Source organism: Stenotrophomonas maltophilia (assembly GCF_013464915.1).
In the GTDB taxonomy this organism is placed as follows: Bacteria; Pseudomonadota; Gammaproteobacteria; order Xanthomonadales; family Xanthomonadaceae; genus Stenotrophomonas; species Stenotrophomonas maltophilia_AT.
Map to the genome: position 1 here is coordinate 1 of NZ_RAVT01000041.1, position 56,871 is coordinate 56,871.

Consider the following 56,871-nt stretch of genomic DNA (forward strand, 5'->3'; position numbering starts at 1 on the left):
GGCCTGGGGCCGGCACTACCAGAAAGCAGAGCGCCGCCCCGAAGGGCGGCGCTGCAATCATCAATTGCCGATGTGCTGCTTCAGCCAGGCATTGACGGTGTCATGCCACAGGATGCTGTTGTTCGGCTTCAGCACCCAATGGTTCTCATCCGGGAAGTACAGGAACTTCGATTCGATGCCCTGGCGCTGGGCCGCAGTGAACGCAGCCAGGCCCTGCTCGACCGGAATGCGGAAGTCCTGCTGGCCGTGGATCACCAGGATCGGCTTCTTCCAGTCCGCCACGTGGTTGACCGGGTTGAACTTCTCGTAGTTCGCCGCCTTCTGGTACGGGGTACCGCCCTGCTCCCACTCGGTGAACCACAGTTCTTCGGTGGCGTAACCCATCATGCGCTGGTCGAACACGCCGTCATGGTTGACCAGGCACTTGAACGGGCTGTTCCAGTTGCCGGCGATCCAGTTGACCATGAAGCCGCCGTAGCTGGCGCCCAGCGCACAGGCCTTGTCACCGTTGAGGAAGGAATACTTCTTCAGCGCTGCATCCCAGCCCTTCTGCAGGTCTTCCAGCGGGCGATCGCCCCAGTGCTGGCTGATCGCATCGGTGAAGGCCTGGCCATAGCCGGTGGAACCGTGGAAGTCGATCATCACCACCGCGTAGCCCTGGCCCGCGTAGGTCTGCGGGTTCCAGCGGTAGCTCCAGCCGTTGCCGAAGCTGCCCTGCGGGCCGCCGTGGATCAGGAACGCCACCGGATAGGACTTGCCTTCCTGGTAGTTGTGCGGCTTGACCACGTAGCCGTGCACGGTGTCGTTGTTCCAGCCCTTGAACTCGAACTGCTCGTAGTCGCCGAAGGACACGTCCTTCAGCACGTCACCCGCAGCCGGCGTCAGCGCGCGCAGTTCGCCGATGGCTTCGCCCGCCGCCGGCAGCAGGCCGACCAGCACCTGGTCGTTGCTCTTCAGGCTGTTGCGGGTGATCGCCACGCTGGTGCCGGCCACGTCCACCGAGGTCACGCTGCCGTCGCCGATCAGCTTGGTGGCCTTGCCGCTGGCCACGTCGATCTGGAACAGCGGGTGTTCGCCGAGATCATCGGCGGTGGTGTAGATGCTGCTGCCATCGGCGGACAGGGTGATGCCGCCCGCCGAACGATCCCACTGCGGCGCGATCTCGCGGGTCTTGCCGCTGGCCAGGTCCATCGCCATCAGGCCGAAGCGGTCGGCCTCGAAGCCCGGGCGCTTCATCGCACGGTAGAACAGGGTCTTGCCGTCGGCGCTGAACACCGGGCCGGCATCCCAGGCCGGGTTGGAGGCGGTCAGGTTGACCGGCGCCTGCTTGCCGGCCGCGTCGAAACGGTACAGGTCGAAGTTGGTCGACCACGGCTCCTGCTTGCCGGCCACGCGGATGCTGGCCACCACACTGGCGCCATCCGGCGACCACGCGAAATCGTCATTGCCGCCGAACGGCTTGGACGGCGCATCACCATCGATGGTGGCGCTCAGCGCCGAAGCGCCCTTGACCGGACCGCCCTTGGCTGCCGGCAGCGGCGCCACGAACAGGGTGTTGCGGCGGCCATCGTTCCAGGTGTCCCAGTGGCGCACGAACAGCGAGTCGAAGACCTTGCCGCTGGCCTTGGCGCCGGCGACGTCCTTGAGCTTCTTCCCGGTGCAGGCCAGGTCCGAGGCGCAGGCCTGGAACACGCCAGCGCTGAACAGCACGCGGTCGTCCTGCGGCGACACGTGGTAGCTGTCCACGTCGACCGCGAAATCGGTCAGCTGGCGCGGGGTGCCGCCGCTGAGCGGCTGCGCGTACAGCTGCTGGCTGCCGTTCCTGGCGCTGAGGAAATACACCGTCTGGCCATCCGCCGACAGCGAGGCGGAATTGACGTTCCAGCCGGCCGGGGTGATCTGCTTCGGCGGCGCCGCGTCGCGGGTGCGCAGGTTGCGCGCGAACAGCGCGGTGGAGGCCTTCAGGTTGGCATCGACGCTGCGCTTGGCGAACACCACGGTGCCACCGTCCGCGGTCAGCACCGGCGCGGAGACGCGGTCCATGGCCACCATGTCGCGGACTTCCAGGCCACGGGCAGCGGCAACGCTGGGAAGGGCGGCCAGCAGGCTCAGTGGCAGCAGGGCATGACGCAGTTTCATCGGGGTCTCCGCAGGACGGCAAAAAACCGATGGTAGGCCCGTGCGGCCGGGGCTGCCAAGGCCATCGGTCATGGCTGAGGGCGCGCAATCGCCAGAAACAGCAAACCGCGCCGTAGCGCGGTTTGTGGAGGGCGCCGGCACTACCCATCAAACCTGGGGTCAGAGCCCTTCCCTGCGGGAAGGGATCCGACCCCATGGCCCTTACGCCACGGCGCGCTTGCCGGTGCGGTAGATCAGCCAGCCGACCAGGAACAGCACGGCCAGGCCGATCCACTGTGCGCCCGGCAGGTGGAACGGCACGGCCAGCACGTCGGCGCGGCTGCTGACCACGATCGGAATCGCGATGGCGATGCCCATCAGCGCCTCGCCGGTGATCAGGCCAGCGGCGAACAGCACGCCCGGCTTGTGCACGCGGTCGCGGCTTTCTTCATCATCGGCGCGCACCTTGTGGAAGCGCTCGACCAGGTAGGCGATCAGGCCACCGAGGAAGATCGGCACCATCAGTTCCAGCGGCAGGTAGATGCCGATGGCGGCGGCCAGCACCGGCACGCGGAAGCGGGCGTTGCGCGACTTCAGCCAGCTGTCGAAGGCGATGATGGCGGCACCGACCACGGCACCGATGCCGATGAAGGTCCACGGCAGTTCGCCACCGAACAGGCCCTTGGCCACCGAGGCCATCAGGTTGGCCTGCGGCGCAGCCAGCGCGTTCGGGTGCAGCTCGGACTTGACGCCGATGCCGTAGGCGGTGGCCAGCAGGTTCAGCACCGGGGCCATGATCAGCGCGCACGAGAACGCACCGATGCCCAGCATCAGCTGCTGCTTCCACGGGGTGGCGCCGACGATGTAGCCGGCCTTGAGGTCCTGCAGGTTGTCACCACCAACCGCCGCGGCACAGCACACCACCGCGCCGATCATGATCGCCGCCACCGCGCCCAGCGGCGCACCGCCGGCACCGACCGGCTTCAGGCCATCGGCGCCCAGCAGCACCACCAGCACGGCCGAGGCGAACAGGATGGTGGAGATGGTGATGCCCGACACCGGGTTGTTGGACGAACCGATCAGGCCAGCCAGGTAGGCCGAGACCGACACGAACAGGAAGCCGGCGACGATCATGATGAGGGTCATCGGAATCGACACGTGCCACTGGCCGACGATGGCCTGGTACAGGGCCAGCAGCGGCAGCACGAAGACCACCAGGGCGACCAGCATCCACTTCATCGGCAGATCGCGTTCGGTATGCGCCAGCACCGGGCCACCACTCTTGCGAGCAGCCGCGAAGCCGCTCTTGACGCCGTTCAGCAGCGACTTGCGCAGCGAAATCAGGGTCCAGATGCCACCGATCAGCATCGCACCGACACCCAGGTAGCGCATCTTCGCGCCCCAGATGGCGAACGCGGCCTCGGTGGACGAAGCCGCAGCAACCGACGCGGCCAGGGCCGGATCGGTGTTCATGAAGAACGCCTGGTAGATCGGAATGGCGATGTGCCAGGTCAGGATCGAGCCGGACACCACGACGATGCCGACGTTGAGGCCAACGATGTAGCCCACGCCCAGCAGTGCCGGCGACAGGTTGGTGCCGATGAAGGCGGTGACCTTGGAACTGCCGACGTAGGCCGAGGTGGCCCAGGCATCCGGAATCAGGCGCATGCCGCTTTCCGCGGCCAGCTTCACGAACGCACCGATCACCGCCGACAGGCCGAGGATCTTCAGGCCCGGACCCGGGTTCTCACCGGCCTTGAGCACTTCGGCCGCTGCCTTGCCTTCCGGGAACGGCAGCGGGTCTTCGACGATCATCGAACGGCGCAGCGGCACCGAGAACAGCACGCCCAGCAGGCCGCCGAGGCCGGCGATGCCCAGCACCCACCAGTACTTGAAGTCCGGCCAGTAGCCCATGATCACCAGCGCGGGGATGGTGAAGATCACACCGGCGGCGATCGACGAGCCGGCCGAAGCACCGGTCTGCACGATGTTGTTTTCAAGGATGGAGCCACCGCCCAGCAGGCGCAGCACGCCCATGGAAATCACCGCGGCGGGAATGGCGGTGGCGATGGTCAGGCCTGCGAACAGACCGAGGTAGGCGTTTGCGGCCGACAGCACCACCGCCAGCACGATGGCCAGGGCCACTGCGCGGAAGGTGAGCTGCTTGGGCGCAGCGTCGTGGTTCATGGAAGCCCCTGCTGGCAAAAAATCCCTGCCACGCTAGCGTTCAGGGCAGATCAAGTCCAGCGTGCCAAAGGATGGGGGCGTGTGCTGCAGCGCAATGGGCCAGTACGTGGACCGGCAATCGACCGACCCGGCAAAGTCCGGCTGGGCGCGCAGCAAATGATATGTTATATCTTAATGATACCTTGTTGTTACTGCATCGCATGCCCCCTTCCCCCTCCCCTCGCCTGGCCTCCATCGACCAGCTGCGCGGCACCGTGATGCTGTTGATGCTGCTGGACCACGTGCGCGAGACCTTCTTCCTGCAGCACCAGGTGAGCGACCCGATGGACGCGGCGACGGTCTCCCCTGCGCTGTTCGCCTGCCGTCTTCTGGCCCACCTGTGCGCACCCGTGTTCGTCCTGTTGACCGGCCTGTCGGCCTGGCTGTATGGCCAGCGCCAAGCGGATCCGCGCCGGGCCACGGCCGCCTTCCTGCTCAAGCGAGGCCTGTTCCTGGTCGTGCTGGAACTGACCCTGGTGAATTTCGCCTGGACCTTCCAGCTGCCGCCGGACACGCTGTACCTGCAGGTGATCTGGGCCATCGGACTGAGCATGATCGCGCTGGCTGGCCTGCTGTGGCTGCCGCCCCCGGCCCTGCTGGTGCTGGCAGTCGCGGTGGTGGCCGGGCACAACCTGTTCGACAACGTACGGCTGCAAGGCAATGGCCTGCTGGCGGTGTTGTGGAAAGTGCTGCACCAGCGCGACTGGATCGAGGCCGGCGCGCTGCGCCTGCGCACCTCCTATCCGGTACTGCCGTGGATCGGGGTGATCGCTCTGGGTTATCTGATGGGGCCCTGGTTCGCCCACGAGCGCGCGCCGGAGCAGCGCCAGCGCTGGCTGCTGTGGGCAGGCGTCGGCGCGCTGGCCCTGTTCGCATTGCTGCGGTTCGCCAACGAGTACGGGGACGCCCCCTGGCAGTACCAGACCACTGCGCTGCGCACCTGGCTGAGCATCCTCAATGTGACCAAGTACCCGCCGTCGCTGCAGTTCCTGCTGCTGACCCTGGGCGTGGGCGTGTTGCTGCTGCGCCTGTACGAATGGCCGCCACTGGCGCGTGCGCTGCGCCCGCTGGCCGATATCGGCGCCGCGCCGATGTTCTTCTACCTGCTGCACCTGTACGTGCTGAAGGGGCTGTACCTGGCCGCGTTGGCAGCCTGGGGGCCGACACATGGCGAGTTGTATGCCCTGGATTCGGTCAGCGGCCTGCTGCTGGTGGCCTGTGCGCTGGCGGTGGTGCTGTACCCGCCAACGCGGGTATTCGCGCGGTTCAAAGCACGAAGGCGCGATCTGCCATGGTTGCGATACCTGTGAGCGGCGGCAGCCGGGGGAGCGCCGGCCATGCATGGCGTGGTTCCACCAGCGGCTGCCTGCCCAGGCCCAGAGGCCTATAATCGCGCCCTTTCCGCTGTCCCCGCCGTCAATGACCGTTGCCGCTACCGCTTCCGACGACTTCCTGGGCCATCCCAAGGGCGTCTACGTCTGCTTCTTCACCGAGATGTGGGAGCGCTTCTCCTTCTACGGCATGAAGGCGCTGCTGCTGCTGTACCTGACCAAGTACCACCTGTTCGGCGACAAGGCCGGCCTGGACCTGCTCGGTGCCTACGGTGGCCTGGTCTACTGCATCCCGGTGTTCGGCGGCATGCTGGCCGACCGCTGGCTGGGCATGCGCCGGGCGGTGCTGTTCGGCGGCATCCTGCTGGTACTCGGCCACCTCGGCATGGCTTTCGAGGGCCACGCGGCCTACCGGGTCAACGGTGAAGTGGTGCGCGACACCTCGGCACTGGCGGTGACCTACCTGTCGCTGGCGCTGATCATCATGGGGGTGGGCTTCCTCAAGCCGAACATCTCCACCATCGTCGGCAAGCTGTACGCCAAGGACGACCCGCGCCGCGATTCGGGCTTCTCGCTGTTCTACGCCGGCATCAACCTCGGCGCGCTGTTCTCTTCGCTGGTGTGCGGCTTCCTCGGCGAGGCCTATGGCTGGAAGTACGGTTTCGGTGCGGCCGGCATCGGCATGCTGGCCGGCCTGGCGATGTTCCTGTGGGGCCAGAAGTACCTGCAGGGCCACGCCGAGCCGCCACAGCCGGCCGCGCTGAAGCAGAAGGTGCTGGGCCTGCCGCGCGAATGGCTCATCTATCTGTGCGCGGTGCTCGGTGTGCTGCCGGTGGCGTGGCTGATGTGGGCGGCCGGCAACGGCGCGTTCGCGCTGGGCGGTGAAATCAGCCTGGCGTTGATGCTGATGCTGGTGGTGCTGGGCGGCGTGCTGGTCTGGTTCGCCTGGTTCACCGGCAGCAAGTGCACACCGGTGCAGCGCCAGCAGATGATCGCGCTGATGGTGCTGATCTTCATGGCGCTGGTGTTCTTCACCCTGTACGAGCAGTCCTACGGCTCGTGGGTGACCTTCACCGACCGCCTGCTGACCAAGGACATCGTGCCGTCGCTGGTGATCACCGGAGGCACGCCGCTGCCGTGGTCGATCATTTCGCTGCTGCTGGCACCACTGGGCTTCGTGGTCAGCGCGCGCCTGTCCGAGCGTCGCCCCGGATCGAATGCGCCGCGCACGTTCTTCATCGCCATCGTCGCGCTGATGCTGGTACTGCTGGTACGCGACTGCCTGGTGATTCCGCAGACCGCCGGCTCGCTCACCTATCTCGGCGGCCTGTTCCTGGTGCTGCTGGCACCGGCGTTCGCCGCACTGTGGACCTGGATGGACCGCCGTGGCTGGGAGCCGGGCAAGCCGGTGAAGTCGGCCTGGGGCCTGGTGATCGGCGCGCTGTCCTTCGTGCCGCTGGCACTGGCCGCGCAGCAGGTCGGCGCCACCGGCGAGATGGCCAGCGTGTGGTGGCTGGTACTGGCCTACTTCCTGCTGGCCAGTGGCGAGATGTGCCTGTCGCCGGTGGGCCTGTCGGCGGTGACCCAGCTGGCGGTGCCGCGGGTGATGAGCCTGATGATGGGTACCTGGTTCCTGGCCACTGCATTCTCGGAAACGCTGGCCGCGCTGTTCGGCAAGTTGGCAGCCATCGATGTACCCGAAGGCGAATCGCTGGACATGGTCGCCGCTGCGGGTGCCTATGCGCATCTGTTCTGGCTGCTGATGTGGATCGGCCTGGGTTGTGCGCTGGCGGCATTCATCGCCGCGCCGTTGCTGAAGCGGATGATGCATGGGGTGAAATAAGGCCGAAAGCGCCGCGTCATCGCGTCATTCGCCACTATCGCGCCGAAGGCGACAGCGTTTTCGTACGAATTGCATATGAGGCAGCGGCAGAGGGAGGCAGGATGCGACCTCCTTCCACTCCCCCTCGCTCTGTCATGCGCTCTTCCACCTTGGCCCGCACCCCGCTGGCCCTGCTCATCTCGACCTGTCTGCTGGCCCCGGCTCCGGCGTTCGCGGACGACACTTCCGATACCTGCAAGGACACCGATCAGGTCCAGTGCGATGCCGACACCGGTATTTCCGGCTGGTGGTGGGGCGGCCTGGCGGCGCTGGGCCTGGGTGCCGCAGCAGGTGGCGGTGGCGGTGGTGGTGGCAGCGGGGGTGGCAGCAGTGGCGGTGGCACGGTGCCGCCCGGCCAGGAAGGTGGCCAGTTCGGCAACAACCAGGTCCTGTCGGCCGCAGGCACCCAGGTGAACTGGCAGCAGCCGGTCACCACCCGCATCACCGGGCGCGCCCGCAATGAAGGCCAGCTGCAGCTGCTGGCCGGCACGCTGCACCTGGTGGGCGAAGGCGAGCTGCGCAACACCGGCAACCTGAGTGCGGGAAGTGCCAGCACTCTGCGCATCGATGGCGATGCGGACCTGGACAACCATGGCACGCTGCGCATCGAAGGTGCCCTGCAGCTCAGCGGCGATGGCAGCCTGGAAAACTTCAGCCGCGCCAACTTCATCGGCGCGCGCGTGCAGGCCAGCGGTGAAGCCGGCATCGACAACCATGGCACGCTGCATGTGCAGGGTGGCCAGTGGTCCTTCACCCAGGATTCGGACCTCGACAACGGCCGCAATGGCGTGCTCGACATCAGCGCGACCAGCATCACCCTGCGCGACCGCGCCGAGGTGGAGAACGAAGGCCGCATCCTTGCGCGCGACCTGGCCGTGGGCAGTGCCCTGTTCGATGCCGTGACCGGTGCGTGGGGCAACGATCGTGACGCGATCGAGGTGCTCGACAACCGCGGCCACATCCAGCTCGATGGCGCCCATGGCAGCGTGCTGCGCCTGGTGGCGGACAGCCACGCCAGCCATGCAGTCAACCGCAGCGGCGCCAGCATCCAGAGTTCGGCCCGCAACAGTGCCGTGCTGCATGCAGAAGGCGCGCAGGCCACCGTGCTAAACCAGGGCATGTTGACCGTCACCGGCGACGGTGCGGTGGCGATGCGCGGCGCGCGTGGCGCCACCCTGATCAACGACGGCGTGATCAACCTGGGCACGGCCACCGACAATCAGGGCCGCGGCATGGTCGCCATGCAGTCCGATGGCAGTGCAACACTGAACAACCGGCGTGGCGGTGTGATCAACATCCATGCTGCCGACTCGTTCGCCTTCCAGATCGCCGCAGGCGGCAACGGCCGCCTGATCAACAATGGCGTGGTGAACGTCTACGGCCAGGGCAGCGGCATGCATGCCGACGCGGACTCGGCCGCCGCCGACCGCCCGGGCAGTGATCTTGGCTGGCAGGCGCCGCGCGGCGTCCGCGGCTACACGGTGGGCACGAATGCCGACGGCAGCGCGGGCCAGCTGGTGCTGCATGACGGCGGACAGCTGCATGACGTTGCCGTGGACACCGGCTTCACCCGCGGCACCGACGCTTCGCACATCGTGCTGCGCGACGTGGTCAGCGGCGCCGAAGGCGGCGAACAGAACATCCGCAGTGCCAGCGTGGTCTGGCACGCACAGGCCGAGCGTGACGAACACGGCAACGTGGATGTGACGATGCAGCGCCGCGACTACCGCGAACTGGCCAGCGACGACCAGCAGCAGGTCGCCTCCGCGCTGGAAAACGCATACCGCAACGATGCGCTGTTCCACAGCCTGGAAGTAGCTGACCAGCGCAGCTTCCAGGGCGCACTGCAGCAGCTGTCCGGTGCCAGCCTGGTGGGCAGTGCGCTGCGCGTGGCCAGCAACGCCGATGCACTGTGGTCGCAGTTGGCGGCGCAGCCGGCCGCGCAGTCGCGTGCACTGGCCTTCGGCGGCGGGCAGGCCAATGCGTTCGGTGTCCGCGGCGATGGCGGTGCCATGCAGGTGGCGGTGCAGCTGCGCGGCGGCCAGATGCTGCAGCTGGCCACGGCGGCGCTGTCGGGCGACCTGTCCGCAGGCAGCGGGCAGGAGCGCCTGCAGTCGCAGTTCGCCGGCATCGGCCTGGCCCAGCAGTGGGGTGCGCTGCAGCTGCGCCACCAGCTTGGCCATGAACAGCACCAGCTGCAGGGGCAGCGCCAGCTCAGCTGGGGCCAGACCCGCGAAACCGCGCACAGCCAGCGCCGCATGGGGCGGACGATGCTGGCCACCACGCTGGACATGGCTGCGTCGCTGGGCAGGGTGCAGTGGCAGCCGCGCATCAAGGCCAGCGCGTTCGACCAGCATGAAGGCGCCTTCCACGAACAGCATGCCAGCGGCTTCGGCCTGGCGGTGGCTGCGGGCCGCCTGCAGGGCATGCAGCTGGAAGTGGGCAGCGCCTTCCAGCGTGCACTCGGCACGCAGTGGCACCTGCAGGCGGACGTGGCCGCCAGCCGGCCGCTGGCCCTGCGCGAGCAGGCACGCGCGGCCTACCTGCTGGGCGCATCGGGCAATGCCTTCACCCTGCCCGGCGTGCGCCGCAGCGGCCTGGACCATCGCCTGCAGCTGGGCCTGAACTACCAGGCTTCGAATCTGGGCTTCGGTGCGCAGCTGTCCAGCGTGCGCCAATGGGGTGAGCGCGATGTGCGCGCCGACCTCCAGTTCGGCTATCGCTTCCGTTGAGGTACCAAGGGACGGGCGCGTGAGCGCCCGTCGCCGCTCAAGGCGCCTCGCGCTTGTCGCTCGATAGTGCCAACGATGTCGTGGCGGTCTTGCCACCCAGGCTGCGTGACAGGAACGCCAGCAGCTTGCCGTAGTACTCGCTGCGATGGGCTTCGGTATAGAAGCCGTGCCCTTCGGTCTTGTAGTACAGGCTTTCCACCGGCGTACCGGCACGCTTCAGCGCCGCTTCCATGCGCTCGGTGTGCTGGATCGGGGCGCGCCTGTCTTGGCCACCGGCCGCCAGGAACACTGGAACCTTGATCTGACCAGCCAGGTTGACCGGCGAGACCGCGGCCAGCGTGGCCGGATCACCCAGCCACTCGCGCAGGTAGCTCATTCCGGATTCGCGGTCCTTTACATCTCCGCCGGTAAACATCAGCGGCAGGTCGTAGACGCCCACATAGCCGGCCGCGCACCGGTACAGCCCCGGTTCGCGCGCGGCGCCCATCATCGCCGAGTAAGCCCCGTAGCTGGCACCGTAGATGCAGATGCGCCGGGCATCGGCAATGCCTTCGCTGATCGCCCAGCGCGTGGCATCGGTCACGTCGTCCTGCATCGCGCCACCCCACTGTTTCAGTGCTGCCCGGCTGTGGGCACGGCCATAGTTGCCCGAGCCACGGAAGTTCACCTGCAGCACGGCATAGCCGGCAGCGGCCAGCAACTGGTTCTCGCGATCGAAACTGCCATCGTCGAATATCCCGATCGGCCCGCCATGCGGCACCACCACCATCGGCAGGTCACGGCCGGTACTGCCGTGCGGCAACGTCAGGAATCCATGAAGGTCCAGCCCGTCGCGCGCCTTCAGCAGGACCGGCCGCACCGACGCAGTGGTCTCCGGGTCAATCCATTCGCTGCGCGCCATCAGGAAGCGCGCCTGGTTGCGGTCACGGTCGTACAGGTAGAACTCGCCCGGGTTGGAACCGGAGCCGGTCTCCACCAGCAGGCGGCGCCCGTCGCGGGTACTGGAGGTAATGAACACCGCGCGCCCGGGGAAGGCCGCCTCCAGGCCACGGTACAACCGCGCCTCCTCGGAGCTTTCGTCGAAGAACCGGGTATGCGGCGTGTTACCCAGGAACAGCGCGCCGACCGGCACAGCGCTGCCAGAGCTGCGGATCAGTCGCGCCGGATCAACGACCTCGTCGCGCAGCACGACCTTGCGCTCCTGCGTCGCCGGGTTCCAGCTGACGATGGCATCGGGGCCGCTGGGCTGCTCGCTGAGCAGATAAGCCAACTGGCCGTCGGCTGAAAAGCCCAGCGCCGCCTCGCTGCGGCCACTGCGTTTCTCGTCATTGACCAACACCCAGTCACCACCGTTGCGGTGGTAGAGCCGATGGACATTATCGGTACCGGCGCCCTGGACGAAACGTACCTCGCCTCGGGCATCCACCACATAGGAGGCACCCGGCATGGGCGCACGGGCCAGCAGCCGCTGCTTGCCGCTTGCCAGTTCCAGCTGGGCCGCATAGCCGTTGGCATCCAGCCGCGATCCGCCTACCGCGATGACCACGTGGGCATCATCGCCGGGCAAGGCGTCACTGAGGAACGCCGCGGCCGACGTCCGGTATTTGGGCCGCACGCGCAGGCCTAGATCGCGGTAGCCCACCAGTAGTTCCGGTCGCCCGGTGCGCGCATCCAGTGTCAGCAGCTCGCCGGTGGCCCAGGGTGCATCGCGGGTGCCGAATTTCTGTGCCAGGCCGAACATCACCTGGTCGTTGTTGACCCAGTGCATGTTGAAGACATGCGAATTGAGTGGTGGCCGCAGGTTGCCCACCGGCGTGTTGTCGTCCGTACGCAGGATGATCACAGCGGTGAAGCCGTCCGCAGGCACGGTCGCGGCCAGATAGTCGCCCCCGGGAGACAGCATGACATCGCCGAACTTGTCCGCTCGCACATAGGCGCCCAGATCGATCGCAGCAGCGGTTCCACACCAAAGTCCCGCCACGATGAGGGCGGCCAGCCAGCGCTTGTGCATCCTTCTCTCCCCCTGCCTGGACCCCTTGTCCCGGCTGGCCGATTCTAGGCAGGCCAGCGCCCGGACCGCCAGTGGCCCACAAAAAACGACGGCACCGTTGCCGGTGCCGTCGTTACCACTACCTTGGAGAGAGAGTCAGGACGTGGGTTCGGGGGGCATGCGCCGGGTCAGTGGACCCCGCGCACCGCCAACGTGAGGGCCAGGATGCTGAGGATCACCGCGATGGTGCCGTCGAGCACGCGCCAGGTGCTGGGCTTGGTGAACAGCGGCGCCAGCAGGCGCGCGCCCAGGCCCTGCGCGGTCAGCCACAGGCAGCTGGCAGTCACCACACCGGCGGCGAAGGCCATGCGGGCGTTGCCGAAGTTCTCGGCGATCGAGCCGATCACCATCATGTCCAGCCAGAAGTGCGGGTTGATCAGCGAGAAACCGACCGCGGCCATCAGCACCGCGCGGCGGCTGCCGTCGTCGCTGTCGGCTTCGCCCATGCCGCCGCCACCGGCGATCGCGCGGCGTGCCGACTTCATCGCGTACCAGGCCAGGAACGCCACGCCCGTCCACAGCACGGCGGTGGTCAGCCACGGCAGCGCCGAAGTGAGCGTGCGCAGGCCGGCCACGCTGGCGAAGATGAAGATCGCATCGATGGCCGCACAGGTGGCAACCACCGGCACGATGTGCTTGCGCAGGATGCCCTGGCGCAGAATGAAGGCGCTCTGGGCGCCGACCACGGCGAACAGGCCGATGCCGGTAGCTGCACCAGAGAACCAGGCACCGAGGCCGGTGCTGGCGGAGATGACCGAGAACATGGGATTCACTGCCTTTACTTGCTTGGGGGGACGGTGCCTCGCGAAGGCGGACAGCACCGGAACGAGCGCCATTGTCGCGCCGCAACATGAAAAAGACGAGCTAAACTTCCTAAACCAACATTAGCGGAACTTAATTCGATGCGTATCGACCATGCCCAGCTGCGTGCCCTGGCCGCAGTGATCCGCGAAGGCAGTTTCGACCGCGCCGCGCAGTCGCTGAATGTCACCCCGTCCGCCATCTCGCAGCGGGTCAAAGCGCTGGAGGACCGGATCGGCCGGCTGCTGGTCAAGCGTGGCACCCCGGCCACCGCCACCGCCGAGGGTCAACTGCTGGTGCAGCTGGCCGAGCAGACCGCCCTGCTCGAACACGATGCGCTGCACCGGATGGGCCTGGCCGACGAGGATCTGCCGCAGGCCAGCATCCCGGTGGCGGTGAACCACGACAGCCTGGAAACCTGGTTCCCGCAGGCGGCCTACCAGTTCGCGCAGACCACCGGCACCACGCTGGACCTGCGCGTGGAGGACCAGGACCACACGGTGGAGCTGCTGCGCCAGGGCACAGTGCTGGGGGCGGTGACCACGCTGGACGAGCCGGTGCAGGGTTGCCAGATCCACGCGCTGGGCAGCATCCGCTACGCGGCGACCTGTACCCCCGAGTTCCGCGAGCGCCATTTTGCCAAGGGCGTGACCGCGCAGGCGCTGGCACAGGCGCCGGTGCTGGTGTTCAACCGCAAGGATGAGATGCAGTCGCGCTTCGCCCGGCGCATGGCCGGCGACGACCTGCCCAGCACCGCGCCGACCTGGTGGATCCCGTCCACCCGCGCTTTCGTGCAGGCGAACCTGGGCGGCATGGGCTGGACCATGAACCCCCTGCCGTTGGTCAAGCGGCACCTGGATGCCGGGCGACTGGTCTACGTGCGCCAGCGCGCGTGGGAAGACGTGCCGCTGTACTGGCAGCACTGGAAGGGCGACGTGCAGACCATGGCGCTGCTGACCCGCGCGGTGCTGGATGCCTCCTCCGCGCTGATCCGGCGCAAGCGCTGAAAAAAGGGGACGGAGGGGATTAAGTCGTATTTGCCCTGTATGACGTTTGAGCCTTAAACGACTTAATCCCCTCCGTCCCCTTTTTTCTCCATCCAATCTCCATGCACTCTACACACCGGGTCCATGCGTGATGCGGATACTGGTCGGCCGATCACTGCAAGGATGCCCTGCATGCCTGTATTCGTCCGCGATGCGCGCCCTGAAGACGCTGCTGCCTGCATCGACCTGCGCGGGCGTACCCGCGAAAACGCCTTCAGTGCCGCGCAGCTGGCTGCGCTGGGCATCACCGCACAGACGTGGGCCGAAGGCATCTCCGGTGGCGATTTCATCGGCCGCATCGCCTGGGACGGCGAGCGCATGGCCGGTTACTGTTTCGCCGACCGCGACAGTGGCGAAGTACTGGTGCTGGCCCTGCTGCCTGAATATGAAGGCCGCGGCATCGGCCGCCAGCTGCTGCAGGACGTGGTCAGCCTGACCCGCGATGCGGGCCATCAGCGGCTGTTCCTGGCCTGCTCGGCCGACCCGCGGTCGCGTTCGCATGGCTTCTACCGGCGCCTGGGCTGGCGCCCGACCGGGGAGATCGACGAGGCGGGTGACGAGATTCTTGAGCTGGCCTGATTGAAGCTGTCGCCAGGCACGGCCTGGCGCTACCGGAGCTTCGTTCGCCGGGCATCGCCCGGCGCTACCGGGTGAGCATGGCGCGAAACGCCGGATGCTGCGTTGCATCAAAAACGGACCGGATCCGGTTAGAATCGCACCTGGATGCTGCAAGGCGTTGTTTCTTCACGCCCTTTCCCTGCTCCATGCGCATCCTGACGTCCTCCCCTCCGCCAACGATCCCGCCCCCATGAAGAAATTTGGCAAGGCCCTGCTCGCCCTGCTCGTGCTGCTGTTGCTGGCCGCCGCGCTGTTCCTGTACTGGCCGTTGACCCAGCGTTCGGTGCCCGCCGCCAGCAACGACAAGCCCGTCGACGTTGTGCTGGTCGGCGCCGGCATCATGAGCATCACCCTGGCCACCTACCTGCAGGAACTGCAGCCGGACTGGAACATCCAGGTCTACGAGCGCCTCGACGGCGTCGCCGGTGAAAGCTCCGATGGCTGGAACAACGCCGGCACCGGCCACTCAGCGTTCGCTGAACTGAACTACACCCCGGAACTGCCCGACGGCAGCATCGAGACCAAGCGCGCGGTCGGCATCGCCGAATCGTTCGAGGTCTCGCGCCAGTTCTGGTCGCACCAGGTCAAGGAAGGCCGGCTGAGCCAGCCCAGCGACTTCATCAACCCGACCCCGCACATGAGCTTCGTCTGGGGCGATGACAACATCGCCTACCTGCACAAGCGCCAGCAGGCCCTGGTGAAGAACCCGCTGTTCTACGGCATGCAGTACTCGGAAGATCCGGCGCAGATCAAGCAGTGGGCCCCGCTGCTGATGGAAGGCCGTGACCCGAAGCAGAAGGTGGCCGCAACCTGGATGCCGCTGGGTACCGACGTCAACTTCGGCGTGATCACCCGCCAGCTGACCACCGGCCTGCAGCGCAGCCCGAACTTCAGCCTGCACCTGAACCATGAAGTGAGCGCGCTGCGGCAGAACGCCGACAAGAGCTGGAACGTGACGGTGAAGGACCTCAAGGCCGGAACCGAGTCCACCACCCACGCCCGCTTCGTGTTCATCGGTGCCGGTGGCGCCGCGCTGAAGCTGCTGCAGATGTCAGGCATCCCGGAATCGAAGGACTATGCCGGGTTCCCGGTCGGTGGCCAGTTCCTCGCCTTCCAGGGCCAGGACGTGACCTCGCGCCATGGCGTGAAGGCCTACGGCATGGCCGAAACCGGTTCGCCGCCGATGTCGGTGCCGCACCTGGATGCGCGCAAGCTGGACGGCAAGCCGGTGGTGCTGTTCGGGCCGTTCGCGCTGTACAGCACCAAGTTCCTCAAGCACGGCTCGTGGTGGGACCTGTACTCGTCGGTCACCCACAACAACGTCGGCCCGATGCTGGAAGTGGGCAAGGACAACCTGGACCTGGTGCAGTACCTGATGGGCCAGGCACGCCTGAACGATGCCGACCGCCAGGCCGAACTGGTCAAGTACTTCCCCAACGCCAAGCCGGGCGACTGGAAGCTGGTCACCGCCGGCCAGCGCGTGCAGATCATCAAGCGTGATCCGCTGAAGGGCCCGGTGCTGCAGTTCGGTACCGAGATCGTGACCGACAAGGACCACACTCTCGCGGCCCTGCTCGGCGCTTCGCCGGGGGCGTCGACCTCGCCGCCGATCATGCTGGACCTGATGGCCAAGGCCTTCCCGGACCAGATGAAGGCCGGTTGGGAAGCGCGCCTGCGCGAGATCGTGCCGTCCTACGGGCGCAAGCTCAACGACAGCGCCGCGCTGACCAACGAGATCCGCACGCTGACCAGCCAGGCCCTGCACCTGCCGTACCTGGAAGTGCCGGTGGACGCCACTGCGGCAGCCCCAGCACCCGCCGTGGTTCCGGCCGCGGTTCCGGCGCCGGCCAAGGAAAAGCGCAACGCCAACGAGGAACTGCAGGCGCTGTAAGCCGGCAGTTTCCTTTCGACGCACACGGACGGCCACCTTCGGGTGGCCGTTCGTTTTTGTGCGCCGACGGGTCGGATCCCTCCCGCATGGGAGGGCTCTGACCCGTCCCCAGGCGCTGATGACCGGGGTCAGAGCCCGTTGCCTGGGCAACGGGATCTGACCCCATCCCATCGCTGCCATACGCCGGAAAGCCTATGCGCACTGACGCGAATTGTAATGTTGTTAAGAATTATTTACATTTGCGTCCTGCGCAGTGACCGCGCCCCTCCCAGATGGACCTGCTGTGCCCGAAGCCGCCGCCCCGGGTGCTGGACGACTGTTGCCGCCCTTCCCCGCTTCCGAGCTTCGAGCCCACCATGTCCCCGACCCTGCCCAACCGCCTGCCCCGCCGCGCGCTGCTGCCCGCTGCCCTGCTTTCGTCGCTGTCCCTGCTGGCCGCACCCGGTGCGTTCGCTGCGACCGATGGCGCCGCCGATGCCAAGACCCTGGACCGGGTCAGTGTCCGCGCCGAACAGTCCGCACCACCGTCGAGCACCACCCGACTGCCGATCACGCTGCAGGAAACCCCGCAGTCGGCCACCGCGATCAGCCTGAAGCGCCTGCAGGACGAATCGCTGTTCAGCATCAACGACGTGATGCGCAACGTCACCGGCGTCAGCGTGTCCTTCTACGACACCCAGCGCCCGCTCTACTACGCACGCGGCTTCGCCATCACCGACTTCCAGGTCGATGGCATCCCGACCTACAGCGGTTCGACCAACCAGGAATACGACACCGCCTTCTACGACCGCATCGAAGTGATCCGCGGCGCCAACGGCCTGCTCAGTGGCGCCGGCGTGCCGTCGGCCACGGTCAACCTGCTGCGCAAGCGCCCGGGCAAGGAGTTCGACGCCTCGTTCGCGGTCAGCGCCGGCAGCTGGGACTATCGCCGCATGGAGGCCGATGTGACCGCCCCGCTGACCGATGACGGCCGTTTCCGCAGCCGCGTGGTCGCCGCCTACACCGATCGTGGCCTGTATTACGACCGCTACGACGAGAACAAGATGGCCGGCATGGCGGTGCTGGAAGGCGACGTCACCGACAGCACCACGATCACCCTCGGTTACCAGAGCCAGGACAACAACCCGACCGGATCCACCTGGGGCACGGTGGCGTTCTTCGACAACCAGGGCAACTTCGCGCATCTGGCGCGCTCGACCAACCTGTCGCCGAAGTGGAGCTACTGGAAGCGCGAGAGCAACACCGCGTTCGCCAACCTGGAACAGCGCTTCGGCGAGGACTGGCTGCTGAAGATCAACACTGCCTATACCCGCGGCAACGTGCAGAACGTGCGCCTGTACGGCACCGGCAACCCGGACCCGGTGAGCGGCTCGGGCATCTACCTGCGCGCCGCCGCCGGTGATTCCAAGGACACCCGCCGCAACGTCGACGCCTATCTGACCGGCACGTTCCCGCTGTTCGGCCGCGACCATGACCTGACCGTCGGTGCCCAGTGGTCGGACCTGGAAGGCACCACCAATACACTCACGCTGAACTACCCGCGCGACTGGGCCACCTGCGGACGAGAGCGCTGCTACTACATCCCCAATGTCTTCAGCTGGGATGGCGATATCTCCGAGGTGACCTACACCCGCACCGGCGCGCGCCGCGTGGCCAAGACCACGCAGAGTGGCGTCTATCTGGCCACCCGCCTGCACCTGGCCGATCCGCTGTCGCTGATCGCCGGCGCACGCCTGAGCCGCTGGCAGACGCTGAGTCGTTCCTACAACGCCGCAGGCGCCTATACCGGCACCAGCGGCGCGTACAAGGTCAGCGACGAAGTCACCCCATACGTGGGCCTGGTCTACGACATCACCCCGAACGTCTCGGCCTACGCCAGCTATACCGAGATCTTCAATCCGCAGAACTACCGCGACCGCAATGACAACCTGCTGGCACCGGTGCAGGGCTCGAACCTGGAAGCGGGCATCAAGACCCAATGGTTCGATGGCCGCCTGACCGCCAATGCCGCCGTGTTCGAGGCCAAGCAGGACAACTACGCGGTGCGCGACATGAGCGTGCCGGAAGGCACGCTGAGCGACGGCAGCTCGGCCTACATCGGCATCAACGGCACCAAGGCGCGCGGCTGGGAACTGGACGTCAACGGCGAGATCCTGCCGGGCTGGACGATCAACGCCGGCTACACCCACGTCAAGGTCACCCGTGCCGCCACCGACCTGCTGTACGCCAACCCGCCCGAAGACCTGCTGCAGCTCAATACCCAGCTGCAGCTGCGCGGTGCGCTGGAACGCCTGAGCATCGGTGGCGGCGTGCAGTGGCAGAGCAAGGTGCAGGGCTACAACATCGCCTACCCGCTGGGTGGCACGGTAACGGTGAACCAGCCGGCATACTCGCTGGTGCAGTTCAACGCCAACTACCGCATCAGCGACAACTGGACGGCAACGCTGAGCGTGCGCAACGCACTGGACAAGAGCTACTGGGCGAACCTGGACTACAACAACTACGGCGAACCGCGCTTCGTGTCGGCCAGCCTGCGCTGGAAGTTCTGAGCCAAGCACATGCCGGGGTCGGATCCCTTTCCGCAGGAAAGGGCTCTGACCCCAGGCCGCAAGAATGGGCCCGCCTCCGCGCGGGCCCTTCTTTTGGGTAGGCGCCGACCGTTGGTCGGCATGCCATGCACCTATCCACGGATGGCGTGGATCAACTGAATACGCAACACGGAGGAATTTGCTGCACTGCGGGTTGCACTTCCCATCGTAATTATGCCGTAATTATTTCAACGCCAATCGGAAGCCGGTCGATGAACCCGAGCTGGGACACGTTGGAACGCGGCCGCCAGGCCCGCCTGGAACGGGCGGCGCCCTGGGCCCAGGGCCGCGAAGTGGCCGCCACCGATGTGGGCGAACTGCTGCACGCGCTGCTGGAGCCGGGCGACAAGGTCTGCCTGGAGGGCAACAACCAGAAGCAGGCCGACTTCCTGGCCCAGGCCCTGGCCGATCTGGACCCGGCACGGGTGCACGACCTGCACATGGTGCAGTCGGTGCTGTCGCTGCCCTCGCATCTGGATGTGTTCGAGCGCGGCATCGCCTCCAGGCTGGATTTCTCGTTCTCCGGGCCGCAGTCGGTGCGGCTGGCCAACCTGGTGGCCGAAGGCCGCATCCAGATCGGCGCCATCCACACCTACCTGGAACTGTTCGGCCGCTACTTCATCGACCTCACCCCGCGCGTGGCGCTGGTCGCCGCGCAGGCGGCCGACCGCCACGGCAACCTCTACACCGGCCCCAACACCGAAGACACGCCGGTAATCGTCGAAGCCACCGCCTTCGGTGGCGGCATCGTCATCGCCCAGGTCAACGACATCGTCGACACCCTCCCCCGCGTCGATATCCCCGCTGACTGGGTCAACTTCGTAGTGCAGGCGCCGCGCCCGAACCACATCGAACCGCTGTTCACCCGCGACCCGGCGCAAATTTCCGAGATCCAGGTGCTGATGGCGATGATGGCCATCAAGGGCATCTACGCCGAGTACGGCGTGAACCGCCTGAACCACGGCATCGGCTTCGACACCGCGGCCATCGAACTGCTGCTGCCCACCTATGCCGAATCACTGGGGCTGAAGGGAAAGATCTGCCAGCACTGGGCACTGAATCCGCACCCGGCGCTGATCCCGGCCATCGAATCGGGCTTCGTCAAATCGGTGCATTCGTTCGGTTCGGAACTGGGCATGGAGAAGTACATCGCTGCACGAAGCGATGTGTTCTTCACCGGTGCAGATGGCTCGATGCGCTCCAACCGCGCGTTCTCGCAGACCGCCGGCCTGTACGCCTGCGACATGTTCATCGGTTCCACCCTGCAGATCGACCTGCAGGGCAACAGCTCCACCGCCACCCGCGACCGCATTGCCGGCTTCGGTGGCGCGCCCAACATGGGCTCGGATGCACGCGGCCGACGCCACGCCAGCGATGCCTGGATCAAGGCCGGCCAGCAGGCCGCGCGGCCGGGCGAGATGCCGCGCGGGCGCAAGCTGGTGGTGCAGATGGTGGAGACCTTCCGCGAGCACATGGCGCCGGCCTTCGTTGAACGGCTGGATGCCTGGGAGCTGGCCGAGCGCGCGGACATGCCACTGCCGCCGGTGATGATCTACGGCGACGACGTCAGCCACGTGCTGACCGAGGAAGGCATCGCCAACCTGCTGCTGTGCCGCACGCCGGAAGAACGCGAACAGGCGATCCGCGGCGTCTCCGGCTATACCGCCGTCGGCCTGGGCCGCGACCGCGCGATGGTGGAAAACCTGCGCGACCGCGGCGTGATCCGGCGCCCTGAAGACCTTGGCATTTCGCCGCGCGATGCCAGCCGCGATCTGCTGGCCGCGCGTTCGGTGAAGGACCTGGTGCGCTGGTCGGGCGGCCTGTACGACCCGCCCAAGCGCTTCCGCAACTGGTAAGGGACAGAGCATGGAAACCCTCGACTATCGATTCGACGGCCGCACCGCCGTGCAGTTCCCACGCGATCCGGTACTGGTGGGCGTGCTGGCCTCGGGCAACCTGGAAATCCTGCTGGAACCGGCCGATCTGGACGGCGCAATGACCGTGCGCATCATCACCGCCGCGCAGGGCTTTGGCAGCATCTGGCAGGCGGTGATCGCCGATTTCGCCCAACGCCATCCGCTGCGCGATGTGCGTGTGTCGATCAACGACGCTGGCGCGACTCCGGCCGTGGTCAGCCTGCGCCTGGACCAGGCGGTGGAAACCCTGCTGGGCGGAGGCACGCCATGAGCCACGTGCAGCGCCACAGCTATTACGAAGCCGATGCACGCGAACGCATTGCCGGGCTGGTCGACGCCGGCACGTTCCGCGAATTCCTCGGCCCCGCGCGGCGGATGATGAGCCCGCACCTGGCCCAGCTGGACCAGCCGGCCGCATTCGACGATGGCATCGTGGTGGGCGAAGCCACGCTGCGCGGCAAGCGCGTGCTGCTGGCCGCGCAGCAGGGTGAATTCATGGGCGGCGGTGTGGGCGAGGTGCACGGCGCCAAGCTGACCGGGCTGCTGCGCCGCGCAGCCGAGACACGACCCGATGGCGTACTGCTGCTGCTGGACACCGGCGGTGTGCGCCTGCACGAAGCCAATGCAGGCCTGATCGCGATTTCCGAGATCATGCGCGCCACCCTGGGCGCGCGCGCGGCCGGCGTACCGGTGCTCGCACTGATCGGCAGCGGAAACGGTGCGTTCGGCGGCATGGGCATCGTCGCCCGCTGCTGCACCATGGTGATCATGTCCGAGGAAGGCCGGCTGTCGCTGTCCGGCCCGGAAGTGATCGAGACCGTGCGTGGGGTGGAAGAGTTCGACTCACGCGACCGTGCCCTGGTCTGGCGCGTCACCGGTGGCAAGCACCGCTACCTGATCGATCAGGCGCAGGTGCTGGTGCCCGACACCATCGAAGCCTTCGCCCGCGCCGCCGCTGATGCCCTGCAGGCCGACGCCGCCAGCCGCGATACCGACACCGCACTGAGCGCGCTGCAGGCCCGCCACGCCGCGTTGAAGGCACGCGTGCAGGCCTGGGGCGACTGCCGCGATGGACTGGAGATCTGGGCCCGCCAGGGCATCGCCGAACCCGAGCGCCTGCCGCTGCTGGACACCGACGCCTTCCTCGCCGCCACCGCCGACCGGAGCCTGCCATGACCGCCCCGCTGCAGACCCTGCTGGACGCCCTGTTCCCGCGCGGGCACCGCATCGACGTGCGCGATTCGGTGCTGGCCGGCACCGCCACCACCGAGGATGGCGAGGTGACGGTGATCGGCACCACCGACCGCATCGAGGTCGGCGTCGACCACGCATTGGCCCTGGCCGAGAGCGTGCTTGCCAGCACCGCCGCGCACCCGCAGCGGCCGATCGTGATGCTGGCCGACACCGCCGGCCAGCGACTGGCACGCCGCGACGAACTGCTGGGCATCAACGGCTGTTTCGCCCACCTCGCGCAGACCCTCGACTTGGCCCGCCGTCGTGGCGCGCGCCTGGTCACGCTGGTCTACGGCGAATCGGTGAGCGGCGGCTTCCTGTCTTTCGGCCTGATGGCCGACCATATCCACGCCCTGCCCGATGCACAGGTGCGGGTGATGGACCTGCGTGCGATGGCGCGGGTGACCAAGCAACCGCTGGAAAAGCTGCAGGCGCTCAGCCAGAGCTCGCCGGTGTTCGCACCGGGCGTGGCCAACTACGTTGCCATGGGGGCGGTCGAGTCGCTGTGGGACGGCGACCTCGCCCAGCACCTGCTGCAGGCGCTGCGCACGCCCAGCGACGGCGATCTGCGCGCAGCGCGCGGCGCCGAGCGCGGCGGGCGTGCACTGGCAGCGGATGTCAGCACTGCGGTAGCCCGCGGCGATGCCTGACCGGCCCGCCCGCCACACGCTGGTCTGGCTGTCGGCCCACGCTGACTGGCGCGCCGACGTGGCCGCGCAGGAACCGCGCCTGACCGCGTGGTTCGCGCAGGGGCTGCCGGCCATGGTGGCGCGGCGTGCCGTGGATGATCCCGACCCACGGCTGCGCCTGGGCGTGCCGCTGCCGCCGAGCGAAGGCAAGCAGCGCCTGGCCCTGCGCGTGCCGCTGCACGATGTGCTGCGCCAGCAGCCGCCGCCGACGCTGGAAGCCATCCTCACTACCGGCGTCGCCAACGACTGGCAGGCCGCGCTGCACGCCATCGCGCGCCTTGCACCGGCCCGCGTGTTCGGTGCCTTCGCCTGGCAACACCTGAGCGGCCTGCCCTACGTGCATGCCGCATCGGACATCGACCTGCTGTGGCAGGTGGAGGCCACCGCGCAGGCCGATGCGCTGGTCACGCGCCTGCAGGGCTGGGAACGCGAGCACGGCCGCCGGGTGGACGGCGAACTCTGCCTGGCAGACGGCGGCGCGGTGAACTGGCGCGAATACGCCGGTGGCAGCCGCCAGGTGCTGGTCAAGCGCCTGGAAGGCGCCGCGCTGGAAGCGCGCGAGCGCCTGTTTGTCGCCACCGGAGTGGCCGCATGAACGCCCTTGCGCAGGTTGCTCCGCTGCGTGCGCGTCCTGTCGACAGCGCGCGCCTGGGCCGCCTGGCCATCGCCAGCCTGCATGCGGAACTGGCCTGCGCACCCAAGCCGGGGCTGGTCACGCCGTTCGATACCGGCAGCCATGTCGACATGGATGCCGGTACCTTCCTGCGCAGCCTGTTCGCGCTGCGCCACTACTTCACCGACGTGGCACGTGCCGGTGCAGCCGACGCGCCGTTCAGCACCCTGCGCGGACACGGCATCGCCGCCGAAGCCGCGATGCTGCGCGCAACCGGGGGCATCAACACCCATCGCGGCGCCATCTTCAGCCTGGGCCTGCTGGTCGCCGCTGCCGCACGCTGCCGCCGCCAGCACGGGCACGCCGCCTCCGCCGCGCAGGTCTGCCTGGCCGTGCAGCACTGGGCCGGTGATTTCGCCGCCGCGCCGTTGGACGCGTCCAGCCCGGGCCAGCGCGCGCGTGCGCGCCACGGCGTGCCGGGCGTGCGCGAACAGGCTGCCGCCGGTTACCCGCTGCTGCGCGACCTCGCCGTCCCCACCCTGCGGCACGCCCTGCGCCAAGGGCTGCCGCGTGATGCAGCGATGTGCCAGACCCTGATGCAGCTGATCGCACAGGTCGACGATCTCAACCTGCTGCACCGGGGTGGCGCCGACGGCCTGGCCTGGGCGCAGCAGCAGGCGCGCCGCTTCATCGTGGCGGGCGGTGCCTTCGCACCCGGCTGGCAGGCACGCCTGCGCGGCATCGGCGCAAGCTTCGTCGCCCGTCGCCTGAGCCCTGGCGGCAGTGCCGATCTGCTGGCCTGCAGTTGGTTCCTGCTGCAGCAGGAGGGCGCGTGAGCCTGGCCCTGCTCTGCCCCGGACAAGGTGCGCAGCACGCGGCGATGTTCGACCGTGTGCGCGAGCTGCCCGCAGCGCACGATGTCCTGCAGGCGGCCAGCACGGTGCTCGCTCGTGACGTCTTCGCAGCAGCCACCGACCAAGCGCGCTTCGACAATGCGCTGGCACAACCGCTGCTGTGCGCGGCCACACTGGCGCACTGGCAGGCCCTGCGCGAGGCACTGCCGGCGCCCGTGGTCGTGGCCGGCTACAGCATTGGTGAGCTGGCCGCGCATGCCATTGCCGGCAGCTTCGATACCGCAACCTGCCTGGCCCTGGCCGCCCAGCGTGCAGGGTTGATGGATGCCGCCAGCCCTGCCGATGCGGGCCTGCAGGCGGTGCTGGGACTGTCACGCGACAGGCTGCAGCCGCTGTGCGTTGCACACGATGCGCACATCGCCATCGCCAACGGCACCGATCATTTCATCGTCGGCGGCACGCAGGCGTCGCTGCAGGCGCTGGCCGATGCCGCACGCATGCAGGGTGCAGACATCCGTCCGCTGCCGGTGCACGTTCCTGCGCACACACCGCTGCTGGCATCGGCGGTAGCACCGTTTGCTGCGGCGCTTGATGCCTCTGCGCTGCAGGCCCCGCGCCTGCCGCTGCTGGCCGGTATCGATGCACGGCCGGTACGTGATCGCGCGGCAGCGGTGCACACCCTGTCGGCACAGCTGGCCCAGACCATCGAGTGGGCGCAGGTGATGCGCCAGGCCTTCGAGCGCGGCGCGCGGGTGTTCCTGCAGCTGGGCCCGGGCAATGCACTGGCGCGCATGGTCGCGCCGTCCTACCCATGCTGTGAAGTGCGCGCGGTGGAAGAGTTCCAGAGCCTGGACGGCGCCGCGGCATGGGTCCGCAGCGCGCTGGAGCGGCTGCAGTAACGGGTTCGAGCAGTACGTATCACGCAACACGCAGTACGTCGCCTTACCCCGGGATGGCGGGTCTCCATCCGCGCTGTACGTGAGTCACGTGTCTGGGAGGGCGCATGAGTCCACAAATCGCAACGATCATCGGTCTGGTGATCATGTTCATCGTCGCCACGGCGATGCCGATCAACATGGGAGCTGTCGCCTTCGCGCTGGCCTTCATCATCGGCGGGCTGTGGGTCGACATGGGGGGCAAGGAGGTCCTGGCCGGATTTCCCGGCGATCTGTTCCTGACCCTGGTCGGCATCACCTACCTGTTCGCCATTGCGCAGAAGAACGGCACCATCGACCTGCTGGTGCACTGGGCGGTGAAAGCCGTGCGCGGCCATATCGTGGCGATTCCGTGGGTGATGTTCATCATCACCGCGGTCCTCACCGCCTTCGGCGCACTCGGCCCCGCCGCGGTGGCGATCATCGGGCCGGTCGCGCTGCGCTTTGCCAAGCAGTACAACATCAACCCGCTGATGATGGGCCTGCTGGTGATCCACGGTGCGCAGGCGGGCGGCTTCTCGCCGATCAGCGTGTACGGCAGCATCACCAACGGCGTGGTGCAGAAAGCCGGGCTGGAAGTGACCGAAATGGCGGTGTTCCTCACCAGTCTCGGCTTCAACTTCATGATGGCCACGATCTGCTTCTTCGCCTTCGGTGGCATCGCCCTGCTGCGGCGTGGCTCCATCACCGCGGCCGGAACCATCGGCAATGCGGAACTTGCGATGGCCGGTGGCCCGCAGGCATCGTCACGCCAGTTCGCCATCGAAGGCCATGGCGCCCTGGTCGCGGCAGGCGGCGGCACACTCAGCAATGATCCGGCAGCACTGGATGCGGTGAACCTGACCCGTGAGCGCCTGTTCACCCTGATCGGCCTGCTGGGCCTGGGCGTGGCCGCGCTGATCTACAACCTCAACGTCGGCCTGGTCTCGATCACCGTCGCGGTGGCGCTGGCGCTGTTGTCGCCGCAGAGCCAGAAGGGTGCGGTCGATGGCATCAGCTGGTCCACCGTGCTGCTGATCTGTGGCGTGGTGACCTACATCGGTGTGCTGGAACATGCCGGCGCGGTGGATTTCATCGGCAACGGTGTCTCCGACATCGGCATCCCGCTGCTGGGCGCACTGCTGGTCTGCTACGTCGGCGGCATCGTCTCCGCATTCGCTTCGTCGGCCGCAGTGCTGGGCGCCACGATTCCGCTGGCGGTGCCGTTCCTGATGCAGGGGCACCTCAGCGCGGCCGGCGTGATCTGTGCACTGGCAGTGTCGTCCACCATCGTCGATGTCAGCCCGTTCTCGACCAATGGCGCCCTGGTGGTGGCATCGGCGGCGAAGGAAGAGCGCGAAACCCTGTTCCGCCGCTTCCTGGTCTACAGCGGGCTGGTGGTGGCGCTGGGGCCGCTGCTGGCCTGGCTGGTGTTCGTGGTACCGGGCTGGATGTGAGTATGTGAGCAGGTGCGTGGGGCGCCGGACCATTCCGGCGCCCTGCAAGCGGGTTAGCGTCGACTGGGTAGAGTCGACTGTTAGTCGACTGCTCTTCGCGCGACCGCCGAAAACCCTCGCGCTGCGCGCGATAGTCGACTGGGTAGAGTCGACTGTTAGTCGACTGCTCTTCGCGCGACCTCCGAAACCCCCCGCGCTGCGCGCGATAGTCGACTGGGTAGAGTCGACTGTTAGTCGACTGCTCTTCGCGCGACCTCCGAAAACCCCCGCGCTGCGCGCGATAGTCGACTAACAGTCGACTCTACCCAGCCGTTTCCCCCAACCCGCTTCCCCCCTCGGTTTCCGCCCGGATTACAGGTCCCACGCAGGGAGGCAGTACACTTTCCACCATGGCCATCGCTCCTGCCCCGCGCTCCCCGAAGAAGCGAGCCCCTCTGTATGAAGAGGTGGCCGAACACGTGCGCGAGCGCATCTACGATTACCGGCTGCCGCCGGGCGAGTGGATCGACGAGCCCGCGCTGTGCGAAGAACTGGGCATCAGCCGCACGCCGCTGCGCGAAGCACTGAAGCTGCTGGCCGCCGAAGGCCTGGTGCAGATCGACGCCGGTCGTGGCGCGCGGGTCACCCGGCTCACCCTGGAGGATCTCAACCAGCTGTTCCCGGTGATGGCGATGCTGGAAGGGCGCTGCGCGCATGAGGCGGTCCGGCATATCGATGATGCTGGGGTACAGCAGCTGGAAGACCTGCATGCGGCGATGGAAACCGCTGCGGCCGAGGGCAACATCGCCGAGTACTACCGCAACAACTACCTCATCCACGAAACCGTGCAGCACTATGCCGGCAACCCGTGGCTGATCCGCATCACCCACGACCTGCACCGCATCCTGAAGATGCACCGTGGCCGCCAGTTGCTGACCCCGGGCCGTACCGCCCAGTCGCTGGCCGAGCACCGCGAACTGATGGAGTGTTTCCGCAGGCGTGATGCCGCTGCCGCCGAACGCACCATGGAGCGCCACCTGCTCAGCCAGGGCCAGGCGCTGGCCGCCTATGTCGCGGCAGGCGGATTGTTGAACGTGCCGGCGCCGCTGCCGACCGAAGGCGGCGGTTGAGCTGATGAGATTGCCGGCCAGCGGCCGGCACTACCAGGACGTGACCTCGGCGGGGTAGTGCCGGCCGCWGGCCGGCACCCAGGAACGTCCCATCAATCGCCGTCCCCCCGGCGACCCGAGCCATTGGCCGTGGCCACCGCCATGCACAGGACCGCACCGACCAGCGGCAGCAGCCAGACCAGCAGCAGCTGTCCCGCCCGGCCGCCCGCCGACAGGCTGTCCCCTCTGACGATGACCACCGTGGCCACCACGTTCAGGCCCAGCACCAGCAGGATCAGCAGAAGGGCGAGGATCAGCATGCGGCAGCTCCGTGCCTGGACGTGGGGGCATTATGGCCCGCCGCCCCGGCATTGGCCCTGCCTGTCATGAAGATGGGACAATGTAGGGCGCGCCGGCCTGCCCCAGGCCGCCGGCGCCCCCCGCACCACACGGAAGAAGAAGAACAACAACATGCTGAAAGTCATTTTCGATACCGACCCGGGCGTCGACGACGCCCTGGCGCTGCTGTACCTGCACAAGCACCCGCAGATCGACCTGATCGGCGTCACCACCACCTTCGGCAATGCCTCGGTGGAGTCGACCACGCACAACGCGCTGTACCTGAAGCAGGCCTGGGGCTTTGCCGCCCCGGTCGCGCGCGGCGCTGCTGGCCCGCTGCAGCCGGAAGCCACCCCGGAAGCCTGGCCGGTGCACATCCACGGCCACAACGGCCTGGGCAACCACCCGGTGCCGGCGCAGTTGGACGTGGCCGCCGACACGCGCTCGGCCGCGCAGCTGATCATCGACCTGGTCCGCGCCCATCCGGGCGAAGTGACCCTGGTCGCGGTCGGCCGCATGACCAACCTGGCCCTGGCCCTGCAGCAGGCACCGGACATCGCCGGCCTGGTGCGCGGCGTGGTGCTCATGGGCGGCGCCTTCCACGTCAACGGCAACATCACCCCGGCCGCCGAGGCCAACATCTGGGGCGATGCCGAAGCAGCCGATGTGGTGTTCACCACCGATTGGCCGGTCACCGCGATCGGCCTGGACGTGACCACCCGCGTGGAAATGGACCGTGACGGCCTGGACACGCTGGCCGCCCTCGGCGGCGCCGACGCCGAGCTGGTCCGTGCGCTGTCGCAGGACTACGTGGACTTCTACCTGCAGGCCGGGCACAAGGGCATGGTGGTGCACGACTGCTGTGCCTGCATCGCGCTGACCCGTCCGGAGCTGTTCCAGTTCGAGCGCGCCAGCGTGCGCGTGGCCACCGACGGCGTTGCCCGTGGCATGACCATTCCCAAGCCGGAAGGCATGGGCTTCGGCCCCAGCGTGTGGGATGGCCACGTGCTGCAATCGGTCGCCATCGGCGTGGATGCGGCCGCGGTACTGGCCGACATCGAGCAGACCCTGAAGGTCTGATCGGCTAGCGTCTGGCCCTGCCCGGGACGGTCTCGGGCAGGGTCCACAGCACCGGCAGCACCAGTACCGCCACCAGCGCGATCATCGCACCCGGCGCCGCCGCCCAGCCGCTGCGTTCCACCCACCATTGCGCCAACCACGGTGTCGCACCGCCGAACACTGCCGTGGCCATGGTCACGCCCAGTGCCAGCCCGCTGACCCGGCCTTCGCCCGGGAACTGCTCGGCCGTGGCCGGCGCCGCCACCGCGCTTACACCACCGGCCACGCAGGCCAGCAGCACCGCCGCCAGCGCGATGCCCCACACCGAGGCCTGCGCCATCCACGCGAACAGCGACAGCGGCAGCAGCGCCGCCAGCACGGTCAGGCCCAGCAGCATCGGCCGCCGCCCGACGCGGTCGGACAATGCGCCACACAGCGGCGTGATCGCAATCACCGCCACCGCCGCAATCGTCGACAACCACAGCGCATCACCTTCGTCGTGGCCCTGCGCATGCAGGAATGCCGGCACATAGGTGATGCCCACGTAATAGGTGATCGAACCCAGCGCCGAGATCGCGAAGGTACGCGCCACCGCAGCAGGATGGTTGCGCAGCACATGCCGCAGCGGCGTGGCGGGAATGCTGCCCTCACGGCGCTGGCGCTCGAATTCCGGCGATTCGTGCATGCCCGAGCGCGCAACCAGGATCACCAGTGCCAGTGCGGCGCCGACGAAGAACGGAATGCGCCAGCCCCAGCTGTCCAGCTGCGCGGTGGACAGCAGCGCGACAGTGAGCGCGGAAATCGCCACCGCCAGCAGCGCGCCCACTTCACTGGCCGCCGAAGCGAGCGAGGTCACCAGGCCACGTCGCCGCACCGGCGCGCTTTCCAGCAGATACGCCACCACACCGGTGTACTCACCACCTACCGAAAACGCCATCACGCAGCGCAATACCAGCAGCAGCACGCCCGCCGTGGTGCCTGCCGTGGCCGCTGTCGGCAGCAGCGCAGTGGCCAGCATCGCCGCTGCCATCAGGGCCATCGATGCCAGCAGCATCCAGCGCCGGCCCAGCCGGTCCCCCAGGTGGCCGAAGCACAGTGCGCCCAGCGGGCGCATCAGGTAGGACACCGCGAAGCCGGCCAGGGTGACCAGCAGCGCCTGCTCGCCACCGCCGAAGAACACGCGCGACAAGACCGTGGCGAAGTACAGGTACAGGGTGAAGTCGTACCACTCCACCACCGTGGACAGGCCCGCCACCCACATCGAGCGCTGCCGCGCCGCGGTCATTGCGTGTTCGCCTTCAACAGCCTCGTTCCCGTGGGTGCAGGTTCGAAGCAGGGTGGCATGGCCGGGGTGAAATGCCGGTCATCGGCCATCCATCGGCTGCATGTACTGGGTTTCATGGCCGGTGAAACGCTCGCCGTCAAAGCCGAAGCAGAAGCGGCCTTCCTCGAACACGCGGTAGACCAGCAACGCACCATTGAGGCAGAACTGCTGCTGGTCCACGCCCGTTTCCAGCGTCCCGTAGCCGGTGGCACCTCCGCCCTTCCCCGCCGGCCCGGTAAAGGCATCGAACGGCAGTGGCGTCGCCCTGCCCGTGCGGGTATCGACCAGCACCAACGTGCGCTGGAAATACTCGGGACGATCATCGACCTGTACCAGCAGATAATGCTGGTTGAAATTGGGCTTCTGGTGCTGGAGCGCGTCTTCGATGGCTGCCCGGTGCTGCGCATCGCAGAAATCGACCGGGCTGTAGCGGTAGCTGCAACCGTCATGGTCGTAGGGCAGGTTCATGCCGGAATAGCTGACGCTGCCCTGGCTCCCCGCATCGTCCCCCGGTTCGGGCGTGCTGCACAGCAGCCACGAACGCTGCGCATCCTCCGGGTCGGCCAACAGCTTCGGCTCACGGCCCGCTTCGTAAGCCGCGCCACCCGGGAAGTCCTGCCCCAGGTGCTGGCGGGCGATTGAACGCGCCTTCTCCAACGGCAAGGCAATCCTGGCCCCACGGAACGAGACGAACGTCATCGTCGGCAGGATCACCTCTTCCACCGGCAATCCCTTCCATTGCCCACCCGTGCAGAACGTGGCGATCTCATTCTCTTCGTCCACCTTGCAGGGTTTCGGCGCATTCGCGGCCAGCCAGGGATGGGCCGGGCGATCGGTCTGAAGGTCGATGTACCAGCCGTCCAGCGCGCAGCTCGGCAGCGCATCGAGCAGCGGAGAGAGGTCTTCTGCGGTGGCCGGGGCGGCAAGCGGTGTGCCCGCTGCGGGTGCCCCGGTCGCCGCATCCGTTGTGCGCTGGCATGCCGCCAGCGCGAGTAGACCAACCAGCAGCGCGACGTGGCGCGGACGCCGGATTGAATGATGCGCTCCCTGCATTGCGTACTTCCTGGTTTCAGAACCCAGTGCAGATGATCGCCGATCCGGGGCCGGCTGGGACGCTGGGTGCTGCGCGACCTCCACGCATGGCGTGGAGCTCTACCCGGTGTACTGGCTTGCTGCCCTGTAAGCGGCGTAGGCATCGAGGATCTTCTGCATCCGGGCCTGCTGCTTCGCGCCCATCGGCACCCGCTGCACGCGCTTCAGCAGCGTCTTCCACATGTATCCGGAACGGAAGAAGTAGGGCCGCACCTCAAGGAAGGTCAGCACGACATCCACCGTATCCGGATCCTGCTCAGCCAGTTGCTTCAGTGCATTGGCGTAGCCACCCGGGAACGCGAGCTGTTCATAGCGTTGGCTGTATTCCGCGCAGGCTGCCGCATGCCGCTGCATTTGTTCCGGGCCACGCCAGCGTGTACCCGCGGTATCGCGGATCACCTGGCGGAGCCGGTTGATCTCATCGGCATTGGCGCGGATCAGGCCTTCCATCGGGGCTCGGGGATGGGCCATGGTTCCTTCCATGTGGTTTGTCAGGGGTCAGATCCCTTTCCCTGCGGGAAAGGGATCTGACCCCACTTCAGGTCACGGCGCGCGGCGCAGCGTCACCAGGGTGATCTCCGACGGTACGCCGATGCGTGCCGGAAAACCCGCCCAGAGGCCTGCACCATTGCTCACGTACAGGGTCATCCCGTCCACCTCGTAGCGACCGGAGACATAGCCGCCGTTGGCCCGCTTCACCAGCTGGTCCATGCCGATGATCTGCCCGCCGTGGGTATGCCCGGACAACTGCAGCTTCACACCGCGCGCGGCGGCCTCGCTCGCATTGCGAGGGCGATGATCGAGCAGGATCACTGGGGCGGAGGGATCGACACCGGCCAGCGCGGCTTGGAGATCCGGCAACGGCAGGCCGTAGCGCGCCGCCACCGGGTCGGTGACACCGGCGATGGTCAGCGCCGCATCACCGCGTCGTACCTGCAGATGACTGTTCTCCAGCACCTGCATGTGCAGCGCGCGGAACGCCTGCATCCAGTCCTGGTACTGCGCGTAGTACTCGTGGTTGCCGGTGATGGCGATGACGCCATCCGGCGCCTGCAGGTCGGCCAACGGACGCGCGTCGTCGCGACGGGCCTCGACACTGCCGTCGATCAGATCGCCAGTGATTACGATCAGGTCCGGCTTCAGCGCATTGCTCTCCTCCACCACCCTGCGCACCCAGTCGCCGGTCAGCAGGCGGCTGGCATGGATGTCGGTCAGCTGCAGCACGCGATAGCCGTCGAACGCGGCCGGCAACCCGGCGATGCTCACCTCGATCTGCCTGGGCTTGGGCACCGCCATGCCCTGGCTGACGCCATAGGCGCTGACCAGCACAGCCAGGATGCCGGCCACAGGCCTGAGCTTCGATGCGCGCAGGGCCGATACCATGCGCGGCCAACGCAGCAGGCGTGAAAACAGCAGGCCGGCATCCAGCACCAGCATCATCAGCGCCAGCATCAACACTGCAGTGGAGCCGGTAGCCAGCATGGCGATGGCCATCTTCGGGATTTCCGGCGACGCCATCGAGCCCCAGAAGGTGGCCACGATGCGCAGCTGCACGGCCACGGCCACCAGCAGCAGCGACAGCACGACCTTCATCCAGATGGGCATGCGCAGTGGCCAGAACAGGCGCCAGGCCACATACAGGCCCATCAACAAACCGATCGTACTCAGCACTGCAACCATCCGGGAAGGAAAACGGGCCCGCCATGGTGACGGCTGCAGGCCGTGTTGTGTAGAGCCGGGCCGATGCTCGGCTGCCCGGGATGTAGAGCCGAGCCTGCGCTCGGCTTCTCAGAATGCAGCCGAGCATGGGCTCGGCTCTACAAGGCACGCGGCGGCTATGGCGCCGCGTCCACGCGCTCCACCCGCAGCCGCGTGATGCGGCGCTTCTCCATCGCAAGCACGGTGATGCGCACACCGGCCACGTCCACCGCATCACCGATGTCCGGCAGGCGACCCAACTGCTCCAGTACCAGTCCGGAGATGGTCATGTAGTCGGCACTGCGCGGCAGCGACACGCCGGCCAGGCGCTGCAGGTCGTCCAGGGTCAACGCACCATCGGCCTCCCATTGGTCTTCCCCCTGCGCGACCACGCCATAGCGTTCGTCCTGGGTATCGACCAGATCACCGGCAATCGCCGCCAGCAGATCGTTGGCCGTCACCAGGCCTTCCACGCTGCCGTACTCGTCCACCGCCACCGCCAACGGCACCGGATGCTGGCGGATCAGCTCCAGCGCCTGAAGTGCACTGGCGCTGGACAGCACGTACTGCGGCTCGCGCAGGTTGCCTTCCAGCTGCAGCGGCTTGCCCTGCAACAGGTCCGCCAGCAGGTCGCGGCTCTGCACCACGCCGCGCAGGCTGTCCAGGTCACCATCGCCGACCAGCAGGCGGGTGTGTGGCGACGCCACCAGACGCGCCACCACATCGTCCTGTCCACGCGCCAGGTCGATCCACTGCACGTCGGCGCGCACGGTCATCACGCTCGACACCGGGCGATCGGCCAGGCCCAGTACGCTGCGGATCATTTCGTGCTCGGCCGGCTGCAGGCGTTCCCCTGCATCCACAGGTTCGTCCGCGCCCTCGTCGTCGTGGCCATTGGCCGGACGTGCGCCGAGCATCCGCAGCACAGCATCCGCAGTGCGCTGGCGGAACGGCTGGCGGCGCTCGTTGCGCTCGCGGTTGAAGCGTACCCACTGGTTGAACGCTTCAACCAGGATCGAGAAGGCGATGGCCGCGTACAGGTAGCCCTTCGGAATCTTGTAGCCCAGGCCCTCGGCCACCAGGCTGAAACCGATCATCAGCAGGAAGCCCAGGCACAGCACCACCACCGTGGGATGCTTGTTCACGAAGCGGGTCAGCGGCTTGCTGGCCACCAGCATCAGCGCCATCGCGATGGTCACCGCGGCGTACATCACGCCCAGGTTGTCGACCATGCCGACCGCGGTGATCACCGAGTCCAGCGAGAACACCGCGTCGAGCACCACGATCTGTGCCACGACCATCGCGAAGCTGGCGTAGACCTTCTTGCCATTGTCCTCATGCTGGCGGCCTTCCAGCCGCTCATGCAGTTCCATGGTGCCCTTGAACAGCAGGAACAGGCCGCCACCCAGCAGGATAAGGTCGCGCCCGGAGAAACTGTGGTCGAACAGCGTCAACAGCGGTTCTGTCAGTTTCATGATCCACGCAAGCGCCGCCAGCAGCACCAGCCGCATCAGCAGGGCCAGCGCCAGGCCGATCACGCGCGCGCGGTCGCGCTGGTGCGGCGGAAGCTTGTCGGCAAGGATCGCGATGAACACCAGGTTGTCGATGCCGAGAACGATCTCCAGCACGACCAGGGTTGCAAGGCCCATCCATATCGAGGGGTCAGCCAACCATTCCATTTCAGGTCCGTTTCGTCAGTAGGTAAGGGAACAGGGAAAGCACTCAGTCAGCGTCCTGTGCCAGCGTCGGGTCATGCCCGAGCAGGTCGCCGGGCGTGCACTGCAGCTCGCGGCAGATCGCATCAAGCGTGGAAAAGCGGATGGCGCGCGCCTTGCCGGTTTTCAGGATCGACAGGTTGGCCAGGGTGATGTCGATGCGCCCGGCCAGCTCGGACAGGGTCATGCCCCGTTCCTGCAGCATGCGGTCCAGGGTGATGACGATCGCCATCAGATGACACCATCGAGGTCATCGCGCATCGCCGCACCCACGGCAAACACGCGTGCCAGTACGAACAGCATCAGCACCGCGACCAGGCCGGTGATCGACATGCCGCCGCCCACCTCCATCCAGGTGAAGTCCGGGCCCATCCAGGCGGCGTAGGCGCCGATCAGGATCGACAGCAGCTCCATCGACAGCATCAGCCAGGCCATGCGCTGCAGCCGCTGTGCATTGGCGTGGGTGAATGGCCGCTCGCGGGCCGCCGACTTCAGCAGCCGCAGCAGATGGCGCAGGAACAGCAGGCACAGCACCAGCAGCGCGATGATCGCGCCCAGGCCCAGGCAGAAGTGCAGGAACAGATCATTGCCATGCGCGGCGGCGGCCGCAGCGTCATGCACGCTGTCGAGCAGCCAGCGACGGTCGTGGGCGACCAGCGGCACCGCCAGCAGTGCGGCCAGGATGCCCAGCCAGCACATCGCCCGGACGGCCTGTACGGCGGCCTGGGCCAGGGTGAACAGGCCTCGCGCGGGTCTGGCGCGGGCGGGACGAGCGGTCAAGCAGCCTCCGGTGTTGGGGTGGCCTCGCCGCCCCGGGGTGGATTTATCGATAAACGATATATCACATGCCGCGTGAAAGGCTGAACCGCAAGCGTGGCCCCTGTCAGGGCCCGGGCGCGCCCTGCTCCAGCATCGCTTCACCCGGCGTCGCCGAGGCCATCGCCTGCACGCCAGCATCGGCAGCCTGCCGCGTGACCAGGCGGAAGCGCACCTGCAGCGTGGCCTGCCCCGGCGTGGCCCAGCCGTACTGGATGGCCACCTGATCGGCCGACAGTGGCCCATGCCCTGGCAGCGATCGCACCTGCAACGGCTTCGGTGCGGCCTGCACCAACCGGGCAAATCCCTTCTGCACGACCGCCGCGTCGGCCTTTTCGGCGTAGACCGTACACGTGCCATCGTCAGCCCAGCTCACCGCATAGCGGCCACTGGCCAGAGGCACCATCCAGGCCACGCCCGGTTGCCCCTGCAACAGCGTCGCGGCTTCGGCGGGCTGCAGCGGCGACAGCCCATTGGATTCCATCAGCGACTGCAACCGTGCCGGGGCACCGATGTGCTGCATGCAGGCGGTGTCGAACAGCTCGCTGAAGGGATCCTGCGCCGGAGCCTTGGCCTTGGGAATACGCGCGGGTTGCGCCACCGCCAGGGTGGGCAGCAGGGCCAGGGCCAGCCAGAACACAGGACGCATCGGGATTCCACGCTACGGAAAACAGCAGGGAGGATGGCAAAGCCCGGGCATGCCGCGCAACGGGACATGGCTTGACAGCCGCCACCGGCGGGAGGAGTATCAGTTAACGAATTAGTTAATTAGCTCGCCATGGACCGTATTTTCGAAGCCCTCGCCTCCACCGCCCGCCGGCAGATCCTGGCCTATCTCAGCGCCGGCGAACTCAGTGCGGGCGAGCTGGCCGAGCGCTTCGACTTCAGCAAGCCGGCACTGTCCAGCCATCTGCGCATCCTCGAGGAAGCCGGCCTGATCGAACGCGAGAAGCGAGGCCAGTTCGTGTACTTCCGGCAGGTGCCCGACCGTTTGGCCAACACGTTGTTTTCGTGGGCGGCCGAAGTCTGCCCGGTCGGTGGCCCGCTCAAGCGCGAAGCACGCGCACGCCGCAAGTCCCCTGCACGCTGATCCACTCTGCCAAGGAGCATGACGATGCCTGGTTCGACCCGCGACCGCCATTCGTTCCCAGGGGTACAGCTTCCAGCGCTGGACGGTGGCAGCCCGACCGAAGTCACGTTGATCGCACAGCTCGGCATCGGCGCCGGTGATGCGCTGGTGACCGACGCCAGCCAGCGCCAGCGCCACCACCCGGCCTTCATCGATGCGCTGGACGAGCCTTCGGCGCGACTGGGCGGCATGCATCTGCAACAAGGCGATGCCTCCTCGCTGTACAGCTTCACCGTCGGTGCCGGCGGCCACCCGTTTCATCGCCATGCCGGACCGCGCATGTTCACCGCCATTGCCGGCAGCGCCGGTGCCGAACTGCGCTTCGCCACCGCGTCCGACGCGCAGCTGGCAGGAGATCCCGGTGTCTTCGCGCGCACGCTGCGGCGCATCCGCATACCACCGGATTGCCTGTTCACCGTGCGCTTCGGCGGTGGCACCTGGCACCAGTTCGCATCGAACCATCGCGCGCACCCCGCGCTGTTCGCGTTGTCCTGCCACAGCAATGAACTGGCCGGCGCAATGAGCCCGCAGGCCCGTGCACAGGCGCAGCACAATGCCGCCGATATCCCCAGCCTGACCGAGGTACTGCCCGATGTGCACTGGCCATCGGCCACCACGCTCGCGGCAGCGCCGCTGCTGCAACTGTCGCTGCAGGCAGCGCCGCCCAGCCTGAGTGCCCAGCTGTGCGCGCGTACCCGCGCCCTGCTCGGTCCGCTGCGTCGGATTCCACTGCGGCCACTACGCGGGTTCGTCGAACGCGCTACACCGGCCTATCCCGTCCATTCAGAGGCCGTCGCCAATCACGGCCTTCTGCCTGCGGCCCTGCCGCACAGCCACTACCAGGACCAGACCACGCTGCGCCTGGACAGCGCGCAGGTCGCGCACCATTCCGCGTCGGCGCTGCTGGCCGATGTACTGGACGGCTTCCTGCGCAATCCCCCCACCGGCGTGGGCCACCTGATGGCGCTGCGTAACCGTCTCGTGGCGCCGTTGCGGCTGCGTACGTCGCCGCTCGGCTGCCCGGTATCGTCACTGCTGTCGACTGATCGCAGCCGGTTGTTCGCCGGCCGCTATCCAGTGCTGGATTCGCGCGTCGATACAGAAGATGACTGTGCCGAAGTGCTGCTCGGCGCCGACGATCGCCATCTGCGTTTCCGCAGCAGCGTACGGGTACAGCGCTGTGCCGATGGCCATATCGAGATCAGCCTCGGCTCACGGGTGCAGACCCTCAATGCGTTCGGCCGCATCTACATGGGGCTGATCGATGCCGCACACCGGCACTACGTCGCTCCGGCACTGCTGCGCCGTGCGGTGGAGCATGCGCTGGCGCCGGAACTGGCTGATCTCGATGCGTGGGCCGCGCGCCCGGTGCACTGGTGATGCCGGCCAGCGGCCGGCACTACCCTGCGCTGTAGCGGTACACCAGATCATCCGCGTCGCTGCGCGCGGCCTTTTCATCCAGCACGCCGCCCAGACGCCGTGCGACGGCCTGCGATGCCAGGTTGTCCGGCGCCATGTAGCTGACCAGCGTCGGCAGCTGCGGCACCACGAAGGCCCAATCACGCAGCGCACCGGCGGCTTCAGTCGCGAAGCCCTGCCCTTCATGGCCGTCGTACAGCAACCAGCCCAGCTCCTTTTCCGGGAACAGCGGGCCGTGGTTGATCCCGACCTGGCCGATGCAGGCACCGGTATCGATGCGTTCGATCATCAGCGCGCCGTGGCCGAACAGGTGCCAGCTGGCCAGGTCGTGGCAGAACTGGCCCCACGCCGCGACTTCACCGAACGGACCACCCATGCCCTGCGCGCGCGGCGATGCAAGGAACGCCGCATAGACGCTGAAGTCATCCAGCTGCTGCGGGCGCAGCTTCAGGCGTACGGTGTGCAGGGTAGGAATCTCGAGCATGCCGGGCAGGGACTCAGTACACGGCCAGATGGCCGCAGCCACGACGTTGCGGCTGCCCCTCCATCGTCACCTGCACGCTGGCCAGGGTGTCCACACCCTCGGCATTGCGGCACGATTCACGCTTGATTTCGACGATGGCCGGCTGTTTGCCAAGCTCGCCATTGAGCACGATCAGCGAGCTGGGCGCATCGGCCGGTTGGCCGCGATAGCGCAGCACGCCCTTCCAGGTACCGCCATCGGCATTGAGGCTGGCATCGTGGTTGCCCTTGCCCGTCGAGGCGATCTCGATGCTCCAACCAGCGCCGCCACCGGTGAAGGCCGGCACCGGGCTCAGGTCGGCAGCGATGGAGGGATGGCGTGGCTCGTCGGCCATGGGCTGCGCGGGCGTGGTACATCCCGCAAGCAGGCCGGCCAGCACGCCGGCCGCAGCAAAGGCGATGGGACGCATGATCATGTCGGGCTCCTGCAGGAATCGGGACCGCCAGTCTAGGCGGCGCGACGTGCGCCGGTGATGAATGCCGCCGGTCAACGCGCGATGCGACCGCCGCCCGCCACCCTTACCCGGTCGCGGCCCTGGGCCTTGGCCTGGTACATGGCCGCGTCGGCGGCGCGCAACAGGCTGCGCCAGCCCAGCGCATCGGTTCCGCCTTCGGCCACGCCAAAGCTGGCGGTGACCTGCAGCACACCACCATCGGCCAGCACGATGTCCATCTGGTGCAGGGCCACGCGCAGGGACTCGGCCAACTGACGGCCACCGGCCAGATCACCGTCGGCCAACAGCACCAGGAACTCTTCACCACCATAGCGGGCGATGCTGTCGCTGCGGCGCAGGTGCCGTTGCAGCAACTGCGCCACCTGCACCAGCACTTCGTCACCGGCATCGTGACCGTGGCCGTCGTTGATCGCTTTGAACCGATCCACGTCCAGCAGGATCACCACCGCGCCGGCGCCTCCTTCGGCATGGCGCTGCTGCACCTTTTCTTCCAGCGCGCGCCGGTTCAACAGCCCGGTCAATTCATCGGTACCTGCCAGCTGGCGCAGTTCGCTGGTCAGCGCAGAGCGCTCGCGCGACTTCTCGCGCAGGACTTCGATCGCATCGAACAGGCGTTGCATTTCGGCCAGCGGGTGAGTGACATGCTGCTCTGGCCCCGGCGCCTCCGAGGCGATCTGGATGACCTGCTTCTGCGCCTGCAGCAGCGGCCGCAGGATCTGCCGATGGGCAATGCGCAGGGCCACGCCCAGCACCAGCAGGGTACCCAGCACCGTCGCCACCAGCACGACCAGGCGCGTCGCTTCACGGTTGCGGGTACGTTCGAAACGGGCGATGGACACGCTCAGGTAGCCGTCGCGCAATGCCTCCAGCGACTGCAGGGTCGGCACGTAGCGCTGGGTGAACTCGGCGGCGGTCCACGGCGGCGGCAGGCCGCGGCGACCGTCTTCGATCAGCTGCTCGATCATCGGCAGCGATTCGCCGAAGAACTGGCGGCGCGCCATGTCCCAGTGCCAGGACAGCGCCGGGTCACTCCGGAACACCGACTCATGGCTGCCCGCCAAGCGCCACAGCTCCAGCAGGCGTCCCTCCGTCTGCAGTGCGGCCCGCACCTGCTCGTCACGCCACGCCCCGGGAACCGCAACCGGTGCCATCACGTTCGAGGCGAGGCGGCCACCGTGTTCGCGCAGGTCGATCAGCACCTGGCCCTGCATCGCCGGAATCGCCGCTTCGCGATCGGCGCTGACCAGCACATTGATCTGCGCCGAGGTCAGCAGGTGCAGGCGATCGACCACGGCAAACATGCCGCTGATCGCGCGCTCCACGTCTTCAACGCGTCGTGCGTCGCGCGGCTGCGCTGCCACCCGGTCAACACCCGCGCGTGCCGACTGCAGGCGACGTTGCGCTTCCGCCAGCATCCCATGCTCATCCACCACGCCCGGATCGGCCGTGAACACGGCATCCAGTTGCTGCAGCGCGGTGTCTACACGCCTGCGCACCACGGCCAGCTGCAGCGCAAGCCGCGCATGCTCCTTGGCATCGCCCGGGTCGGCACCGAGCATGCTGTTGGCCGGGCCGCGTTCGGCCGAGACCAGGTTGGCCAGGTCGAAGGTCTGGCGCAGCTGGCGCAGGCTGACCAGGTTGTCCTCTGCAGCGCTGTAGCGCAGTGTGCCCTGGACCAGCGCGATGGCCATCAACGGCAGCGTACAGACCACGAACAACCCGCCCAGGATCCAGACCCAGGTCCGCAATCCGATGGGCGATGCCTTGCCGGCCATGCAAATTTCCCCTGAAGTGCGGATCACTTTAGCCGCCAGTCCCGGCAGCGCCAAGCCAGTGCCGCGCGAACCGTGACCATGGGTATACCGCAGCCACCGCGAACGCGCCGGCAAGGTCTCACCAAGCACCTGCTTAGGGCGAATGCGTCACATCCCGCCGAACTAGATCCAGCGCTGATCGACCAGCTCGCGCTTTACGTAGGCATAGAACACCGGCGCCGCCACCAGGCCGGGCAGGCCGAATGCCGCCTCCATCACCAGCATGGCCAGCAGCAGCTCCCAGGCACGGGCCTGGATCTCGCCACCGACGATGCGTGCGTTGAGGAAGTATTCCAGCTTGTGGATCACGATCAGGTACAACAGTGCGGCCACGGCCACATAGAACGAGACCGAAAGCGCGACGATGGTGATGATGGTGTTGGAGATGATGTTGCCCACCACCGGCAGCAGGCCGGCGATGAAGGTGATCAGCACCAGGGTCTTGGACAACGGCAGGTGCACGCCGAACAGCGGCAGCACGCCCAGCAGGAAGATGGCGGTGAACACCGTGTTGAGCAGCGAGATCTTCACCTGCGCGAACACCACCTGGCGGAACGCGGTGGCCAAGCGGCTGGTGCGGCCGATCAGCTCCTGCGCCAGCGGCCCCATCTGCGGCAGCGGCAGTTCGTCATACAGCGCGATCATCGCGCCCAGCACCATGCCGATCAGCACCCGCACGCCGATCTGCACCGCCGAGGTCCCGGCCACCCCGAGCTGTCGCTGGTGTTCGGCGGCCCAGTCGTTCAGTGCCGCGCGCAACGCCGGCATGTCCTCGGGAATGTAGGGCTGCAGCAGCGCCGGCACCTGGTGCCGCGAGCTGTTGAGGATGTCCATCAGATGCCCCAGCAGCGCATCCGGGCCACCGGTCTCGGTGCGGAAGAACGACGCCACACCGATGCCAGCCAGCACCAGCGCGCTGATGATGACCGCGGACAGCACGATGACCGCAATCGCCCGCGCCCGTCCCGGTGGCAGCTTGCCTTCCACGGTGGACGCCAGCACATGGGTCAGCTGGAACACCAGCAGGCCCGACAGCAGGGTCACCACCAGGCCGAGCTTCAGCGCCAGCCACATGCCCAGCAGCATCATCAGCCAGGCCGCGATCCTCGGAACAGGGGGCTTGGACTGGGCAACGAGGGCATCTTGCATGGGGGCACGTCCGGGCGGGGTGGCCCATGGTAGAGGATTGGCGGCGACGATTCCGCGCGCAGGATGAACGGCAATCTGGCAGAGCGTGCAGAGGCCTGCGGCCTCGACACGTCACCCTCACTCGCCATAACTGGCGGTGTTCTTGCCCTGCCGCTTGGCGTGGTAAAGCGCACGGTCGGCCAAGGCCAGCCAATCCTCCACGCTGCCGCCACGCGGCGTGGCGGCAATGCCGATGCTCACGCTGAATTCAACGCCCGGGGTCGCCTGCCGCGCCGCTTCGAGCAGGTGCAGGCGAACCCGCTCGGCCACATGCATTGCGTCCACCGGCGCACAGTCGTGCAGCAGCACGACAAACTCATCGCCGCCCAGGCGCGCCGGTGTATCACCGGGCCGGGCGAAGGCACGCAGGGTCGAGGCGATGTGCCGCAGTACTTCATCACCGGCGCGGTGCCCGTGCGAATCGTTGATGTGCTTGAAATCATCCACATCGAGCATCAACAGGCAGGCAAAGCCGCCCTGCCCCTGCGCCTTGTCCAGCGCCTGCTGCGCACGCAGGATCAGGAAGCCTCGATTGGCCAGCTCGACCAGCGGATCCATCCGGCTCAGACGCTGCAGCTGGCGGTTCTGCGACTTCACCCGACGCGCCAGCTGCCAGCTGAGGATGCTGAGCCCGATGCCGTAGACGAACAGGAACGGCACGCTGAGCACGATCGTGCGTTGCGACGACACGGGTTGGTAAGGAAACCCGAGCGTCCACCAGGTGAGCGCGAAGCCCACCACCAGTGCCAGCGTGGCCCGCATCGCCAGGCGCACGCCGCCGGCCGCGATCTTGTCGGCCACCAGCAGTGCGGCGAACAGTGCACTGGGTACGGCGCTCAGGGCCATGAACGCGATCCAGCCGCCGCCGAACAAGGAATCGGCCACCATGCAACGGAACTGGACCGCAGCCGGCTTGCGCGAGCGTTGGGTCAGCATCAGCGCCAGCGCCGGCCACGCAAGCGCATTGAGCAGCAACAGGACCCAGGGCAACGCGCCATCCTGGCGCTCCAGCATGATCGAGGCGATGGGGATCGCGCCCAGGCCATTGCCCACGAAGCGCATCCAGCCGATGCGCCGTGCCGCGCCGACGCCTTCGACCGCGACCTCCGTCGAGTCAGTCAAGAACGGCATTGCCGACCCCCTTGCGCGATCGCACGATCCACCCCGGCCCTTGCCGGGCTGCCTGTCGTGAGTCTGACAGCTTTACGTCAATTCGGGATCAACGACTCGAACCTGCAGCGTCCCTGCCCTTGCCTGGACCCGGGCGCAGCCGTGGACCCGCGCACCATCAGGCTGAAATCCAGCGTCTGCTGAAGCGGCACATCCACCTGTTCGATGATGGCAAGCAGCAGGCTGACCGCACGCTCGCCGATTTCCCGCATCGGCTGCCGGATGGTCGTCAGCGGCGGCGTGAGGTAGCGCGAAGACGCCAGGTCATCGAAACCGACGATGGACAGCTCGTCCGGTACGCGGATGCCCAGATCGCGGCAGGCCGCCAGCGCACCCAGCGCCATCTGGTCGCTGAAGCAGAAGACTGCGGTCGGCGCCGACGCATCGGCCAGCAGCGCCACGGCCGCGGCATGCCCGGATTCCACCGAGAAATCGCCCGGTACCACGCTCAGCTGGCGCAGGCGGCCGCGTGCCTTGCCGGCGGCGCGCACCCCCTCCAGGCGTTGCTGGTGCAGGGGATTGTCCGGCGGCCCGCCGACCACGGCGATCCGTTCATGGCCCAATGCGTACAAGTGCTCCATGACGGCGCGTGCGGCGGCGGCATTGTCGATGTGCACACTGGGCAGGCCCAGCGCGGGGTCGAACTCGCATCCGTTGACCACCGGCGCGGCAGCCCCCCTCTGCTGGACAATCTCGCGCGCCGTCGGTGGCAGGCGATGGCCGAGCACGATCATGCCATCGGCCTCGTTGCGCCGGAGCATCTGCGCGTAGCGCTCCTCGCGGTCGGGTTGGTCCTGGGTATCGCCCAGCAGCACCGCATAGCCGACGCCCTGCGCGGCGTCTTCCGCCCCCTGCAGGATCTGCGCGAAGAAGGGATTGGCGATGTCCGGAACGGTGACCAGGATCTTGCCGCTGCGCTGGGTCTTGAGCGTGCGGGCGACCGTGTTGGGCACGTAGCCCAACGCGGCGGCGGCCTGCTCGATGCGCGCGCGCGTGGCCGGCAGCACCTTGTCGGGCCGCGAAAGTGCGCGTGACACGGTGCCGGCAGAAACGCCGACGTGCTTTGCAATGTCGTAGATGGTGGCCATGGCGTTAGTTCTCCTGCCCGCTGTGCACTGCACAACAGGTCCTGCGTAAGCCCCTGCTAGGATAATGCAATCGATTGCATCGAGGGCGAATCACGTTGAAGACGCTCAAGGGTCCAGCGCTGTTCCTGGCGCAGTTCATCGGCGACACAGCTCCTTTTGATCGGCTGGACACGCTGGCCGGATGGGCCGCGGGCCTGGGCTATTCTGGCGTACAAGTGCCGACCAGCGCGCCCCACCTGTTCGACCTGGCCGAGGCAGCGCGCAGCCAGGCGTACTGCGATGACGTGGCCGGTATGCTGGCCGGGCACGGCGTGCAGATCACCGAACTGTCCACCCACCTGCAGGGGCAGCTGGTCGCCGTCCATCCCGCCTATGACAGCCTGTTCGACGGTTTCGCGCCGCCGGAAAAGCGCGGCGACCCGGCCGCGCGCCAGGCCTGGGCGGTGGAGCAGCTGCTGCTGGCAGCCCAGGCCAGCCAGCGGCTGGGACTGACCGCACACGCCACGTTCTCCGGCGCACTGGCCTGGCCGTACTTCTATCCCTGGCCGCAGCGCCCGCCAGGCCTGGTGGAAGAGGCCTTCGCCGAACTCGGCCGGCGCTGGCGACCGATTCTCGATGCCTTCGACGCCTGCGGCGTGGACCTGTGCTTCGAAATCCACCCCGGCGAGGACCTGCACGACGGCGCGACTTTCGAACGCTTCCTCGACGTGGTCGATCACCACCCTCGCGCGAAGATCCTGTACGACCCCAGCCACCTGCTGCTGCAGCAGATGGACTACCTGGGTTTCATCGACCGCTACCACGCGCGCATCGGCATCTTCCACGTCAAGGACGCGGAGTACCGCGCCAGTGCCCGCAGCGGCGTGTATGGCGGCTACCAGGACTGGATCGATCGCCCGGGCCGGTTCCGTTCACTCGGCGACGGCCAGATCGACTTCACGTCGATCTTCTCGAAGTTCGCCCAGTACGACTTCCCCGGCTGGGCGGTACTGGAGTGGGAGTGCTGCCTGAAGCACCCCGAGGACGGCGCACGCGAGGGTGCCGCCTTCATCGGCGACCACATCATCCGCGTGACCGAACGCGCTTTCGACGATTTCGCCGACAGCGGCACCGACGCCGCGTCACTGCACCGCATGCTGGGAATCTGAGCCGATACCGCCCCGGGAGGGCAAGCCATGACGCACGCCATGTCGCGCTTGGGCGCGATGATGTTTCTGCAGTTCTTCATCTGGGGAGCGTGGTTCGTGACCCTGGGCACCTACCTGGTGCAAGGCCCGCTGCAGGCCAGCGCCAGCCAGGTGGCGACGGCCTTCCTCAGCCAGTCCATCGGCGCCATCCTTGCGCCCTTCCTGGTTGGCCTGATTGCCGATCGCTACTTCGCCGCGCAGCGCATCCTTGCGGTGCTGCACCTGGCCGGCGCAGTGCTGCTCTGGATGGCCTCCACGGCGAACAGCTTCAGCACGTTCTCCGCCTGCGTGATGGGCTACATGCTGCTGTTCATGCCGACGCTGGCGCTGGCCAATAGCGTGGCGATGCGGCACATGCAATCGCCTGAGAAGCAGTTCCCGCTGGTGCGCGTGGCCGGCAGCGTCGGCTGGATCGTGGCCGGTGTGCTGATCGGCTGGCTGGGTTGGGAACAGGCGCATCGGCTCGAACTCACCTTCCAGATGGCGGCAGTGGCCTCGCTGGCGCTGGGGCTGTACGCGTTCACCCTGCCGCACACGCCGCCGCTGGCGCAGCAGCGCGACGCCGGGCTCGGGCAGATCCTCGGGCTGGATTCGCTGCGACTGCTGAAGTCGCGTTCGTACCTGGTGTTCTTCCTGGCCTCCATCGCCATCTGCATTCCGCTGGCGTTCTACTACAACTTCACCAACCCCTATCTCAACGACCTGGGCGTACGCGGCGCTGCGGGCCTGCAGTCGCTGGGCCAGGTGTCCGAAGTGCTGCTGATGCTGGCGATGCCGTTCCTGTTCGTGCGGCTGGGGGTGAAGACCATGCTGGCGGTCGGCATGGCGGCCTGGGTGCTGCGCTATGCCCTGTTCGCCTTCGGTGATGCCGGCAGCGGCTTCTCGCTGCTGGTGATCGGCATCGTGCTGCACGGCATCTGCTACGACTTCTTCTTCGTCACCGGCCAGATCTACACCGACGCGCACGCCGGCCCGGCCGCGCGCAGCAGTGCACAGGGCTTCATCACCCTGGCAACGTATGGCGTGGGCATGCTGATCGGCACCTACCTGTCCGGCGCGGTGGTGGAGCACTTCACCACGGCGGCGGGACCGGACTGGCAGCAGATCTGGCTGTTCCCGGCCGGTGTCGCGATGGTGGTGCTGATCGCATTCCTGCTGCTGTTCCGCGACCGGCCAGCCGTTGCCACCGCGCCTTCCGCACCCTGAGGATCCCACCGATGCCCAAGCTTGGAATCGCCATCGTCGGCGCCGGCATGATCGGTGCGGTGCATCATCGCGCCGCCTTGCTGGCAGGTGCCGACGTGCGCGGAGTGGTCGCGTCGTCCCCGCAGCGCGCGCACGAAGTTGCGCAGTCGTGGAATGTTCCGCGCGCCTACCAGGACATCGGGGAAGTGATTGCCGATCCGCAGGTGCAGCTCGTGCATATCTGCACGCCCAATCATCTGCACCGGCCGATGGCACAGGCCGCACTGGAAGCCGGCAAGCACGTGATCTGCGAGAAGCCACTGGCCACCTCGCTGGAAGATGCACAGGCGTTGGCTGCGCTGGCGGCCTCGCGCGGCCTTGTGGCCACGGTACCCTTCGTCTACCGCTACCACCCGGTGGTGCGCGAGGCGCGCGCACGCATCGCACACGGCGAGCTGGGGCCGCTGCACCTGATCCACGGCAGCTACCTGCAGGACTGGCTGCTGGATCCAGAAAGCAACAACTGGCGCGTGGACCCGGCACTGGGCGGTACGTCCCGCGTGTTCGCCGACATCGGCTCGCACTGGTGCGACCTGGTGGAATGGGTCAGCGGCGAGCGCTTCGCCGAGGTCAGCGCGGCGTTCGATACGGTGATCGCCGAACGCGGCGCCATCACCGGCCAGAGCTTCAGTACGCCCACGGCCGGCGGCGCGATGCAGGCGGTCACCAGCGAAGACGTCGCCGCAGCGATGTTCAGGACCGGCGCCGGCACGCTGGCGTCGTTGACGGTCAGCCAGGTCTCGGCTGGACGCCACAATCGCCTCTGGTTCGAGATCGACGGTGCCAGGGCCAGCGTGGCCTTCAACCAGGAGGATGCCGAGCGGCTGTGGATCGGAAGACCCGACCAGCGCGAGGAGATCTTCGTGCGCGGTCCTGGTGCAGGCAGTGCCGAACAACGGCGGCTGTCGGTGCTGCCGGCCGGGCACGCGCAGGGCTACGGCCAGTGCTTCGAGGCGTTCATCGCCGACACCTATCGCGCCATCGAAGGCGAGCGCCCCGAGGGCCTGCCTACCTTCGACGATGGCGTGCGCTCGGCGCGGATCGTCGACCGCGTCATCGCATCGGCCAGGACGCGTGCCTGGACCACCATCGATTGAATCCCGGGAGGAACGCCTGATGAAGACCCCTGTCCGCAGAACCGCAGCCCTCGCACTCCTGCTGCTCGCTGCACTGCCCGCCTTCGCCGGCGAAGCCCTCACCGCGCAGAAGCCCATCGCAGTGCAGATGTACTCGCTGCGCAATGCCGGCTCGCTCGACCAGCAGTTGAAGATCGTTCACGACGCGGGCGTGCAGGCGGTGGAAACGGTGGGTACCCAGGGCGTCAGCGCCAGCGAACTCAAGCAGTTGCTGGACAGGTATTCGATCAGGGCAATCTCCTCGCACGTTGCGCTGGCCGAGCTGCGCAGAGACCTGGACGGCGTGGTGGCCTTCAACCGATCGATCGGCAACACCACGCTGGTGGTGCCCTACCTGGACGCGAAGGACCGGCCCACCGATGCCGCAGGCTGGACCGCACTGGGCCAGGAGCTGGGCCGGCTTTCCAGACAGGTGCGCGCCAAGGGCATGCGCCTGGCCTACCACAACCACGACTTCGAGCTGGTCGACTTCAACGGAAGGACCGGCCTGGAACTGCTGTTCGCTGCTGCCGGACCGGACCTGCAGACCGAGCTGGACCTGGCCTGGGTGGCACGCTCCGGACACGACCCGGCCGTGATGCTGGGCAAGTTCCGCGGCCGCCTGTTCGCGGTGCACGCCAAGGACAATGCGCCCAAGGGCCAGGCCCAGGACGAGGGTGGATTCGCCGCCGTCGGCCAGGGCGTGCTGGACTGGAACGCGATCCTGCCGGCCGCAGCCGCCGCCGGCGTGCACTGGTACATCCTCGAACACGACGAACCGCGCGATCCGGCCAAGGTGATCCAGACCGGCGCGGACTACCTGCGTGAACACCTGCCCGCCAACGTGCCCGCCCGTGCACGGCGCTGACGCATCAAGGAGCCCCACATGAAAATGATCCTGGCAATGGCGGTGGCCCTGGGCTGCATGAGCGTTGCGACGGCAGCATGGTGCAAGGATGATCCGGCCGCCGGTGCAAAGCTCTACACCGCGAACTGCGTGGCCTGCCACGGCGCCGATCGTGCGGGAATGCCGGGCGCATTCCCGGCGCTCACCGATATCGGCAAGCGCATGGCACCTGCGCAGATCAAGGAAAAGATCAGCAAGGGCGGCGGGTTGATGCCGCCCTTCTCCCAGCTGTCACAGCAGGAGATCGATGACATCGCCAGCTACCTGGCGAAGTAGGCGGCCGGCGATCACGCCGGCCGTGTGCCACTACAGCTCGCGCACCCAGATGTTGCGGTAGCTGACCTTGGAGTCATGCTCCTGCAGGTAGATCGGTGCGCAGGCGTGGGGTGAGTAAGACGGTGCACCGATGTACTCGGTCTTGCCCGCCAGCACCGTGTCGTCCTGCACCAGCACGCCGTTGTGCAGGACCGTGATGCGCGCGGGCGACACAAGCCCGCCACCCGGCGAGAAGCGCGGCCCCTTCCAGAGGATGTCGTAGGCCTGCCACTGCCCCGGTGCGCGCGAGGCGTTCACCAACGGCATGGCCTGCTTGTAGATGGAGCCCGCCTGGCCGTTGGCATAGGTCGGGTTGTTGTAGCTGTCGAGCACCTGCAGCTCATACAGCTCCTGCAGGAAGATGCCGCTGTTGCCGCGGTTCTGGCCGTCGAAGCCCTTCGTGTCGGTGGGCGTGCGCCACTCGACATGCAACTGGACGTCGCAGAAGCGCTGCCTGGTGCGAATGCCCTTGCTGCCGGGCACGACGGTCATGGCGCCATCGGCAACCTTCCACGGCACGCGTCCGCCCTGCTCCGACTCCCACGCGGAGACATCCTTGCCATCGAACAGCACGATCGCATCGGACGGCGCCCTGCCCGGCGGCGTGGCCACGACTGCGGGCACCGGCGTCCACACCTCGGTCTTCTTCGGGTCACGCGCAGCGCCGGCACTTTCCTGCGCGAAGGCAGGTGCAGCAACCAGCATGGTCGCCGCAATCAGCAGAGGCTTGATCATCCTGTTGCGCTCCATCAGCTGGTCCCCCACGCGGGCGTTCCGGGGACGTAGGCAAGGTCGCCGTCATAGCGCCCTGGCACGGCAACGTACTGCAGTACTCCGGTCGCACCGACTTTGGAGGTAAAGAAGCCGAAGATGGCCAGTTGCTTGAGCATCGTGAAGTAATGCGGCATCGCCTCGCCCTCTTCAGGCGTGCCGGTCTCGGTCACATCGGCCTTGCGTGCCTTGGCCTCCGCATCCAGAGCACGCAGCAGTTCGGTGCGGGCTTCCGGCGTGAGCGATGCGAACCGGCCACCCGCGCGCTTGTCGATGTCGACCAGCCCGGCGCGGAATGTCGTCTGCTGCCGGGCGGTGTAGCAGTCGCTGACGAACGTCGCCATGAACGCACCGGCGCCCGCGTCCTTCGCCCCGGGTGTCCTTGTCCGCGGCAGGATGGTCTCGGCGATCTCGTCCAGCGTGCCGATATCGGCATCGGAAAACGCGGGCATCGCCCCGGCAGCCGGCACCTTGCCATGCACCAGCGCCGGCAGCCCGACCATTGCCGCACCGGTGGCGGCCACGATCATCTTCAACAGTTCGCGACGATCCATCACAGGTTCCCCGCTTTCAGTTCGCGCACCGCATGGTCGGCCGCGCGCGCGGTCAGCGCCATGTAGGTCAGCGAAGGATTCACGCAGGCGCTGGAGGTCATACAGGCCCCGTCGGTCACATAGACGTTGGGTGCATCCCAGACCTGGTTGTGCTGGTTCAGCACCGAACTCTTCCGATCACGTCCCATGCGCGCGGTCCCCATTTCGTGGATGCCCTTGCCCGGGGCGTAATCGTTGTCGTGCATCTTCACGTCCTTGACGCCGGCCGCTTCCAGCATCTCGGCCGCGTCGGCGGCCATGTCCTTGCGCATGGCCAGTTCGTTGGCGCGCATGGCAACGTCCATCGCCAGCACCGGCAACCCCCACTTGTCCTTGCGGTCGCGGTCCAGGCGGATGGTGTTGTCGTGGTGCGGCAGCATCTCGCCGAACCCGGTCATGCCGATCCGCCAGTCACCAGGCACGGTCAGTGCCTCCTTCAGGTCGGCGCCGATGTTCAGTTCGGCGATCTCGCGCGACCATCCGGTGCGGCTGGCACCGCCCTGGTAGCCGAACCCGCGCAGGTAAGCGCGCTTGTCGGCAGCGACGTTGCGGAACCGCGGGACATAGAAACCGCAGGGACGGCGGCCGAAGTAGTACTTGTCCTCATAGCCCTCGACCCGGCCCGAGGCACCCGCGCCGAAGTGATGGTCCATCACGTTGTGCCCGAGCTCGCCGGACGAGGAACCCAGCCCCCCGTCCCAGACGTCGGTGGCCGAGTTCATCAGCAGCCACGTCGAGTTGAAGGACGATGCGTTGAGGAAGATCACCTTGGCCGTGTACTGGTAGGTCTGGCCGGTTTCGGCATCGATGACTTCCACGCCCCGCGCGCGCTTGCGGTCCTTGTCGTAGAGCACTTCCTTGACGATCGAGAACGGCCGCAAGGTCAGGTTGCCGGTCTTCATCGCCGCCGGCAGCGTCGCCGCCTGGGTCGAGAAATAGGCACCGAAGGGGCAGCCCAGGATGCACTTGTTGCGGTACTGGCAGTTGACGCGCCCCTGCTCGGGCATCGGCTTGGTGATGTTGGCGGTGCGCGAGTGGATCATGTGCCGGGTGCCGCCAAAGGCCTTCTTTATTCGCGCGGCCACATCCTTCTCGACGATGTTCAACGGGATCGGCGGCAGGAACTCACCATCCGGCAACACGTCCAGTCCTTCGCGCGTGCCGGCGATGCCGGCGAACTTTTCCACGTAGTCGTACCACGGCGCGATGTCGGCGTAGCGGATCGGCCAGTCAGTGGCGATACCGTCCTTGAGGTTCGCCTCGAAATCCAGGTCGGAGAAGCGATAGCTCTGCCGTCCCCACAGCAGCGAGCGCCCCCCTACGTGGTAACCGCGGAACCAGTCGAAGCGCTTGGTTTCGATGTAGGGCGATTCCTGCTCATTGGCCCACATGCCTTCCAGGTTCTCGGCCAGCCCGTAGTCGCGCATCAGCACCGGGAACTCGGCCTTCATCGCCTGCGTTGGGCGGTTGCGGTGCGGAAAATCCCACGCCTCCTTCATCGCGTTGACGTAGTCCTTGACGTGCTCGATGTTGCGGCCGCGTTCCAGCATCAGGACCTTCAGGCCCTTCCCGGTCAGCTCCTTCGCCGCCCAACCGCCACTGATTCCCGAGCCAACAACAATGGCGTCGTAGTGATTATCTGCCATGGGTTTCTCACCTGGGTGGATATCGTTTCAGACGTCGCAGAGGCCGATCGCCTCGCGCAATGAGCCAACGGGATCGGGCGCCGCAGGCATGAATTCCTGCGCCAGATACCCTTCGAAGCCGGTGTCGCGGATCGCGCGACAGATGGCCGGATAGTTGAGTTCCTGCTGGTCACCGATCTCGTGCCGGCCGGGCACGCCCGCGGTGTGGTAGTGCTTGAAGAACGCGTGATGCCTGCCGATGGTGGCGATGATGTCGCCCTCCATGATCTGCATGTGGTAGATGTCGTAGAGCAGGCCGAAGTTGTCCGAGCCCAGCCGCTGGCACAGCTCCACGCCCCAGGCAGAGTGATCGCACAGGTAGTCGCGATGATCGACCCTGGAGTTCAACAGCTCCATCACCAGCACAACGCCACGCTTCTCTGCGTGCCCGAGGATGCGCTTGAGACCGGCCTCGGCATTGGCCATGCCTTCCTGCGGGTCCATGCCGTTGCGGTTGCCCGAGAAACAGATCAGGTTGCGGTAGCCGGCATCGGCGACCAGATCGATGTGCCGCGTGTAGCGCGCCACCAGTTCATCGTGGAACCCGCGGCCGGCAAATCCCTTGGTCAGGCCCAGCTCCGCGCCGTTGCACATCGAGCTGTACACGCCATGCGCCTTCAGCGTGGGCCAGTCTTCCGGGCCGACCAGGTCGATCGCGGCAAAGCCAATGTTCTTCACCGTCGCGCAGAGCTGGGCGACCGACAGCTGCGGGAAGGTCCAGCGGGCGACCGCGTGCTTCAGGGTGCCCTTGAGTGGCGCGGTGGAGGCGAATGCAGGCAGCGCTCCCGCAGTACCCAGAGCTACGCCTCCAGCAACCGCCATGCGCAACGCATCGCGCCGCGTGAGGCCCGTCGCCGGAGCCGGTCTGATCGAATGGATGGACATCCACCTGCCGGCCTCCCAACCGGTATCAAACGCAACGATTCACCGCAATGCAATCGATTGCACCATAGGGGAGGAATTTGTCTGTTTGCAAGTCGCGGTGCACGAAAATCGATGCTGCGCGGCACAACGCTGATGTCATCGCGCAAAAAGAAAAGCCCCGCATGCGCGGGGCTTTCTTTTCTGCTGCGAACGGACGTTCGATCAGAACGGAATATCGTCGTCAGCGAAGTCGTCCATCGGCGGCGCCTGCTGCGGCTGCGGGCGCTGGTTGCCACCCTGGTTGCCGTAACCGCCGCCCTGGTTGCCGCCCTGGTTGCCATAGCCTCCGCCCTGGCCACCACGCTGGCCGCCGCCACCGCCGCCGTATTCCTGGCGCGGGGCCTGCTGGCGCTGCGGGCGATCGACGCCGTAGCTGCCACCACCACCGCCACCGCCGCCTTCACCGCGGCCGCCCAGCATCTGCATTTCATCGGCGACGATATCGGTGGAGTACTTCTCCACGCCGTCCTGGCCGGTGTACTTGTCGTAACGCAGGCTGCCTTCGACGTAGACCGAGCTGCCCTTGCGCAGGTACTCGCCCGCGATCTCGCCGAGCTTGCCGAAGAACACCACACGGTGCCATTCGGTGCGCTCCTGCTGGTTGCCATCCTTGTCCTTGCGGACGCTGGTGGTGGCCAGGCTGATGCGGGTGATCGCCATGCCGCTCTGGGTGTACTTCACGTCCGGGTCGTTGCCGAGATTGCCGACCAGGATGACTTTGTTGATGCCGCGCGCCATAGATGGATTCTTCCGTTGTCCGGGGCTGGACCAGTGATAGCACACCCGACGGGGTGCCGATACGCTGGACCTCCCACGGTTGCGAATGGGGGATATCGGAACGAGGCATCTTACCATTCCCTTCGCCCCCGGCCCGTCGGGAATCCGGCCGATCCGGGTCGGAACCGGCCTCAACGAAGCAGGGGGCGATCCAGCAGCAGGCCGGTGACCCGCGTAACCTCCCCCACCGCCACCACCTTGGGCCCTTCATGGCAGTGGAAGCGCACGCCCGGCCGGATACGCTCCCGGTGCAGCCCCGCCCTCAGCACCTCATTGACCACGGTCAGGCCGGCCAAAAGGGACTCTCCCACCGGCAGCGGCAGCTCGGTCGCCCAGCTGTCGCCCTCAGCGTGCCGGAAGTCGGGCCAGATCATGAACAGCTCTGGCACCCCGGCGTCATCGGCGTAGGCGAAGTCCCAGCGGATACCGTTCCGGGCCGGGCTGCGTCGCCCGCCCTCCTCCGGCGCGAGGATACGGATCCGCGCCTCGAAATCATCCGGAACATCCGGGTACAGGCGAAAGGACACCGCTTGGCTCCATCAGGCTGTGGCACTGACCGTCGCACACCCGCGACCTTGACCACAAGCGGCGTTGGCCGGGACTGCCGGCAGCCACCGCATGGCATCATGCCCAGGCATCTTCCGCCTGCCCGCTTCCGCGTTCCCATGACGATCAAAGGCAAAGCCACCTCCCTGGACATCGCCCACCTGGCCGGGGTCTCCCAGCCGACCGTGTCGCGGGCCCTGCGCGGCAGCCCGATGGTCAATGCCGAGACCCGCGAGCGCATCCTGCGCATCGCCCGCGAGCTGAACTACAAGGTCGACAAGAACGCCTCCAGCCTGCGCCTGCGCAACGCCGGCACGCTGGCCCTGCTGTTCTTCGAAGACCCGACCAACGACGATTCGCTGATCAACCCGTTCTTCCACTCGATGCTGGGCTCGATCACCCGCGCCTGCGCCCTGCACGGGCAGGACCTGCTGGTCTCGTTCCAGCAGCTGTCCACCGACTGGCAGGCCGATTACGAGGACAGCAACAAGGCCGACGGCATCATCCTGCTCGGCTACGGCGACTACCACGAATCACGCGACCGCCTGCAACGGCTGGTCGAACAGGGCACGCATTTCGTGCGCTGGGGCGCCGCCCTGCCCGGCCAGCCCGGCGTCTCGATCGGCAGCGACAACTTCCAGGGCGGGCACGACATCACCACCCACCTGCTGCAGCAGGGCTGCCGCCGCATCGCCTTCCTCGGCCATGCTTCCAGCCACTATCCCGAATTCCAGGAGCGCTACCGCGGCCACGTCGCGGCCTTGCAGGAACATGGGCTGGCTGCGGAAGCGGCACTGCAGCACGATGCGATCACCACCGAGGCCTCCGGCCAGGAGGCCTGCCAGCTGCTGCTGGCGCATGGCGAACCGCTCGATGCGATCTGTGCGGCCAGCGACCTGATCGCCATCGGTGCGATCCGCGCCCTGCGCGAAGCCGGCCTGCGGGTGCCGCAGGACGTGGCGGTGACCGGTTTCGACGACATCCCGCTGGCGGCCTCGGTGTCCCCTGCGCTGACGACCGTACAGCAGGACACCAAGCAGGCCGGGCAGCTGTTGGTGGAGCGCCTGCTGGCGCTGATCGGCCGACAGCCGGTGGACAGCCAGAGCATCCCGGTGAAGCTGGTGGTGCGGGAATCGTCGCTGCGCTGAGGCCGCAGCGTCGGCTATGCTGCCCCCATCCGCCGGGCGCGCCCCGGCATCGCATGCCCCACCCGGGAGAAGGCCTTTGTCCTCCGTCAGCATCCACTTCCCGCACCGGTAACGGCGGCGAAAGGCATGCTGCGTCACGATCGACGCCCGCGCCCCTCCTCGTACCGGTCACGCCCGCTTCGGGCACTTCCACCTGTCGAGGTTCCCATGCTTTCACCTGCTTCCGCGCTTGATCTGCGCGCACTGTTGTCACGCCCCTGCTCCGCGGACGATGCCATCGCACCGCTGCCCGTACTGACGATGCTGGCCGACCTGGCCGAGCGCATCGAAGCGGTGTTCGCGCCCGCTGCCTGGCAGGTCGTGGATACCGGCCGGCCAGTCGGGCTGTTCTCATTGACCCGCCCGCCGGAGCAGGGCGTGCTGGATATCGGCTATGGCATCGCCCCGGCACATCAGGGGCGGGGCCTGGCGGGCCGTGCACTGGCCGAACTGGTGACCTGGGCGCGGCACGATGCGCGCGTGTGCTGTCTCACCGCTGAAACGGCTGCGGGCAATGCACGCTCGCAGGCAGTACTGCGCCGCAACGGCTTCATGGTCACCAGTCAGCGCATCGACGCCGAAGACGGCCCAGTGGTGTGCTGGCAGCTGCCGGTCAACAGCGACTGACGCAGCTGCGGGAGCGGGCGGTGGCCTCCACCGCCCCTCCCAACCCGCAACGGCAGGCGCTCCCCATGACCAACGGCGGATGCGCACGGAGGCCGATGCGCGGATGCGGCCGGCACC

General features: G+C 67.3%; 51 protein-coding genes and 1 pseudogene. 27 read left to right on the top strand and 25 right to left on the bottom strand.

Annotated elements, in window-relative coordinates:
• Positions 1-60: 60 nt before the first annotated feature.
• Both D7T59_RS14210 and D7T59_RS14215 read right to left on the bottom strand, forming a co-directional pair.
• Positions 61-2,139, bottom strand: coding sequence for an alpha/beta hydrolase family protein (locus D7T59_RS14210; RefSeq protein WP_180852345.1), 2,079 nt, complete (start codon positions 2,137-2,139; stop codon positions 61-63).
• 201 nt (positions 2,140-2,340) lie between these two features.
• Positions 2,341-4,305 (bottom strand): OPT family oligopeptide transporter, encoded by a 1,965-nt coding sequence (locus tag D7T59_RS14215; protein ID WP_180852343.1) that lies wholly within the window; start codon positions 4,303-4,305, stop codon positions 2,341-2,343.
• Between the two features lie 200 nt (positions 4,306-4,505).
• Between D7T59_RS14215 and D7T59_RS14220 the strand changes: the two genes are divergently transcribed.
• The 3 genes from D7T59_RS14220 (at position 4,506) to D7T59_RS14230 (ending at position 10,289) form a co-directional block, all read left to right on the top strand.
• Positions 4,506-5,654 carry an acetyltransferase domain-containing protein gene (locus D7T59_RS14220; RefSeq protein WP_180852342.1) on the top strand — a complete coding sequence of 383 codons (1,149 nt, stop codon included), beginning with the start codon at positions 4,506-4,508 and terminating at the stop codon, positions 5,652-5,654.
• 109 nt (positions 5,655-5,763) lie between these two features.
• Positions 5,764-7,518: a peptide MFS transporter gene (locus D7T59_RS14225; protein ID WP_180852341.1), complete on the top strand. Its 1,755-nt coding sequence runs from the start codon at positions 5,764-5,766 to the stop codon at positions 7,516-7,518.
• 134 nt (positions 7,519-7,652) lie between these two features.
• Positions 7,653-10,289, top strand: a complete 2,637-nt coding sequence (locus tag D7T59_RS14230; protein ID WP_180852340.1) for a hypothetical protein — start codon at positions 7,653-7,655, stop codon at positions 10,287-10,289.
• A gap of 37 nt (positions 10,290-10,326) precedes the next feature.
• Here D7T59_RS14230 and D7T59_RS14235 read toward each other — a convergent pair whose 3' ends face one another.
• Positions 10,327-12,300 carry an alpha/beta hydrolase family protein gene (locus tag D7T59_RS14235; protein ID WP_180852339.1) on the bottom strand — a complete coding sequence of 658 codons (1,974 nt, stop codon included), beginning with the start codon at positions 12,298-12,300 and terminating at the stop codon, positions 10,327-10,329.
• Positions 12,301-12,467: 167 nt separating this feature from the next.
• A complete protein-coding gene (locus D7T59_RS14240) occupies positions 12,468-13,103 on the bottom strand; it encodes a LysE/ArgO family amino acid transporter (RefSeq protein ID WP_005408523.1) in 636 nt (211 codons plus the stop codon).
• Positions 13,104-13,241: 138 nt separating this feature from the next.
• Here D7T59_RS14240 and D7T59_RS14245 point away from each other — a divergent pair, with 138 nt between their 5' ends.
• The 13 genes from D7T59_RS14245 to D7T59_RS14305 all read left to right on the top strand — a co-directional run bounded on the left by D7T59_RS14245 (position 13,242) and on the right by D7T59_RS14305 (position 28,068).
• Entirely contained in the window at positions 13,242-14,147 is a 906-nt protein-coding gene (locus D7T59_RS14245; protein WP_049416399.1) for a LysR family transcriptional regulator ArgP, read from the top strand.
• Positions 14,148-14,318: 171 nt separating this feature from the next.
• Positions 14,319-14,765, top strand: a complete 447-nt coding sequence (locus D7T59_RS14250; protein WP_180852338.1) for a GNAT family N-acetyltransferase — start codon at positions 14,319-14,321, stop codon at positions 14,763-14,765.
• Positions 14,766-14,994: 229 nt separating this feature from the next.
• Positions 14,995-16,695, top strand: a complete 1,701-nt coding sequence (mqo, locus tag D7T59_RS14255) for a malate dehydrogenase (quinone) (RefSeq protein ID WP_180852337.1) — start codon at positions 14,995-14,997, stop codon at positions 16,693-16,695.
• Between the two features lie 356 nt (positions 16,696-17,051).
• Positions 17,052-19,244, top strand: coding sequence for a TonB-dependent siderophore receptor (locus tag D7T59_RS14260; RefSeq protein ID WP_180852336.1), 2,193 nt, complete (start codon positions 17,052-17,054; stop codon positions 19,242-19,244).
• A 251-nt stretch (positions 19,245-19,495) separates the two neighbouring features.
• Positions 19,496-21,139 carry a malonate decarboxylase subunit alpha gene (gene mdcA, locus D7T59_RS14265; RefSeq protein WP_180852335.1) on the top strand — a complete coding sequence of 548 codons (1,644 nt, stop codon included), beginning with the start codon at positions 19,496-19,498 and terminating at the stop codon, positions 21,137-21,139.
• Between the two features lie 10 nt (positions 21,140-21,149).
• A complete protein-coding gene (mdcC, locus tag D7T59_RS14270; protein WP_180852334.1) occupies positions 21,150-21,470 on the top strand; it encodes a malonate decarboxylase acyl carrier protein in 321 nt (106 codons plus the stop codon).
• A complete protein-coding gene (locus tag D7T59_RS14275) occupies positions 21,467-22,375 on the top strand; it encodes a biotin-independent malonate decarboxylase subunit beta (RefSeq protein WP_180852333.1) in 909 nt (302 codons plus the stop codon). The genes mdcC and D7T59_RS14275 overlap by 4 nt, the downstream gene beginning before the upstream one ends.
• The gene (gene mdcE / locus D7T59_RS14280) at positions 22,372-23,082 is read left to right on the top strand and encodes a biotin-independent malonate decarboxylase subunit gamma (RefSeq protein WP_180852332.1); all 711 of its coding nucleotides are present in this window, start codon (positions 22,372-22,374) and stop codon (positions 23,080-23,082) included. Before D7T59_RS14275 ends, mdcE begins: the two co-directional genes overlap by 4 nt.
• Positions 23,075-23,716: a malonate decarboxylase holo-[acyl-carrier-protein] synthase gene (gene mdcG, locus D7T59_RS14285; RefSeq protein WP_180852331.1), complete on the top strand. Its 642-nt coding sequence runs from the start codon at positions 23,075-23,077 to the stop codon at positions 23,714-23,716. The genes mdcE and mdcG overlap by 8 nt, the downstream gene beginning before the upstream one ends.
• Positions 23,713-24,570: a triphosphoribosyl-dephospho-CoA synthase MdcB gene (gene mdcB / locus D7T59_RS14290; RefSeq protein WP_180852330.1), complete on the top strand. Its 858-nt coding sequence runs from the start codon at positions 23,713-23,715 to the stop codon at positions 24,568-24,570. The genes mdcG and mdcB overlap by 4 nt, the downstream gene beginning before the upstream one ends.
• Entirely contained in the window at positions 24,567-25,487 is a 921-nt protein-coding gene (gene mdcH, locus D7T59_RS14295; protein ID WP_180852329.1) for a malonate decarboxylase subunit epsilon, read from the top strand. Before mdcB ends, mdcH begins: the two co-directional genes overlap by 4 nt.
• A gap of 104 nt (positions 25,488-25,591) precedes the next feature.
• Complete coding sequence (locus D7T59_RS14300; RefSeq protein ID WP_164137313.1) at positions 25,592-26,959, top strand: SLC13 family permease; 1,368 nt, start codon at positions 25,592-25,594, stop codon at positions 26,957-26,959.
• Between the two features lie 389 nt (positions 26,960-27,348).
• Positions 27,349-28,068: a GntR family transcriptional regulator gene (locus D7T59_RS14305; RefSeq protein WP_164137312.1), complete on the top strand. Its 720-nt coding sequence runs from the start codon at positions 27,349-27,351 to the stop codon at positions 28,066-28,068.
• Positions 28,069-28,166: 98 nt separating this feature from the next.
• On the opposite strand, the pseudogene D7T59_RS14310 reads toward D7T59_RS14305, so the two are convergent.
• Positions 28,167-28,367 (bottom strand): annotated as a pseudogene (locus D7T59_RS14310) (hypothetical protein); the annotation flags it as partial.
• A gap of 151 nt (positions 28,368-28,518) precedes the next feature.
• Between D7T59_RS14310 and D7T59_RS14315 the strand changes: the two are divergent.
• Positions 28,519-29,466 carry a nucleoside hydrolase gene (locus D7T59_RS14315; protein ID WP_164137311.1) on the top strand — a complete coding sequence of 316 codons (948 nt, stop codon included), beginning with the start codon at positions 28,519-28,521 and terminating at the stop codon, positions 29,464-29,466.
• Between the two features lie 4 nt (positions 29,467-29,470).
• Here D7T59_RS14315 and D7T59_RS14320 read toward each other — a convergent pair whose 3' ends face one another.
• From D7T59_RS14320 to D7T59_RS14355, 8 genes are all read right to left on the bottom strand, one after another.
• On the bottom strand, positions 29,471-30,730 hold the full coding sequence (locus D7T59_RS14320; protein WP_180852328.1) for an MFS transporter: 1,260 nt from the start codon (positions 30,728-30,730) through the stop codon (positions 29,471-29,473).
• A 78-nt stretch (positions 30,731-30,808) separates the two neighbouring features.
• A complete protein-coding gene (locus D7T59_RS14325; RefSeq protein WP_180852327.1) occupies positions 30,809-31,822 on the bottom strand; it encodes a hypothetical protein in 1,014 nt (337 codons plus the stop codon).
• Between the two features lie 99 nt (positions 31,823-31,921).
• A complete protein-coding gene (locus tag D7T59_RS14330; protein WP_258013091.1) occupies positions 31,922-32,311 on the bottom strand; it encodes a hypothetical protein in 390 nt (129 codons plus the stop codon).
• Positions 32,312-32,404: 93 nt separating this feature from the next.
• Positions 32,405-33,541 carry a metallophosphoesterase gene (locus D7T59_RS14335; protein WP_180852325.1) on the bottom strand — a complete coding sequence of 379 codons (1,137 nt, stop codon included), beginning with the start codon at positions 33,539-33,541 and terminating at the stop codon, positions 32,405-32,407.
• A 155-nt stretch (positions 33,542-33,696) separates the two neighbouring features.
• The gene (locus D7T59_RS14340; RefSeq protein ID WP_164137306.1) at positions 33,697-35,238 is read right to left on the bottom strand and encodes a TerC family protein; all 1,542 of its coding nucleotides are present in this window, start codon (positions 35,236-35,238) and stop codon (positions 33,697-33,699) included.
• Between the two features lie 43 nt (positions 35,239-35,281).
• Positions 35,282-35,506 carry a helix-turn-helix domain-containing protein gene (locus D7T59_RS14345; protein ID WP_164137305.1) on the bottom strand — a complete coding sequence of 75 codons (225 nt, stop codon included), beginning with the start codon at positions 35,504-35,506 and terminating at the stop codon, positions 35,282-35,284.
• On the bottom strand, positions 35,506-35,973 hold the full coding sequence (locus tag D7T59_RS14350) for a DUF2975 domain-containing protein (protein ID WP_164137322.1): 468 nt from the start codon (positions 35,971-35,973) through the stop codon (positions 35,506-35,508). Before D7T59_RS14350 ends, D7T59_RS14345 begins: the two co-directional genes overlap by 1 nt.
• 184 nt (positions 35,974-36,157) lie before the next feature.
• Positions 36,158-36,739 (bottom strand): NMCC_0638 family (lipo)protein, encoded by a 582-nt coding sequence (locus D7T59_RS14355; protein ID WP_180852324.1) that lies wholly within the window; start codon positions 36,737-36,739, stop codon positions 36,158-36,160.
• Between the two features lie 129 nt (positions 36,740-36,868).
• Between D7T59_RS14355 and D7T59_RS14360 the strand changes: the two genes are divergently transcribed.
• Together D7T59_RS14360 and D7T59_RS14365 are read left to right on the top strand one after the other, a co-directional pair.
• Positions 36,869-37,180, top strand: coding sequence for a metalloregulator ArsR/SmtB family transcription factor (locus D7T59_RS14360; protein WP_004147836.1), 312 nt, complete (start codon positions 36,869-36,871; stop codon positions 37,178-37,180).
• Positions 37,181-37,204: 24 nt separating this feature from the next.
• Entirely contained in the window at positions 37,205-38,599 is a 1,395-nt protein-coding gene (locus D7T59_RS14365; protein WP_180852323.1) for a DUF2867 domain-containing protein, read from the top strand.
• Between the two features lie 19 nt (positions 38,600-38,618).
• On the opposite strand, the gene D7T59_RS14370 is transcribed toward D7T59_RS14365, so the two are convergent.
• From D7T59_RS14370 to D7T59_RS14395, 6 genes are all read right to left on the bottom strand, one after another.
• Positions 38,619-39,122 (bottom strand): GNAT family N-acetyltransferase, encoded by a 504-nt coding sequence (locus D7T59_RS14370; protein ID WP_164137302.1) that lies wholly within the window; start codon positions 39,120-39,122, stop codon positions 38,619-38,621.
• 13 nt (positions 39,123-39,135) lie between these two features.
• Entirely contained in the window at positions 39,136-39,576 is a 441-nt protein-coding gene (locus D7T59_RS14375; protein ID WP_180852322.1) for a hypothetical protein, read from the bottom strand.
• Between the two features lie 71 nt (positions 39,577-39,647).
• Complete coding sequence (locus tag D7T59_RS14380; RefSeq protein ID WP_180852321.1) at positions 39,648-41,390, bottom strand: GGDEF domain-containing protein; 1,743 nt, start codon at positions 41,388-41,390, stop codon at positions 39,648-39,650.
• Between the two features lie 162 nt (positions 41,391-41,552).
• Positions 41,553-42,578 (bottom strand): AI-2E family transporter, encoded by a 1,026-nt coding sequence (locus D7T59_RS14385; RefSeq protein ID WP_164137299.1) that lies wholly within the window; start codon positions 42,576-42,578, stop codon positions 41,553-41,555.
• Between the two features lie 117 nt (positions 42,579-42,695).
• On the bottom strand, positions 42,696-43,748 hold the full coding sequence (locus D7T59_RS14390) for a sensor domain-containing diguanylate cyclase (RefSeq protein ID WP_164137298.1): 1,053 nt from the start codon (positions 43,746-43,748) through the stop codon (positions 42,696-42,698).
• 77 nt (positions 43,749-43,825) lie between these two features.
• Positions 43,826-44,875: a LacI family DNA-binding transcriptional regulator gene (locus D7T59_RS14395; RefSeq protein ID WP_180852320.1), complete on the bottom strand. Its 1,050-nt coding sequence runs from the start codon at positions 44,873-44,875 to the stop codon at positions 43,826-43,828.
• A gap of 95 nt (positions 44,876-44,970) precedes the next feature.
• Between D7T59_RS14395 and D7T59_RS14400 the strand changes: the two genes are divergently transcribed.
• Genes D7T59_RS14400 through D7T59_RS14420 form a run of 5 tightly spaced genes read left to right on the top strand, consistent with a single transcriptional unit; the run spans position 44,971 to position 49,605 of the window.
• Entirely contained in the window at positions 44,971-46,023 is a 1,053-nt protein-coding gene (locus tag D7T59_RS14400) for a sugar phosphate isomerase/epimerase family protein (RefSeq protein ID WP_180852319.1), read from the top strand.
• A gap of 27 nt (positions 46,024-46,050) precedes the next feature.
• Complete coding sequence (locus D7T59_RS14405) at positions 46,051-47,268, top strand: nucleoside permease (protein WP_180852318.1); 1,218 nt, start codon at positions 46,051-46,053, stop codon at positions 47,266-47,268.
• Positions 47,269-47,279: 11 nt separating this feature from the next.
• The gene (locus D7T59_RS14410; RefSeq protein WP_180852317.1) at positions 47,280-48,404 is read left to right on the top strand and encodes a Gfo/Idh/MocA family protein; all 1,125 of its coding nucleotides are present in this window, start codon (positions 47,280-47,282) and stop codon (positions 48,402-48,404) included.
• A gap of 19 nt (positions 48,405-48,423) precedes the next feature.
• Positions 48,424-49,290, top strand: coding sequence for a sugar phosphate isomerase/epimerase family protein (locus tag D7T59_RS14415; protein WP_180852316.1), 867 nt, complete (start codon positions 48,424-48,426; stop codon positions 49,288-49,290).
• An 18-nt stretch (positions 49,291-49,308) separates the two neighbouring features.
• Entirely contained in the window at positions 49,309-49,605 is a 297-nt protein-coding gene (locus D7T59_RS14420; RefSeq protein ID WP_180852315.1) for a c-type cytochrome, read from the top strand.
• 30 nt (positions 49,606-49,635) lie between these two features.
• Here the strand turns inward: D7T59_RS14420 and D7T59_RS14425 are convergent, their stop codons facing one another.
• Genes D7T59_RS14425 through D7T59_RS14440 form a run of 4 tightly spaced genes read right to left on the bottom strand, consistent with a single transcriptional unit; the run spans position 49,636 to position 53,578 of the window.
• Entirely contained in the window at positions 49,636-50,379 is a 744-nt protein-coding gene (locus D7T59_RS14425) for a 3-keto-disaccharide hydrolase (protein WP_258013090.1), read from the bottom strand.
• Positions 50,380-50,393: 14 nt separating this feature from the next.
• Complete coding sequence (locus D7T59_RS14430) at positions 50,394-50,969, bottom strand: gluconate 2-dehydrogenase subunit 3 family protein (RefSeq protein WP_180852314.1); 576 nt, start codon at positions 50,967-50,969, stop codon at positions 50,394-50,396.
• Complete coding sequence (locus D7T59_RS14435; protein WP_180852313.1) at positions 50,969-52,654, bottom strand: GMC oxidoreductase; 1,686 nt, start codon at positions 52,652-52,654, stop codon at positions 50,969-50,971. The genes D7T59_RS14430 and D7T59_RS14435 overlap by 1 nt, the downstream gene beginning before the upstream one ends.
• 27 nt (positions 52,655-52,681) lie before the next feature.
• Positions 52,682-53,578, bottom strand: coding sequence for a hydroxypyruvate isomerase family protein (locus D7T59_RS14440; RefSeq protein WP_164137289.1), 897 nt, complete (start codon positions 53,576-53,578; stop codon positions 52,682-52,684).
• Between D7T59_RS14440 and D7T59_RS14445 the strand changes: the two genes are divergently transcribed.
• Positions 53,514-53,711, top strand: coding sequence for a hypothetical protein (locus D7T59_RS14445; RefSeq protein ID WP_180863254.1), 198 nt, complete (start codon positions 53,514-53,516; stop codon positions 53,709-53,711). The genes D7T59_RS14440 and D7T59_RS14445 overlap by 65 nt on opposite strands.
• A gap of 68 nt (positions 53,712-53,779) precedes the next feature.
• On the opposite strand, the gene D7T59_RS14450 is transcribed toward D7T59_RS14445, so the two are convergent.
• Complete coding sequence (locus D7T59_RS14450) at positions 53,780-54,355, bottom strand: single-stranded DNA-binding protein (RefSeq protein WP_180852312.1); 576 nt, start codon at positions 54,353-54,355, stop codon at positions 53,780-53,782.
• 170 nt (positions 54,356-54,525) lie between these two features.
• On the bottom strand, positions 54,526-54,921 hold the full coding sequence (locus D7T59_RS14455; RefSeq protein WP_180852311.1) for a hypothetical protein: 396 nt from the start codon (positions 54,919-54,921) through the stop codon (positions 54,526-54,528).
• A 138-nt stretch (positions 54,922-55,059) separates the two neighbouring features.
• Here D7T59_RS14455 and D7T59_RS14460 point away from each other — a divergent pair, with 138 nt between their 5' ends.
• The gene (locus D7T59_RS14460) at positions 55,060-56,088 is read left to right on the top strand and encodes a LacI family DNA-binding transcriptional regulator (protein WP_180852310.1); all 1,029 of its coding nucleotides are present in this window, start codon (positions 55,060-55,062) and stop codon (positions 56,086-56,088) included.
• 207 nt (positions 56,089-56,295) lie between these two features.
• Entirely contained in the window at positions 56,296-56,754 is a 459-nt protein-coding gene (locus D7T59_RS14465) for a GNAT family N-acetyltransferase (protein ID WP_180852309.1), read from the top strand.
• The last annotated feature ends 117 nt before the right edge of the window (positions 56,755-56,871 follow it).

Bases quoted from the DNA above. Each gene is read 5' to 3' on its own strand.
- D7T59_RS14250 (WP_180852338.1), top strand. From the start codon at position 14,319: ATGCCTGTATTCGTCCGCGATGCGCGCCCTGAAGACGCTGCTGCCTGC.
- D7T59_RS14390 (WP_164137298.1), bottom strand. From the start codon at position 43,748: ATGCCGTTCTTGACTGACTCGACGGAGGTCGCGGTCGAAGGCGTCGGC.
- D7T59_RS14360 (WP_004147836.1), top strand. From the start codon at position 36,869: ATGGACCGTATTTTCGAAGCCCTCGCCTCCACCGCCCGCCGGCAGATC.
- D7T59_RS14465 (WP_180852309.1), top strand. From the start codon at position 56,296: ATGCTTTCACCTGCTTCCGCGCTTGATCTGCGCGCACTGTTGTCACGC.
- D7T59_RS14215 (WP_180852343.1), bottom strand. From the start codon at position 4,305: ATGAACCACGACGCTGCGCCCAAGCAGCTCACCTTCCGCGCAGTGGCC.
- D7T59_RS14245 (WP_049416399.1), top strand. From the start codon at position 13,242: ATGCGTATCGACCATGCCCAGCTGCGTGCCCTGGCCGCAGTGATCCGC.
- D7T59_RS14395 (WP_180852320.1), bottom strand. From the start codon at position 44,875: ATGGCCACCATCTACGACATTGCAAAGCACGTCGGCGTTTCTGCCGGC.
- D7T59_RS14340 (WP_164137306.1), bottom strand. From the start codon at position 35,238: ATGGAATGGTTGGCTGACCCCTCGATATGGATGGGCCTTGCAACCCTG.
- D7T59_RS14405 (WP_180852318.1), top strand. From the start codon at position 46,051: ATGACGCACGCCATGTCGCGCTTGGGCGCGATGATGTTTCTGCAGTTC.
- D7T59_RS14235 (WP_180852339.1), bottom strand. From the start codon at position 12,300: ATGCACAAGCGCTGGCTGGCCGCCCTCATCGTGGCGGGACTTTGGTGT.
- D7T59_RS14320 (WP_180852328.1), bottom strand. From the start codon at position 30,730: ATGACCGCGGCGCGGCAGCGCTCGATGTGGGTGGCGGGCCTGTCCACG.
- mdcE (WP_180852332.1), top strand. From the start codon at position 22,372: ATGACCGCCCCGCTGCAGACCCTGCTGGACGCCCTGTTCCCGCGCGGG.
- mqo (WP_180852337.1), top strand. From the start codon at position 14,995: ATGAAGAAATTTGGCAAGGCCCTGCTCGCCCTGCTCGTGCTGCTGTTG.
- D7T59_RS14430 (WP_180852314.1), bottom strand. From the start codon at position 50,969: ATGGATCGTCGCGAACTGTTGAAGATGATCGTGGCCGCCACCGGTGCG.
- D7T59_RS14410 (WP_180852317.1), top strand. From the start codon at position 47,280: ATGCCCAAGCTTGGAATCGCCATCGTCGGCGCCGGCATGATCGGTGCG.
- D7T59_RS14260 (WP_180852336.1), top strand. From the start codon at position 17,052: ATGTCCCCGACCCTGCCCAACCGCCTGCCCCGCCGCGCGCTGCTGCCC.
- D7T59_RS14440 (WP_164137289.1), bottom strand. From the start codon at position 53,578: ATGTCCATCCATTCGATCAGACCGGCTCCGGCGACGGGCCTCACGCGG.
- D7T59_RS14325 (WP_180852327.1), bottom strand. From the start codon at position 31,822: ATGCAGGGAGCGCATCATTCAATCCGGCGTCCGCGCCACGTCGCGCTG.
- D7T59_RS14315 (WP_164137311.1), top strand. From the start codon at position 28,519: ATGCTGAAAGTCATTTTCGATACCGACCCGGGCGTCGACGACGCCCTG.
- D7T59_RS14350 (WP_164137322.1), bottom strand. From the start codon at position 35,973: ATGTGCTGGCTGGGCATCCTGGCCGCACTGCTGGCGGTGCCGCTGGTC.
- D7T59_RS14445 (WP_180863254.1), top strand. From the start codon at position 53,514: ATGCGCAACGCATCGCGCCGCGTGAGGCCCGTCGCCGGAGCCGGTCTG.
- D7T59_RS14460 (WP_180852310.1), top strand. From the start codon at position 55,060: ATGACGATCAAAGGCAAAGCCACCTCCCTGGACATCGCCCACCTGGCC.
- mdcB (WP_180852330.1), top strand. From the start codon at position 23,713: ATGAACGCCCTTGCGCAGGTTGCTCCGCTGCGTGCGCGTCCTGTCGAC.
- mdcA (WP_180852335.1), top strand. From the start codon at position 19,496: ATGAACCCGAGCTGGGACACGTTGGAACGCGGCCGCCAGGCCCGCCTG.
- D7T59_RS14345 (WP_164137305.1), bottom strand. From the start codon at position 35,506: ATGGCGATCGTCATCACCCTGGACCGCATGCTGCAGGAACGGGGCATG.
- D7T59_RS14305 (WP_164137312.1), top strand. From the start codon at position 27,349: ATGGCCATCGCTCCTGCCCCGCGCTCCCCGAAGAAGCGAGCCCCTCTG.
- mdcC (WP_180852334.1), top strand. From the start codon at position 21,150: ATGGAAACCCTCGACTATCGATTCGACGGCCGCACCGCCGTGCAGTTC.
- mdcG (WP_180852331.1), top strand. From the start codon at position 23,075: ATGCCTGACCGGCCCGCCCGCCACACGCTGGTCTGGCTGTCGGCCCAC.
- D7T59_RS14240 (WP_005408523.1), bottom strand. From the start codon at position 13,103: ATGTTCTCGGTCATCTCCGCCAGCACCGGCCTCGGTGCCTGGTTCTCT.
- D7T59_RS14385 (WP_164137299.1), bottom strand. From the start codon at position 42,578: ATGCAAGATGCCCTCGTTGCCCAGTCCAAGCCCCCTGTTCCGAGGATC.
- D7T59_RS14225 (WP_180852341.1), top strand. From the start codon at position 5,764: ATGACCGTTGCCGCTACCGCTTCCGACGACTTCCTGGGCCATCCCAAG.
- D7T59_RS14435 (WP_180852313.1), bottom strand. From the start codon at position 52,654: ATGGCAGATAATCACTACGACGCCATTGTTGTTGGCTCGGGAATCAGT.
- D7T59_RS14375 (WP_180852322.1), bottom strand. From the start codon at position 39,576: ATGATCATGCGTCCCATCGCCTTTGCTGCGGCCGGCGTGCTGGCCGGC.
- D7T59_RS14210 (WP_180852345.1), bottom strand. From the start codon at position 2,139: ATGAAACTGCGTCATGCCCTGCTGCCACTGAGCCTGCTGGCCGCCCTT.
- D7T59_RS14275 (WP_180852333.1), top strand. From the start codon at position 21,467: ATGAGCCACGTGCAGCGCCACAGCTATTACGAAGCCGATGCACGCGAA.
- D7T59_RS14330 (WP_258013091.1), bottom strand. From the start codon at position 32,311: ATGGAAGGCCTGATCCGCGCCAATGCCGATGAGATCAACCGGCTCCGC.
- D7T59_RS14380 (WP_180852321.1), bottom strand. From the start codon at position 41,390: ATGGCCGGCAAGGCATCGCCCATCGGATTGCGGACCTGGGTCTGGATC.
- D7T59_RS14420 (WP_180852315.1), top strand. From the start codon at position 49,309: ATGAAAATGATCCTGGCAATGGCGGTGGCCCTGGGCTGCATGAGCGTT.
- D7T59_RS14425 (WP_258013090.1), bottom strand. From the start codon at position 50,379: ATGATCAAGCCTCTGCTGATTGCGGCGACCATGCTGGTTGCTGCACCT.
- D7T59_RS14450 (WP_180852312.1), bottom strand. From the start codon at position 54,355: ATGGCGCGCGGCATCAACAAAGTCATCCTGGTCGGCAATCTCGGCAAC.
- D7T59_RS14335 (WP_180852325.1), bottom strand. From the start codon at position 33,541: ATGGTTGCAGTGCTGAGTACGATCGGTTTGTTGATGGGCCTGTATGTG.
- D7T59_RS14220 (WP_180852342.1), top strand. From the start codon at position 4,506: ATGCCCCCTTCCCCCTCCCCTCGCCTGGCCTCCATCGACCAGCTGCGC.
- D7T59_RS14415 (WP_180852316.1), top strand. From the start codon at position 48,424: ATGAAGACCCCTGTCCGCAGAACCGCAGCCCTCGCACTCCTGCTGCTC.
- D7T59_RS14355 (WP_180852324.1), bottom strand. From the start codon at position 36,739: ATGCGTCCTGTGTTCTGGCTGGCCCTGGCCCTGCTGCCCACCCTGGCG.
- D7T59_RS14230 (WP_180852340.1), top strand. From the start codon at position 7,653: ATGCGCTCTTCCACCTTGGCCCGCACCCCGCTGGCCCTGCTCATCTCG.
- D7T59_RS14365 (WP_180852323.1), top strand. From the start codon at position 37,205: ATGCCTGGTTCGACCCGCGACCGCCATTCGTTCCCAGGGGTACAGCTT.
- D7T59_RS14300 (WP_164137313.1), top strand. From the start codon at position 25,592: ATGAGTCCACAAATCGCAACGATCATCGGTCTGGTGATCATGTTCATC.
- D7T59_RS14370 (WP_164137302.1), bottom strand. From the start codon at position 39,122: ATGCTCGAGATTCCTACCCTGCACACCGTACGCCTGAAGCTGCGCCCG.